Genomic DNA, 55,765 nt, shown 5'->3' with positions numbered 1-55,765 from the left:
CCTCGCCGCACCCGCCCAGGCGGCGCCCACGGCGCCGCTGTCCGGGGCCATCTTCACCACGGACGCCAGCGGGAACCCCGTGAACCTGAACATCTACGCGGCCAAGGAGGACGTCTACCTCAACGGCGGGCCGGGCGTCAACGCGCCCGACGACGCCGCCGGGCTGCCCGCGGGCACGTACAGCTTCCAGGTGACCGACCCGTCCGGGAAGACGCTGCTGTCCACCGACCCCGTCTCGTGCCGGCAGTTCACCGTGGACGAGAGCGGCGTCATCACCAGCGTGACCCCGAGCGGTGCGTGTGCCCACGTGACCGGCGCCTCGACCGAGGACGGCGGCCTCACGGTGCAGCTGTTCCCGTACCTCGACACCCCCAACAACGGCGGCGTCTACAAGGTGTGGGTCAGCCCGACCGAGCTGCTCGACTGCACGGCGCCGGGCAACAAGAACTGCTTCGTCCCGCGCTACAGCAAGACGGACAACTTCAAGGTCCGCAACGACGTGCCGATCGAGATCGACACGCGCTTCTCGCGGCACGGGCAGGCCGACTACATCGACGGTCTGGCGGTGACGTGGTTCGACACCCTCGGGGCGAGCAACGTCAAGTTCTCCGAGTACGCCCCGGCCCTCCTCGCGTTCCACGAGGCGCACGTCGAGGCCGCCGAGCCCGGCACCCACACGATCGTTGTGTCCGACCAGGCCGGCTGCACGATCGTCGACGCGCACGGCCCGGACGGGGTCACCTACACCCCGCAGAACGGCACGGTGACGGTGACGGTCAAGGTCGGCAACAACGTGCGGAAGTCGGCGACCTACTTCGTCGACGTCCACTGCGCGTGACCTGACGGCGTGACCCCGAGAGGGGGCGGGCGGTCACGCCCGCCCCCTCTCCCTGTCAGCGGGGCAGCCGGATGGTGGCCAGCCGGCCCACCGAGCGGATGCGCTCCTCGGCCAGCCGGTCGGCCGCCACGGCCGGCGAGACGCCCTCGGCGGCGGCCGCCTCGAACACCCGCAGGGCGACGTCGTAGATGCCGGCGGCCTTGGCCTCGGCACGGGCGAAGGAGAAGCCGTGCCGCTCGTCCTCGACCTGGATGACGCCGCCGGCGTTGACCAGGTAGTCGGGGGCGTAGAGGATCCCGCGCTTGGTCAGCTGCTCGGCGATGCCCTCGTGCGCCAGCTGGTTGTTGGCGCCGCCGCACACCACCTCGGCCGACAGCACGGCCACGGTCTCGTCGTCCAGGGCGCCGCCCAGCGCGCAGGGGGCGTAGACGTCGGCCGGAGTGCGCACCAGCGTCTCGGTGTCGGAGACGGCGTCGACGCCGGGGTGGCGAGCCAGCACCCGCTCGACGGCGGCGGTGTCGACGTCGGTGACCACCACGTCGGCGCCGTCGGTCACCAGCCGGTCGACCAGCCAGCTGCCCACCTTGCCGACGCCGGCGACGGCGACCGTGCGCCCGGCCAGCGACGAGGTGCCCCAGCGGTGCTGCGCGGCCGCGCGCATGCCCTGGAAGACGCCGAACGCGGTGAGCACCGAGGAGTCGCCGCAGCCGCCGTGGACCTCCGAGCGGCCGTGGGCGAAGCGCGTCTCCCGGGCCACCACGTCGAGGTCGGCGTTCGTGGTGCCGACGTCGCAGGCGGTCAGGTACCGGCCGCCCAGGGCCTCGACGAACCGGCCGTAGGCGCGCAGCAGCGGCTCGGTCTTGTCGGTGTGCGGGTCGCCGATGACGACGGCCTTGCCGCCGCCGAGGTCGAGCCCGGCCAGGCTGTTCTTGTACGACATGGCCCGGGCCAGGCGCAGCGCGTCGGCGACCGCCTCGTCCTCGGTGGCGTAGGGGTGGAAGCGGGTGCCGCCGAGGGCGGGCCCCAGGGCCGTGGAGTGGATCGCGATCACCGCCCGCAGGCCGGAGCCCGGGTCGGAGCAGAAGACCACCTGTTCGGCACCGGAAGCGAGGACGTCCACGACCGCCGAGCCTAGAACCCGGCCGCCGCCGGACGTGACGCCGGACTCAGTGCTCGGGAGACGCTCAAGGAGCCGCGCGGTCGTGTCGACAAGTGGTGTGACGGAAGGCGGTGACCCTGCGGCGGGGTCACGGTGTGACGCCAGTGCCGCGTGTTGCCCCCGTGACGCGTGGTGGCCGGTGCGACTCTGGCCCGGCCAACCGCCCCCCTCTTCCCCCAGGGAGCGCTCGATGCTGCAGAGCCGATCCGGCCGCCGACCCCCCGGTCGGGCGGCCACGGCCCGCAGGAACCGCCGGCCGGTCCGCGCCGTGCTGGCCGGTCTGCTCACCGGTGCGGTCCTCCTCGCGACCGCCGGTCCGGCGCTGGCCGTGCCGCCCCCGCCGCCGAACCCGACCGACGGGGAGATCGCCGACGCGGAGGCCACGCAGGAGGCCGCCGCGGCCGAGGTCGGCCGGCTGCAGGCGGAGGTCGCGCTCGCCCAGAGCGAGCTCGAGCGGTTGGGCGTGCAGGCCGAGGCCGCCGGCACCGCCTACCTGGCCGCCGAGGAGGCGCTGCAGCTCGCCCAGGCCGCCGCCGACCAGGCCGCCGCCGACCTCGAGGCGGCGGCCGCCGCCGTGGACGCCGCGGTCGCCCGGATCGGCGGGTTCGCCCACGACAGCTACATGAACGGGACCACGCTCACCACCGCCGCCGCGCTGCTGGACTCCGCCGGCCCCGGCGAGCTGGTGCAGCGGGCCGCGCTGCTCGACTACGTCGGCGACATCCAGGTCGACGCCCTCGAGGAGCTGGAGATCGCGCGCGTCCGGCAGGCCAACGCCGAGTCCGCGGCCCGGGACACCCGCGACCAGATGGCCGCCGCCGAGGAGCAGGCGGCCGCCGCCAAGGCGGAGGCCGACGCGCAGGTCGCCGCGCAGCAGGGCGCGGTGCAGGCCGCCGAGGCGAACAAGGCCGCCCTCGACCAGCAGCTCCAGGACGCCCAGATCCGGCTGCTGGAGCTGCAGGGCGCCCGGGACGCCTACGCCGAGTGGCAGCGCCAGAAGGACGCCGAGGAGGCCGCCGCCCGTGCCGCGGCCGCCCGCGCCGCCGAGGAGGCGGCCGCTGCCGCCGCGGCGGCCCGCGCCGCCGCGGCCGCCCCGGCCTCCTCGGGATCCGCGGCGCCCGCGTCGTCGGGCGCGGCCGCCACCGCCCCGGCCGCCAGCGGCTCGGGCTACGTCAAGCCGACCTCGGGGCGCACGTCGAGCTGCTACGGCGTGCGCTGGGGGGTGCTGCACGGCGGCGTCGACATCGCCGCCCCGATCGGGACGCCGATCTACGCCGCCGCCTCGGGCGTCGTCGCCCGCACCGGTCCGGCCACCGGCTTCGGCCTGGCCGTCTACATCCGCGGCGACGACGGCGCGGTCACCGTCTACGGCCACGTCAACACCGAGTACGTCCGCATCGGTGAGCGGGTGCGCGCGGGCGAGCTGATCGCCGAGGTCGGCAACCGCGGCCAGTCCACCGGGCCGCACCTGCACTTCGAGGTCCACCCGTCGGGAGCCATGTACGGCGGCCAGGTCGACCCCGTGCCGTGGCTGCGCGCCCGCGGGGTGAGCATCGGCGGCTGCTGACGCCCCCCGAGACGACGACGGCCCGTCCCCCGCACGTGGGGGACGGGCCGTCGTCGTGGTGGGTCAGCTGGTGGGGGCCGCGGCGGTGCAGTTGGCCTGCGTGAACTGCTGGACGGCGGTGCCGTCGGGGCCGTTGGCGACGCCGACGAACTCCTGGGCGGCGGTCTGCAGCTGGGCCTGGCCGTCGGGGGTGCTGACGTCGATGGTGCCGGCCTGGTCGGCGAAGGTCTGGACGGCGTCGCCCACGGCCTGCCAGGAGGTGGCGATCTCGGCCGGCGGCTGGACGGCGTCGAAGGCGTCGGCCGCCTGCTGCAGCAGCCCGGGCAGCTGCTCGGGGGTGGCGCTGCCGAGCTGGTTGCCGAGCTCGTTGAACGAGGCGGCCTGGCTGCAGAACTGGGCGACGGCGGGGTCGTCGCTGGTGGTCGGGGCGGGCGTGGAGCTGCTCGTCTCGCTCGACGAGGACGACGACGCGCTCGAGCTGGTGTCGGCGCTGGTGGACTCGGCGGCCTCCTCGCTCTCGGACCCACCGCCGCTGCACGAGGTGAGCAGGACGGCGGCGGCCGCGGCGACCAGCGCAGGACGGAACCGGGAGGTCAGGGAGCGCATGGGGCGAGGCTAGCCGCCGCCCGGGCGACCCGCCCCGGGACGCGGCTACCGTGCCGCACGTGCGCGCCCCGTCCGACCCCCGTGTCACGTGGGACCTCCCCGCCCCCGGCGCCCTGCCCCGGACGGCGGTGCTCGAGCCGCTCGTCACCCGGGTGCTGGCGCCCAACCCGTCGGGCATGACCCTCGACGGCACGAACACCTACCTGGTGGGGGAGCCCGGCAGCGGGCAGGCCGTCCTGGTCGACCCCGGGCCCGACGACCCCGCCCACCTGGCCGCGGTGGAGGAGGCCCTGGCGGTCCGGGACGCCCGCTGCGTCGCCGTCCTCGTCACCCACCACCACGGCGACCACGCCGAGGCCGCGCAGCCCTGGGGCGCCCGGTTCGGCGCGCAGGTGGCGGCCGCCGACGCCGCGGTGGCCGGGCCGGGTGGCCGCGTGCTCGAGCCCGGCGAGCGGCTGCGGCTGGCCGGCACGGTGCTCGGCGTCGTCCCCACGCCCGGGCACACCCCCGACCACCTGGCCTTCCGGCTGGAGTCCGGGGCGGTGCTGGTCGGTGACCACGTGCTCGGTCGCGGCACCTCGGTGGTCACCCACCCCGAGGGCGACGTCGTGGCCTACCTGGAGTCGCTGCGCCGGGTGCACGACCTCGGCCCCAGCGCGCTGTACTGCGGGCACGGGCCCGAGCTGACCGAGGACCCGGGGGCCGTCCTCGACTACTACCTGGCGCACCGCGCGTTCCGGGAGGGGCAGCTGCTGGCGGCGCTGGTCCGGGGGGCGGGCACGGTCGACGCGCTCGTGGCCGACGTCTACGCCGAGGTGCCGCAGGCGCTGTGGCCGGCGGCGGCGCAGTCCACCCGCGCGACGCTGGCCAAGCTCGCCGCCGAGGGGCACGTGGTGGTCGACGGCGACCGCGTGTCGCTGCCGTGACCGCGGTCGTCCGGGCCGCCGACAGCGAGCGCGACCAGCAGCGCGCCGCGGCGGCGCTGCGGTCGGCCGGCCTGCGGCGCGGCGACCGGCTGCTGGTGTCGGCCGCGTCGTCGCCGGCGCTGCTGGCCGTCGTCCTGGGCGCGCTGCGCACCGGGGTCGTGCCGGTGGTGCTCGACCCGGCGCTGCCGGCGGCCGAGCGGGCCGCCCTGGCCGCCGACGCCGACCCGGCCCTCGACGTCGGTGCCGAGCCGCACCGGCTGCTCACCGGCACCGACCGGGCCGCCCTGGCCGACGTGCCGCTGGCCCGGCCGGTCCACTACACCTCGGGCACCACCGGCCGGCGGAAGGGCGTCTGGTCCGGCGTCCTGGACGACGGCGACGCCCGCGCGCTGGCCGCCGAGGAGATCGACCTGTGGGGGTTCACCGCCGCCGACCGGCACCTCGTGCTCTCCCCGCTGCACCACTCCGCCCCGCTGCGCTTCGCCGTGCACACGCTCCTGGCCGGCGGCGAGGTGCTGCTGCCCGGACCGTTCGACGCCGACCGTGCCGCCGCGGCGATCTCCGGGCACGCCCCGACGACGACGTTCTGCGTCCCCACCCACCTGCGCCGGCTGGTGGCGCGCGACGACGTCGACTGGTCGTCCTTCCGCCGGCTGGTGCACGCCGGCGCGCCCTGCCCGGAGCCGCTGAAGCGGGCGGCGCTGGCCGCGGCGCCCGCGGGCAGCGTCTGGGAGTTCTACGGCTCCACGGAGGCGCAGTTCACCGTCTGCGCGCCGGAGGACTGGCTCGCCCACCCCGGCAGCGTCGGGCGGGCCCGCCCCGGCCGGCGGCTGGAGACCGACGAGCGCGGGCAGCTGTGGTGCGCCGTGCCGCGCTGGGCGCGCTTCGAGTACTGGCGGGCGCCGGAGAAGACGGCGGCGGCCTGGCGCGGCGACCGGGTGACCGTGGGTGACCTCGGCCGGGTCGACCCCGACGGCACCGTGTGGCTCGACGGCCGCCGCGAGGACCTGGTCATCTCGGGTGGGGTGAACGTGTACCCGGCCGAGGTGGAGGCCGTCCTCGACGCGCACCCCGGCGTCGTCGAGAGCGCGGTGGTCGGCGTCCCCGACGAGGAGTGGGGCCAGCGGGTGGTCGCCGCCTACGTGGGCGCCGCCGACCCGGCCGAGCTCGGCGCCTGGGCGCGGCAGCGGCTCACGCCGGCCAAGCGGCCCAAGAGCGTGCACCGGCTCGGCGAGCTGCCGCGCACCTCGACCGGCAAGGTGCGCCGGCTGGACCTGCCGGGGGTCCTGGGCCTGTGACGCCCGAGGCGGACGTCGTTGTGGTGGGGGCCGGCTCGTCAGGGTGCGCGCTGGCCGCCCGCCTCGCCGACGCCGGCCGGTCGGTGCTGCTGCTCGAGGCCGGCGCCGACCACCCCCGGCCCGCCGACTTCCCGCCCGACCTGCGCGACGCCGCCACCCTCGCCGCCGCCGTCCCCGGGCACCCGGCGAACTGGTCGTTCACCACCGAGCTCACCCCCGGCAGCCGGGCGCCGCTGCCCCGCGGGCGGGTGGTCGGCGGGTCGAGCACGGTCAACGGCGGCTACTTCGTCCGCGCCACCCCGGCCGACCACGCCGGCTGGGTCGCCGCCGGCAACGACCTGTGGAGCCTGGACGCCACGCTGCCGGCCTGGTGCCGGCTCGAGGACGACCGGCAGTACGGCGACCGGCCCGGGCACGGCTCCGGCGGCCCGCTGCCGGTCACCCGGCCGACGGCGAGCTCCCCGCTGGCCGACGCGCTCGCCGCCGCGGCCGCCGAGCTCGGCGTGCCCGCGGAGCCGGACAAGAACGCCGGCGGCCCGCCCGGCTACGGGCCGGTCCCGCTCACCGTCGACGGCGGGGTGCGGGTCAACACCGCGATGGCCTACCTCTCCCCGCGGCGCGGGTCCCCCCGGCTGACCGTGCGCGGCGGCGTCCGGGTGCGGCGGGTCCTCGTCGAGCGCGACCGGGCCGTGGGCGTCGACACCGACGCCGGGCCGGTGCGCGCCGCGGAGGTGGTGCTCGCGGCGGGCGCCGTCGGCTCCGCGCAGCTGCTGCTGCTCTCCGGCGTCGGCCCCGCCGCCGACCTGCGGGCGCACGGGATCGACGTCGTCGCCGACGTCCCCGGCGTCGGCGCCGGGCTGTCGGACCACCCGCTGGTGTACCTGCCGTGGGTGCCGGTCGACGGCCTGCCGGAGGGGGCCTGGCCGCTGCCGCTGCACGGCGTGCTCAACGCCACCTCCTCGGACTCGCCCGTGCCCGGGGACCTCGAGGTGCTCCCGTGGTTGCAGCCCTGGGGCCGGGTCGTGCCCGGCAGCGGTGGCGACTCACGCACGCTCTCGCTCGGCGTCGGGCTGTACCGGGAGGAGAGCCGCGGCCGGCTGTCGCTGACCTCCGCCGACCCGACCGCCGCGCCGCGCGTCGAGCACCGCTACCTCGCGACGGCGGCCGACCGGAGGCGGCTGCGCGAGGCGGTGCGCCTGGCCGACGCCCTGCTGCGCACTCGCGCGCTCGCGCCGCTGGTCGCCGCCCGCCCCGACCCGGGCGAGGACGTCCTCGCCGACGACCGCGCCCTCGACGGGTGGGTCGCCGCCGCCCTGACGACGGCGGTCCACCTCGCCGGCAGCGCCCGGATGGGCCCCGACGGCGACCCCGGCGCCGTCGTCGACCAGCGCCTGCGGGTGCGCGGCCTCGAGGGGCTGCGGGTGGCCGACACCTCCGTGCTGCCCGAGGTGCCCACCCGCGGCCCGGCCGCGACGGCGGTGCTGGTCGGCGAGCGCGCCGCCGAGCTGATGGCCTGAGCCTCCCGGGCACTTCCGCGGAAGTGCACGGGAGGCGTCGGTGCCCTCGTGGCGCGGGTCACAGCCCGATAACGTCCCGGTGCCCGTCCGGCACCGACGCCGGGCGGCCCGACCGCGAGGAGTGCCCGTGCCGCAGGTCCAGACCGTCCGAGGTGCCGTCGAGACCGCCGAGCTGGGTCAGACGCTCATGCACGAGCACGTCTTCGTGCTCAACGCCGACGTCCAGCAGAACTACCCCGACGAGTGGGGCAGCGAGGACGACCGCGTCGCCGACGCCGTCTCGAAGCTGACGAAGCTCGCCGCGACCGGCGTCCGGACCATCGTCGACCCCACCGTCATCGGGCTCGGCCGGTACATCCCGCGGATCCAGCGCATCGCCGAGCAGGTCGACCTCAACATCGTCGTCGCCACCGGCTGCTACACCTACGACGACGTCCCGTTCTTCTTCCACTACCGCGGCCCTGCCCTCAACCCGATGCTGGGCACCGAGGTGCCCGACCCGATGGTCGACCTGTTCGTCGGCGACATCGAGAACGGGATCGCCGGCACCGGCGTGCGAGCCGGCCTGCTGAAGTGCGCCATCGACCACCAGGGCATGACGCCCGGCGTCGAGCGGGTGATGCGCGCCGTCGCCGAGGCCCACCGCGCCACCGGCACCCCGATCACCGTGCACACCCACCCGGGCAGCCGGCAGGGGCTCGCCGCCCGGGACGTGCTCACCGACGAGGGCGTGGACCCGCAGCGGGTGGTGCTCGGCCACAGCGGCGACACCACCGACGCCGACCACCTCACCGAGCTCGCCGAGGCCGGCTTCGTCCTCGGCATGGACCGGTTCGGCATCAACCTGGACACGACGTTCGAGGCGCGCGCCGACATCGTCGTCGAGATGTGCCGCCGCGGCTTCGCCGGCCAGATGGTGCTCTCGCAGGACGCCTCCTGCTACATCGACTGGCTGGCGCCGGGCCTGATGGACCTGCTGCCCCAGTGGCACTACACGCACATCCACGAGGACGTGCTGCCCTACCTGCGCGAGCACGGGGTGACCGAGGAGCAGATCACCACGATGCTCGTCGACGTCCCGCGCCGGTACTTCGAGAACGTCGAGCCCTACTGATGCCCGCCGCGCCCTTCGACGACAGCGGCGTCGAGCGCGACGCCGCGGGTGTACGGCACTACACCGGCCTGCCCGAGTCGGTCGTGGCGATGCTGCGCGCCTCGGTCGAGCGCGACCCCGACGGCGAGGCCGTCGTCGAGCTCGACGGGCCGCGGCTGACCTTCCGGCAGCTGTGGGACGGCGCCGCGCGGGTCGCCGGCGGGCTGCGCGGGGCCGGCGTCGGCCGCGGGGACCGGGTGGCGATCCGGTTGGGCAACGGCGCGGACTGGGTGCTGGGCTTCCTCGGCACGCTGCTGGCCGGCGGCGTGGCGGTGCCGGTGAACACCCGCTTCACCGAGGAGGAGGCGCGCTACGTCGTCGAGGACAGCGGCGCCCGCGTCGTCCTGGCGCCCGGCACCCCGCTGCCCGACGGCGCGCCGCACGCCGAGGAGGGGCTGGGGCTCGCGGACCTCGCCGCGATCTTCTACACCTCGGGGACCACCGGCTTCCCCAAGGGCGCCATGACCAGCCACGAGAACTTCCTGACCAACACCGAGAACGCCCGCCGGGTGGTGGGGCTGGCCGGGCACGACCCGTCGCTGCGGAACCTGATCAGCGTGCCGCTGTTCCACGTCACCGGCTGCAACAGCCAGCTGCTGGTGGCGCTGGAGGGCGGCGCGGCGGCGGTGGTCATGCCGGCCTTCGACGTCGGGCGGTTCCTGCGGGCGGTCCCCGAGGAGCGGATCGCCGTGCTCACCTCGGTGCCGGCGGTGTACTGGCTGGCGATCAGCTCGGCCGGCTTCGCCGACGTCGACGTCAGCGGTGTCCGGTACACCACCTACGGTGGTGCGCCGATCGCCCCCGACCTGGTGCAGCGGATCCAGCGGGCGTTCCCCGCCGCGCGGGTCGGGAACGGCTTCGGCCTGACGGAGACCTCGTCGATCTCCACCTTCCTGCCGCACGAGTACGCCGACGCGCACGCCGACTCGGTCGGGTTCCCGGCCCCGGTGGTCGACCTGCGGCTGGCCCACCTCGACCCGGAGACCGGCGTCGGGGAGCTGCTCATCCGCGGCGCCAACGTCGTGCAGGGCTACTGGGGGAAGCCCGAGGCGACGGCCGAGGCGTTCGCGGACGGCTGGCTGCACTCCGGCGACCTCGCCCGCATCGACGACGAGGGCCTCACCTACGTCGTCGACCGCGCCAAGGACATGATCAACCGGGGCGGGGAGAACGTGTACTGCGTGGAGGTCGAGAACGCCCTCGCCGCCGCGCCGGGCGTGTTCGAGGTGGCGGTGGTCGGCGTCCCCGACCCGGTGATGGGGGAGAAGGTGGGCGCCGTCGTGGTGCCGCTGCCGGGCACCGAGCTCGACGTCGGTGCGGTTCTCGCGCACGCGCGGGCGCACCTGGCCGACTTCAAGGTGCCGCAGTTCGTGTCCGTCCGTGCTGCGGTGCTGCCGCGCAACCCTGGCGGCAAGGTGCTCAAGCCGGTGCTGCGCCGGGAGGCCGCGTGGGAGCCGGTGCCGCGCTGAGCGGGCGCACCGCCGCGTCCCGGCGGCGCGCTGGCCGCAGCCGCCGGGACGGCGGGTCTGGGACGGTCAGCGGACCGTGGGGATCTCCGAGGTGGTCGTGCTGGTCAGCGGGGACCACGCGTCGGGGTGGGGCCGGCCGGCGTCGGCGACCCAGCCGGCGGGCCGGCCGGTGCGGGTCGTGGGCCGGGCGCTCAGGTTCACGATCAGGGCGAGCAGCGCGAGGAGGCCGAGGAAGACCCCGCCGATGACCAGGAGCGTCGTGAGCACGCACTGACGGTAAGCAGCGGACCGGTCCGGACCACAGGGCAAGGAACGACGGACATCCCACCGGACACCGGCAGGTCCTGCCCACCGCCGGCGCGCCCGCGGGGTGTCGGGTCGTGCACGTCCGCGGAAGTGCACGAGGTCGCGCCGTGACGGGCCGGGCAGTTCCGCGGAAGTGCACGGGGGTAGGGAGGGCGCGTGGAGGACCTGGCGCGACTGGCCGGCCGGATCGCCGCGGTACCGCTGCGGACCCTGGCCCGGCGGCGCGCCGGCAAGCCGATGCACCCCCGCGGCGCCGTGCTCGACGCCGTCGTCGAGCGCACCGGCGCGGTGCCGGACTGGGGTGTGCCGTGGCTGACCGGTCCCGCTCGCGAGCCCGCCGTCGTCCGGCTCTCGCGGGGAGCGGGACTGCCGGTCCCGTGGCCGGACCTGCTGGGGCTGGCCGTCCGCCTGCCCGCCGGCGACCGGCCGGTGGACCTGCTGCTGTCCAGCGCCGGCCGGGGCCGGTGGACCCGGTACCTCCCCGTCCCGCGGCTCGACGCCGCGGCCGCCTACTCCTCGATGATGGGGTACCGGTCCGCCGCCGGGACGCTGCGCCTGGCCGCCGTCCCCGAGCGGCCGGCGCGTGTCCCCTCCGACCCCGGGCCGGTCCTCCGGCGGGCGCCCGGGACGGCGTTCCGGCTGCTCGTGGCCCGCGGATCGGGGGAGTGGGCGCCCTTCGCCCGTCTCGTGCTCGGCTCCCCGGTGGGGGAGCCGGACCCCGACCTGCGCTTCGACGCCGTCCGCAACCCGCCGCCGGGCCTGCTCGCGGACGGGCCGATGGCCCGCTTCCGGGCGCCGGCCTACGCCGCCGCCCGGGAGGGGCGGAGCGCCCACCCCGACGAGTGACGCGCACCACCGAGTGAGGTCGCACACGGTTGTGCGGCACCATCCTCGGGTATCCGGAACGCCGGAGTTCATCGAGGAGCGCCGCCCTGCTGTCGCAGTGCTCGGCCGCAGGAGGTGTGCACGTCCGCGTGGTCCACGTCCTGCCCTCGTCCGCGACCCGGGCCCGGGTGCGCCTGGCGACGGTCCCGCACGCCGACGCCTACGTCGACGCCGTGCTGCCGGACAACGCGGCGCGGGTCGGCCCCGACCACGACCCGAGCCCCTGGCTGGACCCGGCCTACCTGACCGCGTGGGCCCACCGCGTCGACGTCGTCCACGCGCACACCGGCTACGGCCACCTGCCCGAGGACGAGGTGGTGTGCTGGACCGAGGCGCTGCGCCGCACCGGCGTGCCGCTGGTCGTCACCGTGCACCAGCTGCGCGACCCGGCGCACCCCTCGCGGCACCGCCACGAGGCCCACCTGGCCGCGCTGCTGGCTACCGCCGAGGTCGTCTTCACCCTGACCCCCGGGGCCGCCGACGAGATCGCCGAGCGCTTCGGGCGGACGGCGATCGTCGTCGCGCACCCCTCGCTGGCGGCGCCCGACCCGCACACCGGCGCCGAGCGGGGCCTGGTCGGGCTCGCGCCGGCCCCCGCGGGGACGCCGGTGCCCGACGCCGCCGGGCTGGTGCGCGCGGCGCTGTCGGGCGCGGTGTCCGGCGGGGGCCGGCTGCGGGTGTTCCTCGACCCGGGGCAGGAGCTGCCCGGCGGTGCGGAGCTCGCCGGCGCCGACGGGTTGGAGGTGGTCACCCGCGACCCGGCCCGCTGGGCGCAGCAGCTGCAGGAGCTGCACGTCGCCGTCCTGCCCGAGCACTGCGGCACCCACTCGCGCGACCTGGAGGTCTGCCGCGACGTCGGCACCCGGGTGGTCGCGCCGAGCTGCGGGTGGTTCGCCGACCAGTGGTCCGACGTGGTGGTCTACGGCACCGACGAGGACGCCGGCTTCGACCCGGTGTCGCTGGGTGCCGCGGTCGGGGCGGCGCTCACCCGGCCGATGCCGCGGCCGGCCGACCGGGCCTGGCGGGCCGACCAGCTCGCCGCGGTCCGCGCGGTGCACGCGCAGGTGTACGAGCAGGTCCTGGCCGACCGGGCGGTCGGCGTCTAGGTCATCCCGGACCGTTGCGGCTGTCGTCTCCTGGTGCAGCGCACTGCTCCTGGTGCCCCTCGTACAGGGGCAGCAGCGTGTCGGCCGGATCATCCCGCCTGAGATGTCCCGGCGGGTCAGGATGCCGACCGGTCGCCGTCGGCGCCCGTGGTCGTGTGGCGATCGGAGCCGTGGCATGAGTTCTGCGAAGCCCTGGGAGCGGTCGGACGTGATCGCTGTGGCCAGTGCGGTCCTCTCGCTCCTCGCCATATGTGTCACGGTGGCACCGGTGATCTACCGGGAGGTCACCGAGCCGACCGTCGAGATCACCGCGCCCGTCGACGAGCAGAGGGTCACCGGGGAGCTCAAGGTCATCGAGGGAGATTCGGAGGACCTCGGCGACGACCGCGACGTCTGGCTCGTGGTGAGGCCCGTGGCGACGACGCGCTACTGGCCGACGCAGATCCTGACCATCCAGGACGACGGCTCGTGGTCGGCGGTGTCGGACTACGTCGACCTCGCCGAGATAGGTGAGTACAAGCTGCTCGTCTACTACGCGGACAGTGAGGCATCCGCCTTCCTCCAGGCCTACGTCGACGAGAACGTGGACGTGGCGGAACCGCCGGGGATCCCCAGCATGCCCTCTGGCGCGGAGTTGCTGCACTCCGTCACGGTGAGTCGGACGAGCTGACCCGGTCGCTCCCTCGACCTCGCCGGGCAGCATCCGGACGCGTCCGCCCCGAGGGCGTGCGTCACCCGCCGTGCACGGCGTCGACCACCCACAGGCCCGGCAGCACCTCCCGCTCGCCGGTCTCGCGGAAGCCCGCCTGCGCGTAGAGGCGGCGGGCCGGGACGTTGTCGCGGCCGGTCGAGACGGTGACCCGGCGCCCCGCCGCGTCGGCGAGGGCGGCGGCCACCAGCGCGCGGCCGGTGCCGCGCCGGGCCACGGCGGGGTCGACGACGAGCCGGTCGACGTCGACGCCGTGGTCGGTGCACCGCCGGCCCAGGGCGCCGAGGACCGTCGCGCCGTCGCGGGCGACCAGCCAGCACAGGCCGGCGGCGGTCAGGCCGGCCAGGTCCTCGTGCAGGGCGGGGATGCGGTCGTCGCCGATGAGCCGCGCCTCGACGGCGTAGGCGGCGTGCTGGACCTCGAGGAGGCGGGCGGCGAGGACCGGATCGCGGGCCGGGTCACGGGGCTCGACGACCACCGGGCACCGTCCGCGGGGAGAACGTGTGGGCAGGGGCGGGGTCGAACCGCCGACCTCTCGCTTTTCAGGCGAGCGCTCGTACCGACTGAGCTACCTGCCCCTCCCGGTGTCTCCACCGGAGAGCGACCCTGACGGGACTCGAACCCGCGACCTCCGCCGTGACAGGGCGGCGCGCTAACCAACTGCGCTACAGGGCCTTGCTGTGTGGTGCGTGCCCCCAACGGGGTTCGAACCCGTGCTACCGCCTTGAAAGGGCGGCGTCCTGGACCGCTAGACGATGGGGGCTCGTGTTCGCCGGGGGCAGGAAGAACGATACACGGCCCCCGTGGGGGGTCCGGACCCACCCCCGACGGCGGTGCGTCGGGTCCTGCGCGCCGCTCCCCGGACCGTGACCGGCCGGCTGTCACGATCCCCGCGTGACCCGCCGTGCCCCGCTGCCCCTCTGCGCCGCCCTGACCGCGTGCCTGCTCGTCACCGGGTGCGGCGGCGAGCCGGAGCCGGCGGCGGCGTCGTCCACGGCGACGTCCACGGCGACCTCCTCCGCGGCGGGGGACGGCGGCGAGGACGCTGCGGAGCCCACCGCGCCGGAGGACGGGGACGGCGGCACCGCCGTCCCCCCGTTCTCCGCCGACACCTCGCCCGACACCGCCGAGGCCTCCGCGGACGCCCGGGTGACCGTCACCGACGTCCGCACCGGCCGGCACGAGGGCTTCGACCGGGTGGTGCTCGAGGTCGGCGGCGCCGGGACGCCGGGCTGGGACGTCCGCTACGTCGACGCCGCGGCCTCGCAGGGCAGCGGCGAGCCGGTGGAGGTGGCCGGTGCGGCGGTCCTGCGGGTGACCGTCACCGGCGCCGGCTACCCGTTCGACACCGGCGTCGAGGAGTTCGCCGGCCCCGACCCGCTGCCGGGTCAGGGCACCGCCAACGTCACCGAGGTCGTCTTCGACGCCACCTTCGAGGGCACCACGGTCGCCTTCGTCGGCACCCGCGCGCAGGCGCCGTTCCGGGTGTACCTGCTGCAGGACCCGGTGCGGGTGGTGGTCGAGGTCGCCGACCCGGACTAGTTGAGGCTGGCGCGCAGCTCGACCCCGCCGTCGGTCACGCTGGTGCACTCCAGCTCCAGCGGGCCGGCGGTGACGCTCTCGCCCTCGCCGCAGGAGACGCTCGCGCCGCCCACGCTGATCGTGGCCCGGCCGTCCTGGACGCCGCCCAGCGTCACCGTCTGGCCGAGGATCTCCACCTCGCTGCCCTCACCGTCCAGCGTGACGGTGCAGGAGGAGCCGGAGCAGGAGAAGCCGTTCGAGGTGAACGAGCAGCCGGCGAGGGGGACCACCGCGAGCGCGCCGGCGAGGAGGCCGGTGGCCAGGCGGGTGCGTGAGGTGGGGGACATGGCGGCGAGCGTAGGACGGGCGGGTCAGCCGGTCGGGGAGGCCGGGGCCCCGTCGCCGGCGCCGTCGGTCGCCTCGGTCTCCGGCACGACGGTGCGCTCGATGGTCACCTCGGTCTCGCCCAGCCCGCCGAGGGTGATGTCGTCGTAGGCGACCAGCGCGCCGGTGTCGGGGTCGAGGTAGAGGACGCTGCAGGTCAGCGGCTCGGGGTACTCGCCCTGCAGCGCGCGCAGGCCGGCGCCGCCGGTCGAGCCCTGCACCATGAGCAGCGTGCCCTCGTCGAGGGTCTCGACCTCGCGCTCGTGGGTGTGCCCGGCCAGCACCAGCGGGACGACGCCGTCGAGCGGGGTGGCCTGCCCGGGGTCGTGCACCATCGCGATCGCCGGCGGGTCGGGCAGTTCCTCGGCCAGCTCCGCGAGGTCCTCCCCGGTCTGCTCCAGCGACGGGGTGTCGCCGGTGGCGGTCTGGTCCGGGGTGAAGCGCGGGTCGCGCGCCCCGACGACGGTCAGCCCGGCCACCGTCGTCGCGGAGTCGTCGAGGACGGTGGCGTTCGGCTGCCCGGCGACCAGTCCGGCGGTGAGGACCGAGTCGTGGTTGCCGCGGATGAAGACGTAGGGCACGCCGAGCTGCCCGATGGAGGAGATGAGCTGGTTCTCCGGCTCGCTGCCCCAGTCGGTGATGTCGCCGGTGTCGAGCACGCCGTCGACGTCGAACTGGTCGACGACCTGGCGCACGAGGTCGAAGCCGGCGGGGTTGAGGTGCAGGTCGGAGACGTGCAGCAGCGCGACGGTGTCGTCGTCGCGGGTGGGCGTGGGCAGGGTGGAGATCGTCGCGTACAGCGTGCTGACGTTGCTGACGAGGTCCTCGAGGGAGGCCCGGTAGGCGTCGAAGCGGGCGACGATGTCGCGAGCGTCGCCGATGAGGCTGGTCGCGTTGACCAGCAGCCCGGTGTACGTGGGGGTGGACAGCGCCTCCGGCCGCCACGTGACCGCCCCGAGCCCGGCGGTGCCGGCCAGCAGGGCCACCGACAGCCCGGCCGCCAGCAGCGGCTCCCTGCGGCGCCGCAGGACGAGCAGCGAGGTGAGCGCGGCGCCCCCGACGGCGGCGGCCGCCGAGACCCAGGCCAGCCGGACGACGGCGTCCTGGAGGTCGGCGCTGACCCGGTCGACCAGGCCGTCGAGGCGGGCGGGGTCGGCGACCAGGGCCCGCACCCGCGCCTCGTCGACCCGGGTCAGCTGGACGTCGAGACCGAAGGGCCCGTCGAAGGCGTCGACGTCGAGCGCGCCCAGCGGCGGGATCTCGACGGTGGCCCCGCCGCCGGTCGGGGTGAGCGCGAACGTGGCGTCGAACGGGCCCAGCGGCCCCTCGACCCGGCCGAGGAGCAGCACCCCGAGCAGGGCGCCGGCGAGGGCGAGCGCCAGCCGGACCCCCCAGCGGACGGCGGTCCGCCGGCGACGCGGCCAGCGCCCCGGGTCGGGCGACGTCGGCTCGGTCATCCCGCCGAGGCTAGCCACGTCGGACGCCCGTCGTGCCCACCCGGACGGGGTGCCGCCGGCGTCCTCCCGCACCGCAGCGCGTCCTCCCTCACCGCAGCGCGTCCTCCCTCGCGGTGCACGGTGAGGGAGGACGCCCCACGATCAGGTCACCTGATCCCGGCGGGACCCGCCGCTCAGGCGACGAGCTTCGCCGTCACCTCGGCCAGCCGGCGGCCCTGGTAGCGCGCCGCGGCCCGCTCGGCGTCGGTCACCGTCGCGGACTTCCCGCCGGAGGCGTTGGACACGCCGTACGGGTTGCCGCCGGCCTCGAACAGCACCGGGTCGGTGTAGCCCGGCGGGACGATGACGGCGCCGAAGTGCGAGAAGACGTTGAACAGCGTGAGGATCGTCGTCTCGTTGCCGCCGTGGACGTTCTGCGCGCTGGTGAACGCGGTCGCGCCCTTGTCGGCGAGCTTGCCGGTGAACCACAGTCCGCCGAGCGTGTCGATGAACTGCTTCATCTGGGAGGCCGGCGTCCCGAAGCGGGTGGGCGTGCCGAGGGCGTACCCGTCGGCCCACTCCAGGTCGGCGGGGGTGGCCTCCTGCACCTCGCCGGCGGTCGCGTCGACGTGCGCGCGCCACAGCGGGTTGGAGTCGATGGCCTCCTCGGGCGCCAGCTCGGGGACCCGGCGGAGCCGGACCTCCGCACCGGCCTCCCGGGCTCCGTCGGCCAGCGCGGAGGCGAGCTGGTGCACGTTGCCGGTGGAGGAGTAGTAGACGACGGCGATCCTGGCCACGGGTTTCCCCCTGTCTGCGTATCCGGACGGTCCGGTATTGATGGTTGCGTGTTCAACCATCAGGACCGAGTCTGCCCCGACCCACCCGCATGTCAAACACGCAGGCGGGGATCAGGCGGGGCGGGGGCGGAACACCCAGCGCAGGGCGATGAAGCGCAGGGTGCCGATGGTGGCCGTGACCAGGCCGATGACCAGGATCTCGGTGAGGACGGCGGGGTCGTCGACCACCGCGTTGAACCAGCTCAGCGCCAGGCTGGTGGCGACCAGGCCGAGCGCGGCCAGCGCACCGCCCTCCCACTGGGCGGTCCAGAAGCCGACGTACTGGCCGGCGTGGAAGCTGATCCGCCGGTGCATCTCGTTGGCCAGCATCGACGACAGCACCGAGCCGACGACGTTGGCGGGGACGTCGCCCAGGCCGTTGAGCAGCCAGTACACGAGCGCGTAGACGGCGCTGGAGACGCCGCCGACGAAGACGAACCGCGAGAACTGGCCGACCACCCGGTCGGAGCGCACCAGCGCGCCCAGCTCGCCGACCGCCTCCGGACGGTGCAGCGATGACGGGCAGGTCACGGGCGCTCCTCGTCCGGGCGGTGTGTGGTCTGGTGCGGTCAGGGTGAAGGGTGCCCCTGACAGTTACCTGAGGGCCAGCGGTATACGCGCCGACACTCCCCCCGAGGCGTGTCGATCACGTCACGCCGGCCGCGTCCATCCTGGTCCCGGGCGCGTCCCGCCCGGCATCACGGCGGCGCGCCGGGGGTAGGGAGCCGCGCATGAGCCTGATGGGTTTCCTCGACCGCCTCGCCGACGTGAGCACCTTCGACCGGGTCATCGAGCCGGCCCGCTCGGCCGTGCAGGCGGTGCTGAAGCCGGGAGCGCTCAAGGACGTCCTCCACGGCACCTGGCTGGGCCACCCGCTGCACCCGGTGCTCGTGCAGGTGCCGGTGGGCAGCTGGGCCTCCGCCGGGCTGCTCGACGCCATCCCGCCGCTGCGGCCGGCCGCCACGGTGCTCATCGGCACCGGCGTCGCGGTGTCGGTGCCCGCTGCGCTGTCGGGCGCGGCGGACTGGTCGGAGCAGGAGATCGGCGTCCGGCGGCTGGGCGCGGTGCACGCGGCGGCCAACACCGTCGCGCTCGGGCTCTACGTGGGCTCGCTGGTCGCCCGGGCCAGGGGCCGGGGCACGCTGGGCCGGGTGCTGTCCTACACCGGCCTCGGCGTCGCCAGCGGCTCGGCGGCCATCGGCGGGCACATGTCCTACGCGCAGTCCTCGGGCGCCTCGCACGCGGCGACCGCCGCCCGGGCGCTCACCTCCGACTGGATCGACCTCGGCCCGCTCGACGACCTGCCCGAGGGCCGGCCGGCGCTGCGCACCGGCAACGGCAGCGGCGTGTCCGTCCCGCTCGCCGCCGTCCGCCGGGGAGGGCGCGTCGACGTCTTCGTCGGGGCCTGCTCGCACCTGTCCGGGCCGCTGTACGAGGGCAGCGTCGAGGAGGTGCGCGGGCACGCCTGCCTGGTCTGCCCCTGGCACGACTCCGCCTTCGACCTGGACAACGGCGAGCCCCGCCGCGGGCCGGCGGCCAACCCGCAGGAGAAGCTCGAGGTGCGGATGGACGCCGGGCACGTGCTGGCGCGGCTGCCCTCGCGCCACCAGTGAGGCCCGTCGTCCGCCTACCCTGCGCGGCATGAGGCGGACGGCGACCGCGCTGGTCGTGCTGCTGTGTGCCGCGTGCGGCGGTGCCCCGGCGGCGTCGTCGACCGCTCCGTCGTCATCGCCGTCGTCGGCTCCGTCGTCGGCTCCGTCGTCGGCCGTGCTGTCCTCGGGTCCGGCGGTGCCGCCGGTGACCGGCATCGAGGCGGTCGCCGTACAGCTGCGCACCGACGTGGCGATCGGCGGCCAGGTGCAGGTGCGGGTGACCGACACCGGCAGCGAGCCGTTCACGGTCACCTCCGTCGCGATCGACTCGCCCGGGTTCGCGCCGCTGCCCGACCGGGCCGTGACCGCGGCGTTCACGCCCGGGCGCACCGTCGACCTGCCCGCCCCCTTCGGGGAGGCGGTGTGCGACACCGCCGCCGAGCCCGCGGCCGCCCGGTTGACCGTCGTCCGTCCCGACGGCCGCACCGAGGTGCTGCGCGTGCCGCTGGCCGCCGCGGACCTCACCCGCATCCACGCCGACGCGTGCGCCGCGCGCGCGGTGCTCGCCGTCGCCGGCGTCACCGTGACCGGCCTGACCCTCGAGGGCGACACCGTCACCGGGACGCTGGCGATGGACCGCGGGGGCGACGACGACCGCGCGGTGACCCTCACCCGCCTCGAGGGCAACGTGCTCTACGACGTCGAGGCCGACCTGCCGGTGACGCTGGGCGAGGGGGAGGCGAGCCGCGAGGTCGGGCTGACGTTCACGACGGCGCGCTGCGACCCCCACGCGCTGGCCGAGACCAAGCAGCCGTACCTGTTCGTGCTCGGCGTGCAGGTCGACGGCGAGGACGAGGTGACCGTGGACCTGCCGCTGGACCAGGCGCAGCGCGACACGCTGTTCGCGCTGACGGAGGCCGCCTGCTGACCGGCCCCCACATGGGACCGGTCCGGCCGGCCCGGGGGGAACGGGGCGGCCGGACCGGGGTCTGGCGTGCGGTCTCGCCGTCCGGCGCCGCACTGGTGGTGACCGTAGGTAGTCGGCGACGGGGGCGGCGATCCCCCGGAGGAGTGCACCTCCCCGTCCGGGTGGCGACCACGGCGACGGAGGGTTCCGATCCGGCCCGCGGGGGCACCCCGGCCGGGTGTTCTTCTTCTTCTCGAACCGGCTGGGCTGTCTCGGGTCCCTGCTCGTCTCCGCGGTGCTGACGATCGTCGTCCTGCTGGTCCTCGACGTGCTGTGACCCGTCAGTGACCGCCGCCCCGGTCTGGGAGACTTGACGGCGCCGGGCCTCTAGCTCAACTGGCAGAGCAGCGGACTTTTAATCCGCGGGTTGTGGGTTCGATCCCCACGGGGCCCACCGTGAGCGCGTGGTGCTCTGCGGCGCGGACCGAGCGGGCCGTGCCGATCCCGCTCAGCCGAGCGCCGGGACCTCGGTGGACGGGTCGCCGTCGGCGGCAGCGGCCAGGGCCGGCACGACCTCGTCGAGCAGGTAGGGCAGCGACAGCGGGCTGCCGAAGCCGAGGGCGGCGGACACGTCGCCGGAGTAGCCGCCGAGCAGCACCGTGCGGTCCTCGGTCACCACGTCGAGGGCGGACAGCAGCGTGTCGGCGTCGGCGTCGTCCCGGTCGTAGCCGTTCACCGCCAGCACGTCGGCCTCCAGCAGGTCCAGCCGCTCCTGGCTGACGTCGGTGCTGGTGTCGGGGACGGTGAAGCCCAGGTCGGTGAAGAACTGGGTGCGCAGGTCGTCCCCGCCGAGCAGGTAGTGGCCCGACCCGACGCCGGTCAGGTCCACGGCGGCCGAGCTGCCGGCGAAGTCGGGGTTGTCCTCGACCGCCTGCCGGAACCGGCCCTCGACGTCGTCGACGAGCTGCTGCGCCTCGTCCTCCCGGCCGAGCGCCCGGCCGGTGAGCAGGGTCTGCTCCTGCCACGGGGTGGCGCCGTCGGCGTACTCGTCGGTCTGCGCGAGCGTCGGCGCGATCCCGGACAGCTGCTCGTAGACCGCCTGGTCCATGAAGGAGTACACGCCCACGATCAGGTCGGGCTCCAGGGCGGCGACCGCCTCGAGGTCGATCTCGTCGCTGCCCACGGTCGGGATGTCCTCCGCCGGGAGGAGGTCCTGCGCCCAGGGGCGGGCAGTGGCGTCGTAGTCGCCGAGGAGCTCGCGCTCGCCGACCGGGGTCACGCCCAGGGCGAGCACGAAGTCCTGGTCGTTGAAGCCGACGGTGACCACGCGCTGCGGCTCCGCGGGGATCTCGGTGGTGCCGAACCGGTGCTCGATGGTCAGCGGGAAGGCGCCCGACGAGGACGACGGGCCGGCGGCGGACGCGGTGTCGTCCTCCGAACCGCCGCAGGCGGTCAGCCCCCCGGACAGGACCAGGACGGCGAGGGGGACGGCGAGGCGGGCGGGACGCGGCAGGCTCGTGAACACCCGGTGAGGTTAGCCTGCCCTAATCGCTCAGTACGCGGTGCACTCCTCGTCGGCCCTCGCCGGGTCGCCGTGGCGCACCAGACCGGTGCCGTCGGCCCCCTGCACGTCGACGTACGGGTCGGTCACGCCCTGCCCCTCGAGCCAGCCGACCGCCCCCTCGCACACGGCGATCGCCTGCTGCGCCTCCGGGCTCCCGGGGTCGGTGATGACCGTCCGGATCTCGACCCGGTCGGGCTGGGTCCGCTCGGCGGAGACGACGGCCGCACCCCACACCGCGCCCCCGGCGGCGGTCCGCAGCTCCTCGGTGACGTCGCCGACCTGCGCGCCGGGCGGGGCCTCGCCCCCGGACGGCGTCGGCGCGACGGACGGGCTGCTGTCCGCCGACGACTCCGCGGACGGGTCGGCGTCGTCCTGGTCGGTGCCGGCCGCGAGGGCCACGACGACCGCGAGGGCGGCGAGGAGAGCGGCCGCGACCAGCGCCCACCGCACCCACGGTCTGCGCACCTGCGGCGGGGTCCCGTCCACGGCGGGACCCTAGTGCGCCCTCGGTCCGCCCGGAACCGGATCGGTCGCGGGCCGCCGTCCGCTCCCGTCCAGGTCGAGCACGAGCTCGCGGAACGGGCGGTCGCCGGGGCCGGGGGAGTCGCGAACCGCGCGGAACCCGGCCGAACGGCACAGCGCGAGCGACCGCTCGTTGAAGGTCGCGACGGCGGCGCGCACCGCCGTCGTCGCCCCGAGGTCGCGGGCCAGGCGCACCACCTGCCCGACCAGGTGGGTGCCGAGCCCTCGGATCGTGACGGCCGGGTGGACGCCCATGCCGACGTCGACGGTCCCGGGCGCCGGCTCCTGGCCGCGCACCCGCGCCTCGGGCCCGACCACCGCGAAGGCGAGCACCCGGCCGTCCCCGTCGACGGCGGGGTGGTGGCCGGAGCCGTCGGCGGCCCGGGCCAGGAACAGCCCGGCGGAGCGGGGGCCGGAGTCGTAGAGGTCGAAGGGCGGCGGGTGGGCCCAGTCCGCGACCCCGGCCGCCTCGGCCTCGGTGAACGGCCGGCGCAGGAGGGTGAGCACGACGGCACGGTAGGCCGTCCGGGGACGCGACACACCCACGCGAGCTATTGACTGTCGATAGATCCTCCCCGAGAGTCGATGCATGTCGATCGTGCACCGGGTGGTGCTGCCCCTCCGGGTCCTGCTCGTGGTGGTGTTCGGAGCCCTGCTGGCCGCCCAGGTGTGGGCGGTGCCGCGGATGGTCCCGGACCTGGCCGACCCGTCGCTGGAGCAGTCGCTCGTGCAGTCGGCGATGACCGCCGCGGCGGTGCTCGCGCTGCTGTGCGTGCAGGCCGTCGTCGTGTGCACCTGGCAGCTGCTGACGCTGGTCACCCGGGACCGCATCTTCAGCGAGGCCGCCCTGCCGTGGGTCAACGGGATCGTGTGGGCGGTGGTCGCCGGCTGGGGAGGGCTCCTGGGGACCTTCGTCGGCACGTACTACTTCATCGTCGACGGGGTCAGCGACGATGCGGCGCTGTTCGCGATCCTGCTGGTGCTGCTGCTCGTGGGCGCCGTGGTGGGGCTGCTCATGGTGGTGATGCGCGCCCTGCTGCGGCAGGCGACCACGCTGCGGACCGACATGGAAGCGGTCATCTGATGCCCATCGTCGTCCGCATCGACGTCGAGCTGGCCCGCCGCAAGATGAGCGTGGGGGAGTTCGCCGAGCGCGTCGGGCTCACCCCGGCCAACGTCGCCGTGCTCAAGAACGGCCGCGCCAAGGCGGTCCGCTTCAGCACCCTCGAGGCCATGTGCCGGGTGCTCGGCTGCCAGCCCGGCGACCTGCTCGAGTGGGTCCCCGACGAGCAGGACGCCGCGCAGTCCCCGCAGGAGGCGCACCGGTGATCACCGTCCGCGGTCTCACGAAGCGCTACGGCCGGGTCCTCGCCGTCGACGACCTGAGCTTCGACGTCGAGCCGGGGAAGGTCACCGGCTTCCTCGGGCCCAATGGCGCCGGCAAGTCCACGACGATGCGGGCCGTCCTCGGGCTGGACCGGCCGACGGCGGGGACGGCGCTGGTCGGCGGGCGGCCGTACGCCACGCTCGGCGAGCCGCTGCGCGAGGTCGGCGCGCTGCTCGACCCCGGCGCGGTGCACCCCGGGCGCACCGGACGCGCCCACCTGCGCGTGGCCGCCCGGAGCAACGGCATCCCCCTGCGCCGCGTCGACGAGGTGGTCGAGCAGGCCGGGCTGGGCGCCGCGGCGCGCCGCCGGATCGGCGGCTACTCCCTCGGCATGCGCCAGCGCCTCGGCATCGCCGCCGCGCTGCTCGGCGACCCCGGCGTGCTGCTGTTCGACGAGCCGGTCAACGGCCTCGACCTCGACGGCGTCCGCTGGATCCGCGGGCTGCTGCGCCGCCTGGCCGACGAGGGCCGCACCGTGCTGGTCTCCAGCCACCTGCTCGGCGAGGTGGAGCAGACCGCCGACCGGCTGGTGGTCGTCGGCCGCGGCCGCCTCGTCGCCGACACGACGACGGCGGAGCTCCTGCGCGGGCTGGGGAGCCGCCGGGTCCGGGTGCGCTGCGCCCGGCCGGACCTCCTCCTGGCCGGGCTCGCCGCACGCGGGGCGGCCGTCGAGCGCGTCGACGCGCACGAGCTGCGGGTCGAGGGCCTCGGGGCCGAGGACGTCGGCGAGGTCGCCGCGGCCGCCGGTGCCCCGCTGCACCACCTGTCCGAGGTGCGGCAGTCGCTGGAGGAGGCCTACCTGGCGCTGACCGCCGGGAGCGTGGAGTACGCCGGGAGCGACCCGGTGCCGGCCGGAGCGGCCCGGTGACGGCGGTCCCGGCCCGGGGAGCCGGTCCCGTGTCCACCCCGCGCGTCCTGGGGCGCACCTGCGCCGCCGAGTGGACCCGCCTGTGGACGGTGCGCACGAGCTGGTGGTTCCTGCTGGCCGCCACCGTGGTCCTGCTCGGCGTCGGTGCCCTGGTCGGCACCGAGGTGGCGGGGGAGCCCGCCGGCGCCTCGCAGGAGCCCGCCTGGCGGGTGGCCTCGGCCGCGGTGGTGCCCGCGCAGTTCGCCCTGCTCGGGCTGGCCCTCACCGCCGTGACCGCCGACCACGGCACCGGCGGGATCGTGCCGACCCTGCAGTGGACGCCGCGGCGCGGCGTGCTGTCCACCGCGCGGGCGGCCGTGGCGGTGCTGTCGGCGACCGCCCTCGGCGTCGTCCTCGCCGCCGCCTCCGCGGGCACGGCCGCCCTCGCCTCCGGGGGCCGGCTCGACCTGCCCGCCGCCGACGGCGTCCGGGTGCTGGGCACCGTGGCGCTCGTCGTGGCGGCCGGGGCGGCGCTCGCGGTCGGGCTGGGCGCGCTGCTGCGCAGCACCGCCGGGGCGCTCGTCGGCGTGTTCCTCCTCGTGCTGGTGCTCCCGCTGCTGCTGGGCAACGCCGGCTGGGCCTGGGCGACGGCGGTGGCCGAGGCGCTGCCCGGCACCGGCGCCGTCTCCCTGCTGCTGGGCGAGGACGGGCAGGGGACCACCCGGCAGGCCGCGGTCACCGTGCTGCTGGCCTGGGCCGGCGGCGCGCTCCTGCTGGGCTGGCTGCGCACGGTCCGGGACGACGTCCGGTGAACGCCGACGTCCTGGTGGTCGGCGCCGGGCTGGCCGGGCTGCACACCGCCACCCGGCTCGCCCGGCGCGGGCACGACGTGCTGCTGGTCGACCGGCGGACCCGGCTGGCCGGCGCCGTCCGCACCACGGGCATCTTCGTCCGCAAGACGCTCGACGACTTCCCGCTGCCCGCCCAGCACCTCGGCCCGCCGATCCGGCGCGTGGTGCTCCACCCGCCGGGGCTCGACCGCCCGGTGGTCCTCGACAGCGACCGCGACGAGTTCCGGGTCGGCGACATGGGCGCGCTGTACGAGGCCGCCGCCCGCGACGCCGCCGACGCGGGCGTGCGCACCGCCCTCGGCACCCGGTACGCCGGCCGGCACGACGGCGCGGCCCTCCTCACCGGCCCCGGCGGCCCCGTCCGGGTGCGCGCCCGCTTCCTCGTCGGCGCCGACGGGGCCCGCTCCCGGGTGGCCGCCGACCTCGGCCTCGACCGCAACACCCACCTGCTCGTCGGCGCCGAGGAGGTCTTCCCGCTCGCCGGCGGCGGGGGCCCGCCGGCCTTCCACTGCGTCCTCGACCCGCCGCTCGCGCCCGGCTACCTGGCCTGGGTGGTCGACGACGGCCGGCACGCCCACGTGGGCGTCGCCGGGTACGCCGACCGCTTCCCCGACGGCCTGCGCCGGGCCCTCGACCGCTTCCGCGCGGTGGCGCCGCGGGTGGCGCCCGGGCTGGCCCTCGCCGACGACGTCGAGCGGCGCGGGGGCCCGATCCCCGTCGGCGGGCTGCTGCGCCGGATCTCCTGCGCCGACGGGCTGCTGGTCGGGGACGCCGCGGGCGCGGTCTCCCCCCTCACCGCCGGCGGCCTCGACCCCTGCCTGCGGCTGTCGGACCACGCCGTCGACGTCCTCGACGACGCGCTGCGCACCGGGCGGCCCGACGCGCTGGCGCACTACGACGGCGCCGCCCTGCGCGCCCGTTTCCGGGGCAGGCTCGCGCTGCGCCGCGGGCTGGCCCGGGTGCGCACGCCCGCGACGGCGACGGCGGCGTTCACCCTGCTGCGCACGCCGCCGGGGCGCGCCGCGGCCCGCCTCGTGCTCTTCGGCGACCGGTCCTTCCCGACCGTCCCCGCGCCCTCCCCGGTCGCCGTGTGAGGGTCAGAGCACCGTCGAGCCGTACATCTCGCCGAGCGGGTCGGAGATGAGCTCGATGCGGGCGCCGTCGGGGTCGCGGAAGTAGACCGAGACGCCGCTGTGCACCTCGTGCGGCACGCCGGCGTCGGTGAGCCGCTGAACCAGCTCCTGCCAGCGCTCGGGTTCGACGCTGATCGCCATGTGGTGCAGCCCGCCGAGCACCTCGGCGTAGGGGCCCACGTCCAGGCCGGGGAAGTCGAAGAACGCGACGAGGTTGCCGTTGCCGATGTCGAAGAAGAAGTGCGAGGAGCCGGGGTAGTCGCGGTTCTCGATCAGCTCGGTGAGGGGGAAGCCGAGGACGTCCTGGTAGAAGCGGATCGTCCGCTCCACGTCGCTGCTGATCAGCGCCGTGTGGTGCAGGCCGCGCGCGGTGGAGGCCGGGCGCTGCCCGGCGGGCCGCAGGTGCGCGTCGCGGATGCGGGCGCGCTCGGCCTCCAGCGCCGTCAGGTCGCGGGTCTGGGTCATCGGGGCGTCCCCTCGGGGTCGGCGGTCGGCTGGTCGGCGGGCAGCCCGAACTGCGCCCGGCGGCGGGCCGGGACCAGGTCGAGGTAGTCGGGGTGGCGCCTGACGTAGGCGCGGATGAACGGGCAGAACGGGAGCACCTGCGCTCCCGAGGCGCGGACGGCGTCGAGGGCACCCCGGGCCAGCACCGACCCGAGCCCCCGTCCCTCGAACGCCGGCTCGACCACGGTGTGGGTGAACGACACCGCCGACGGCGTCCGCCGGTACTCGGCGTACCCGGCGACCTCGCCGTCCACGAGCACCTCGAAGCGGGAGGCCTCGGGGTGGTCGACGACCCGCGGTTGGCTGTCGGTCACGGCGGTCCTCCGATCGGGCGTCGTCGGCCCGCATCCTCGCGCAGATCGGCCGGGGACGGGGAGGGTCGGGCCCGCGGTGTCAGGCGGGGACGTGCGGGCGGCCGCGGGCCGGCGCCGGGGCGGCCGGGCCCAGGACCACCGGCAGCGTGGCGTGGCCGCGCAGGATGACGGTGCCTCGGCGGGTCGACGGGCCGGCGGGGGCGAGGTCGGGGAACCGCTCGAACAGCGCCCGCAGCGCCACCTCGCCCTCCATCCGTGCCAGCGCCGCGCCCAGGCAGAAGTGGATGCCGCTGGAGAACGCCACGTGGTCACGGGCGTTGGGGCGGGTGACGTCGAAGGTGTGCGGGTCGGGGAAGACCAGCGGGTCGCGGTTGGCCGCGGCCAGCACCAGGATCACCAGGTCGCCCTCGCGGACCGGGACACCGGCGACCGTGGTGTCGCGCAGCGCCCGCCGCCCGGTCCGCTGCACCGGCGACTCCACCCGCAGCACCTCGTCGACGGCGTTGGGCCACAGCGACGGGTCCGCGGCCAGCAGGCGGCGCTGGTCGGGGGAGGCGAACAGCAGCGCCGCGCCGTTGCTCACCAGGTTGACCGTGGTCTCGAAGCCGGCGCCGAAGACCAGCGCCGCGGTGGCCAGGAGCTCCTGCTCGGTGAGCGCGCCGCCGTCGTCGTCGGCCGCCGTGACCAGCGCGGACAGCAGGTCGTCCCCGGGATCGCGGCGCAGCCGCCGCAGGTGTCCGCGGAACCAGGTGTCGAGCTCGGCGAGGTTGCGCTCGACCTCGCGGAAGGTGCGCCAGCCCAGGCCCATGTCCAGGCTCGGGGTGGCGCCGTCGGCCCAGGTGAGGAACTGCTCGCGCATCGACACCGGCACGCCGAGCACCTCGGAGATGACGGTGACCGGCAGCAGGCTCGCGTAGCGGGCGACGAGGTCGACCTGCCCGCCGGCCGCGGCCTCGCTCTCGAGGTCGTCGAGCAGCTCCTCGGCAATGGCGCGGGTGCGCTCCCGCAGCCGGGCGACGGCGCGGGCGCTGAAGGCGCGGCTGACCAGCCGGCGGTAGCGGGTGTGCTCGGGCGGGTCGACGGCGAGCATCGACGGCGGGTCGATCGGCCCGACGCTGGGCCGCGGGCCGGCCAGCCGGAGCGCCGTCCGCAGCACCGGCGGCAGGCCCTCGGTGCGCGACCCGCCGATCTGCCCGAAGTCGCCGCTGCGCAGCACCTCGGTGCAGACGGCGTGGTGGACGCTGACCTTGGAGAACGCGCCGCCGACCAGGGGGGCGGGGGTGCGCAGCCGCTCGTAGTGCGCGAACGGGTCCTCCCGGACGGCGGGGTCGCGCAGCACCTCGGCGTCGGCGTTGCCGGCGCGGGCCCGGGCCCGGATCGCCAGCCGCATCACCCCGTGCGTCGCCGCCCAGCGGACCCCGCTGCGCGCCGTCGACACCACTGCCATCCCCGCCGCCTCCCGTGTGCCCCCGGGCCGGTACCGCTCGGTACGGCCGCGCAGCGCCATCCTGCGCAGCGGCCCGCCTGCCGTCCACCCGGCCCCGCCGGGTCGCGGTCGCCGGGACGCGCCGGGGGTTGAGCCGAACCGGGGTCGTCGTGCGGTTTCGGCACATCCCCACGCTCCGCCCGGCGCGGAACGGTCGACTTGTGGGCGGTTGGAAAGGCAGGTCAGCGGCCCGGGCCGGCGCCTTCGCAACGATCCGGGAACGCCGTGTCCCGCGGGTCGTCCGCGGCGGTGGGACACCGGTCCCGCGCCCCTACCGTCCTGTCATCCGCACCGCCTCCCCCCGGTGGTCGCGGTCGCCGTCGCACTTCCCCTCGACGGCCCCATGGACGGGACGAACGGTGGACACGGTGGTTCTGCGCAGCAGTGAGGTCCGGCTCGACGGCGAGGCACGCCTGGGCTGGTGGTTGGTGAGCGAGGACGGGTTCGGGCCCGGCCGGCTGGTCGACGGTCCCTTCCCCGACCGCGCCGGCGCGGCGTGGGCCGCGGCCGGGCACGCGGTCGACGAGGGCGCCAGCCTGCGCCCGGTGTACGGGCTGCGCCGGCCCGACGGCGGGCTGCACCGCCGGCCCTCCCCGCAGGAGATGGCGTGGCTGGCCCACCTCGGCGACCAGCTCGACCGGCTGCCCGAGGACTGGGACGCCGCCCTCGCCGACGACGACCCGCTGGCCACCCTCGTCGTCGAGGTCGCCGCGGCGCTCACCGAGGCCGGCCTGCCGCTGTGGGACGCCACCGGCTCCGGCACCGCGCTCGGCGGCGCGTGCGTGAGCGCCGAGCCCGGTCTCGACGGTGTCGTCGTCGGCTGGCGGCAGCACGACCGGATGAGCGTCGAGCAGGTCCACGGCCTGGTCGCCGACATCTCCATCCAGGCGGTCATGAACCGCGCGCTGGCCGACGTCCTCTGGCTGCGCGGCCTCGAGGTCACCCCGCTCGGCGGGGACGCCGGCGGCTCCATCGTCCGCTACGCCGACTGAGCGGCCGGCGCACCCACAGACCACACCGCACGTCCACAGGGACGCCGTCGACACCGACGGCGTCCCTGTGGCGTTCCCGGGGCCGGTGCGCCCGCGTCCGCCGGCCGTGGGAGGCTCGGCCGGGCCGGCACGACGCGCGACACGCCGCCCCTCCCGTGGCCGCTCCGGAACGACCGCACGGCTCGCGGACCGCGCCACGCGGGGGAGCCGACGGCGAGTCGACAAGACGGTGCCCGCAACGGCGGGTGACCGGCCCCTGAGCAGGGCGGACACAACGATCACGTGACGCCGCCGCCGCAGGTGCCGCCGGCGGGCCGTGTCGGGGGCCCGCGGGCCCGATGCTCGTCCCGTCACCGGCACTTCCCCGGCCGGGACGTCCGCACGGGAGGAACCCATCGTGAGCGCGCCCGCACCACCGGCACCGTCCCCGCTCGCCCCGGCCGCACGCGGCGAGGACGGGCTGGGCATCGCCGACCTCGTCACCCTGCTGGGCCTCGAGGCCGCCGACGACCCGGCCGACGACGCCCCCGACAGCTCACCCCTCGGCGCACCCGACACCGCGCGCAGCCCGCGCGAGGCCGTCGCCGTCGTCCGGGCCTGGGTCCGCCGGGCCGCCGACTGGGGCTCCGGCCCGCAGCGCTCCTGGTGCGCCTGGTGAACGAGCCGGTCCTCCTCTGGCCCCTGGTCGCGGTCCTGGGGTTCGTCGCGATGGCCGGCGTGGTCGTCGCGCTCGGCCGCGCCTCCACCGCGCGCTACGAGTTCGAGCGCAACCGCGTGCGTCCCCAGCAGCCGGCGCCCGCGCCGCTGCCCGCCGACGCCGGCGCTGAGGTCGCCGCCGTCCTCGCCGACGTCCCGGTGCCGGTCCCCGGCGGCCCGGCCGGGGACGGCGCGGAGGTGGCGCTGCAGGCCCGCACCGCCGTGGGTCTCGCGCCGCACCCGGCACCGTCCGCCCACCCCGCGGGCCGGCGGCTCGCCGACGCGGGTACGCCGGCGGCGTGGTGGCTCGTCGACACCGAGAGCGACCCGGCGGCCCCCGCGGCGCTGGCCGGCCCGTTCGACGACCGGGTCGAGGCCGAGTGGACGGCGCTGTCCTGCGGGCTCGAGGGCGACGCCCGCGCCGTCCACGGCACCCTGCGCACGGACGGCACGGTCGCCCGGCGCCCGTCGGTGCAGGACCGGGCGTGGCTCACCGAGCTCGGGGAGCAGCTCGACCGACTCGCCGACGACTGGGACGAGCTGCTCACCGACGAGGACGCGCTGACCACGCTGGTCGTCGAGGTGACCGCGGCGCTGGTCGAGGCGGGGCTGCCGCTGCACGACTGCTCGGGCGCCGACCGCGGCGAGGTGCCGGCGGGCGGGGTGTGCCTGACCCCGGAGCCGCTGTACGGCGGGATCCTGGTCAGCTGGCGCCAGCACGACCGGATGGCCGTGCAGCAGGTACGCGGCGCCGCGCTGGACACCGCCGTGCAGCGCACGATGAACCAGACGCTGACCGCGCTGCTGGTGCAGTTCGGGTTCGTCGTCGAGGAGTTCGGGGAGGCCGGCTGCCCGCTGGTCACCGCGATCCGGTCTCACCCGTCGGCGGTGTAGCGGGGGCCCCGTCCGAGGCACGGGGAGCTTCCTGCACGTCCTGGCGGCGCAGACGTGCGGAAGGCTCCCTCTGCCTCGCCCGTGCGGACGCCGTCCGCGCCGTCCGCCCACCGCCCGGAGGGAGCCCGCCGTGCGCGTCCCGCACTCCGCCGCCGGGCTGGTGCTCGCCGCGGGCGTGGGACTGACCGGCTGCACCACCGTCGTCGCCGGCGTCGCCTCCCCGCCCGGCGGCGGGCCGCGCACCGACGCCGACCTGCCGGTGCACCTGGCCGAGGCCGGGGACGAGGCCGACCGGGTCGCCCGCAACGCGGCCGCCGACGTGCTCACCTGGTGGGAGGAGGTGGCCCCCCAGCTCTCCGGGGACGACTTCGACGGGCTCGACGGCGGCGTCTGGTCGATCGACCCGGCCGAGACCGACCCCGCCGACCTGCCCCGCGGTGACTGCTTCTCGGACGACGTCGCCGACCTGGCCGAGAACGCCTACTACTGCGGTGACGACGACGCCGTCGTCTACGACCGGGCGTGGCTGGCCGACCTGGCCGACGAGTACGGCCCGTTCATGGTCGCCGAGATCATGGCGCACGAGATCGCCCACGCCGTCCAGTCCGACGCCGGGCTCGACGCCCCCTCGATCGTCGCCGAGACCCAGGCGGAGTGCTTCGCCGGCGCGTGGACGCGGTGGGTGGTCGACGGCAACGGCGCGCACGTCGCCGTCCGGCCCGCGGAACTCGACCCCTACCTGCTCGGCTACCTGTACTTCGGCGACGCCCCCGGCACCTCACCGGACGCCGAGGACGCGCACGGGTCGCTGTTCGACCAGCTGTCGGCGTTCCAGGAGGGCTACGCCGACGGGGCGCGCGTCTGTGCCGCCTTCGACGAGTCGCGGCTGTTCACCCAGCAGGAGTCCGACCCGACGCGCGTCAAGGACGACCGGCCCGCCGCCGAGGTGGTGGCCGGCGCCGACGAGGTGCTCGACGCGTTCTGGCGGCAGGCGCTGGGCGCCGGCTTCCCCGGTACCGACGCCCTCGGCGGCCGGCTGACCGAGCCCGACGTGCGGGCCGCCGACGGCGCCGCCTGCGGGGGTGCGGACCTCGACCTGCAGTACTGCCCCGCCGACGGGTCGGTGCGCTACGACGCAGCGGGCCTGCTCGAGCCCGCCGCCGTCGACGTCGGTGACTTCGCGGTGCCGGCGCTGCTCGGTCTGCCCTACGGGCTGGCGGTGCGCGACCAGCGCGGGCTGACGGTGGACGGCCCGGCCGCGGTCGCGGGCGCCGCGTGCGCCACCGGCTGGCTGACCCGCGAGGCGTTCGACGGCGAGATCGAGGACGTGCGGCTCGCGCCGGGCGACGTCGACGAGGCCGTGACGGCGCTGCTGCAGTACGGCACCGACCCCGCCGTGCTGGCGCCCTCGGGGCTGTCGGGCTTCGAGCTGGTCGACGCCTTCCGGCGGGGCTTCGTCGACGGCGGCGACCGCTGCGGGTTCTGACGGCGTCGGTCGTCGTCGCCGCCCGCCCGGCCGGCTCCTCCCGTGGTGACGCGCAGGTGACGCCCGGCCCCTAGGTTCCGGGCTCAGCCGTCCCCGCCCGCGTGGCGGGTGATCAGGGAGCGGAGGGACCGCGCATGCCTGCCCCAGAACTGGTGTCGGCCTCGTCGACGCCGTACCGAGCGCTCCTGTGGGAGCTGGACGTCGCGGGGAGGCTGATCAGGTCCAAGCAGCTGGACTTCACGATGCAGGCGCAGACCGAGTCCAACTGGTGCTGGGCGGCCACGTCGAGGAGTGTGTCGCACTTCTACTGGTTCCTGAGTCCGTGGACGCAGTGCCGGGTGGCCAACGCGGAACTGGCGCGCACCGACTGCTGCGGATCACCGGCACCCACGCCGTGCAACGTGCCGTGGTACCTCGACCGGGCGCTCACCCGGACCCGCAACTTCGTCAGGATCACCGGACCGGTCGCCTTCTCGGTGGTCCGCGCGGAGATCGACGCGGGCCGCCCCGTGGGAGCGCGGATCGGCTGGTCCGGCGGTGGCGGGCACTTCATGTGCATCTACGGGTACAGCACGGTCCTGGGGCAGGAGTACGTCGACATCGACGACCCGATCTACGGAAAGTCGCACCTCACGGTCGCGGACTTCTCCACGAACTACCAGGGCAGCGGAACCTGGACACACACCTACTTCACGAAGAGGTACTCCACGGTGCCGATCAGGCGAATCCCGGTGCAGGACTCCGTCATGCGGCGCATCTGGGAGGCCCGTTCCCTGCTCAGGCTCAAGACGGACGTGACCCCGGACCAGGCCCGGCAGTCGGCCACCGACACGTCCCCGTCCCTGGGCCTGGCGCAGCCCGTCTTCGTCGTGGGGCTCGACGCTCTCGCGGGCGAGCAGGACGCGACCGGGACGGCGGTCGGGCTCCGGGTCTACGAGACGGCCGCCGGTCTTCTCCAGGCGTTCTACGACGTGGACGAGGGAGAGGACGGCCGGATCCGTCAGATGTCGGCCTCCGCCCAGCACCTGGAGCCCTTCGCCCGGGCGCTCGACGCGGCGGTGCAGGTCTCCGAGCAGCAGGAAGGGGAGGCCGAGCTCCGGCTCTACCGGGTCCCCGCGCTCAACTTCGAGGCCCTCTGGCTGCACTACGAGGAACCCGGTCACGACCAGTTGGTCCCCATCACCGGCCTGGGACCGATCCCGGCAGGGGTGGCCGCGCCCTTCGGTGAGGCGGTCGGTGCACTCCGGGAGGCGGCCCGCCCGCTGATCCAGATGGACGACACGATGGGGGCCTGACCTCCAATGGTCCGGGAGGTCGCACCGGACCACCGGACGTGACCTGCTGGAGACCGCAGCGAGCCGCACGGGTGGTCCCGCCGTGCACGTCAGAAGGGCGGCGGGTCGTCGTCCGGGTCGGCCGGCTCGTCGGCTCCAGGCGGTTCGGGTTCCGGCGGTGGTGGTCGCAGGCCCGGTGGACGGGTGGTGCGGGTGATGCCGGAGGGGGTGGTGACGGTGAGTGTCCCGTCTGCGGCCATGTGGAAGCGCCAGCCGCGGGCGAAGGTCTTCACCCGGTGATGCGAGCGGCACAGGCAGCACAGGTTGGCGCAGTCGGTGGCCCCGCCTTCGGCGTGGGGGAGGACGTGGTCGGCGTCGGCCCAGCCGACCCGCTGCCCGCAGGTGGGCATCCGGCAGGTGCGGTCGCGGGTGCGCACGAACGCCTGCTGCGCCGCCGAGGGCGTGTAGCCGTCCCGGCCCGCCGGCCGGTCGAGCACCGCGCACCCGCACTTGGCGTCCCCGCCATCGCAGGGGTGGTCGGGGCAGCCGCGGGCGGCCAGCCGTCGCAGCCGGTCCAGCGTCGCGGTCGCCCGCAGCGTCCCGTCGCCCTCGGTCAGCGCCACCGTCACCGACCCACCCTCGGGGGCCTGCACGCCGAGGGCGTCGAGCTGGGCGAGGAGTGCCCGTAGGTGGGCGGCGGTGATCGGCAGCCCGTTCACCTCCCCGGCCTGGTCCGAGCGGCCGGCCAGCGACGCCAGCGACGCGATGATCTGCAGGTGCGCGGTCACCGGCGGGCGGCTGTCGTCCCACGGGCGCTGCAGCAGGTCGGCGAACACGAGTGTGCGCAGCTGCCCGATCGGGCGCGGATCGCCGTCGGCCTTCAGCATCCGCGCCAGTGCATCGACGGTCGCGTGGCAGGCGGCGGCCACGTCGGTGGGCAGGTCGGCGGCGAGGGTGCTCATCCCGTCGGACGCCGAGGGGTAGACGCGCACGTCGGACCGGCGTTCGGCGGTCTTCCGCCGCTGGTCGACCGCGTCGGCGTCCGCTTCGAGCAGCAGTTCGAGTGCCCGCTTCTTGACCTTGCCGACGGTCAGGCCGGCGGCCTCGGGCAGCACGGCGGCCTCGATGCGCCGGGCCAGGGCCGGGGCGGTGTGCTGCAGCACGTCGACCAGCGCCCGCGCACGGGCCTCGTCCAGCTCCCCGGCGGCGAGTGCGGCCCAGGTGGCGGGCAGGCGTTCGCGGTAGGTCCAGGCGCGGGTGGCCAGGTGGTTGGCGGTACCCCGGCCGCAGTTGAGCACCACCGCCAGCTCGGCGGTGAAGAACTCCGACACACCGGGCAGCTCGCCATCGGGCTTCCAGGAGCCACGGCGGGCACCGGGCGTGCCGGGTGGCGGGTCGTCGTCATCGGGGCTGTCGTCGGCCAGGCCGAGGACCAGCTCGGCCTCGTAGGCGGCGGTCTGCGCCTTGAGCGCGGCGATCTGCTGCAGCTCGGTGGCCTTCTGCTCGCGTGAGAGCAGGCCGACCGGCAGCCGACGGAACTCCGGCGGGCGGGAAGCGAGCAGGTCGAGGAGGTCACCCGCCACCGGCGACTCGACGTCCTCGATCTCCTGCACGACCCCGAACCTACGCACGGGGTACGACAGTTCCCGCAGGTCAACGGCGCGATGCGCTGGACCGGGGAGGGCGACGAGCAACCGACAGGGTGGCTCGACCCCCGCGGGTGCCCCTCGGAGTGGCAGCCGTCCCGAACCCCGCGGTCCGCGTCACCCGGAGCGTGACCCGAGGCGGTCAGTCGCCCTCGTCGAGGAACGCGTCGACCACCGGCGCCAGCTCGTCGGCCTCGGTGACCAGCGCCAGGTGTCCGCCGTCGTAGAGGTGCAGCCGCGCGCGCGGGATGCCGCGGGCCAGGATGCGGGCGTTGACCAGCGGGATGATCGGGTCGTCGTCGCCGGCGAGCACGAGGGTCGGCTGCCGGATGAGGGAGAGGAACGGCAGGCTGCTCCAGCCCGCGCTCGCGGCCAGCTGGTAGTAGTAGCCGCGCCGCGGACCCACCCGGGTGTGCGCGTGCAGGGCCCGCGCGGCCCGTGCCGGGTCGTCCCGCACCGTGCCGCCGTAGAGCTCCCCGGCCACGCGGGTGGCGTAGCCGGGGTCGCGGTGCCGCCGCGGCGTGAGCATGTGCGAGAGCACCCGCGGGTGCGCCGGCACCATGAGCGACCCGGTGCCGGTGGCGGCCAGCACCAGCCGGCGGCAGCGGCGGCGGTGCTGGACGGCGAAGTGCTGCGCCAGCCCCCCGCCCCACGACAGCCCCAGCACGTCGACGGCGCCGCGGTGCCCGAGCCGGTGCAGGACGCCGGAGACCACCGGCGTCAGCGTGGCCAGCACGTAGGGGACGACCGGCTTGGGCGAGCCGCCCACCCCGGGCACGTCGAAGCGGACGACGGTGCGGCGCGGGTCGAGCGCGTCGACGAAGGGCTGCAGCACCTCGAGGCTGGCGCCGATGCCGTTCATCAGCACCAGCGGGGGACGGGAGCCGTCGCCGGCGCGCTCGGACACGCGCAGGGTGCGGCCCCCCACGGTCAGCGCCCAGACGGTCTCCCGGCCCGGCCGCCGCCGCGGCTCACTTGTCGAAGACATACGTCCCCGGCGCGTCACCCAGCACCGGCAGGTCGGCGCTCCCGAGCGCCTCGGGCGCCGGCACCTCCTCGCCGGCGCGCTCGGCCAGCCACGCGGTGAAGTCCGGCCACCACGAGCCCTTCTCCTTGTGCGCCGAGGCCAGCCACTCCTCCGGGTCGGCCGGGGTCTTGTCGGCCACCTGGAAGGACGCCTTCGGGTTGGTCGGCGGGTTGACCAGCGAGGCGATGTGGCCGGCGGTGGACAGCACGAACCGGCTGTCGCCGCCGAGCAGCTGGGTGGTGCGGTAGCAGGACTGCCAGGGGCACAGGTGGTCGGCGATGCCGGCGGTGACGTAGGTGTCGACGTCGACCGTGCCGAGGTCGACCGGCGTGCCGAGCATGCTCGCCCGGCCCGGCTCGGTGAGCTGGTTGCCGATGGCGACCTCGATGAAGTCGCGGTGCAGCGCGGCGGTCATCCGGGTGGTGTCGGCGTTCCAGTAGAGGATGTCGAAGGCCGGTGGGGGCTGGCCCTGCAGGTAGTTGTTGACCCAGTAGTTCCACACCAGGTCGTTGGGCCGCAGCCAGGCGAACACCTCGGCCAGCATCGCGCCGTCGAGGTAGCCCTTCTTCCGCGACCGCTCGGTGGCCTCCTTCACCGCCTGCTCGTCCATGAGCGCCCCGATCGTCCCGGCGCGGCCCCAGTCGAGGACGGTGACGGCGAAGCTGGCGGCGGCCACCCGGTCGAGCCGGCCGGTGGCGGCCAGGTGCGACAGCACCATCGCCAGGATGATCCCGCCGGAGCAGAAGCCCTGGAACGCGGTGCGGTCGCTGCCGGTGATCCGCTCGGCGGCGTCGGCGGCGTCGAGGACCGCCTGGCCATAGGTGTCCAGGCCCCACTCGGCGTGCCGGGCGTCGGGGTTGCGCCAGCTCATCATGAAGACCTGGTGACCGGCGGAGACGTAGTGCTCGACGATGCTGCGGCCGGGCGCGAGGTCGGTGACGTAGTACTTGTTGATCGTCGGGGGCACGATCACCAGCGGCACGGCGCGGACGGTCTCCGTCGTCGGCCGGTACTGGATCAGCTCGAACACGTCGGTCCGCAGGACGACGGCGCCCGGGGTGACGGCGAGGTCCTCACCGACGGTGAACGCGTCGGGCTCGACCATCGAGGGCACCCGCGGCGCGGTGGCGACGTCGGAGACCAGTCGGCGCAGACCCGACACGGCGTTGCGGCCGCCGGTGTCGATGACCGCCTTGAGGGCCAGCGGGTTGAGGAACGGGACGTTGCTGGGCGCGAGCGCGTCGACGACGTTGGTCAGCGCGAAGCGGATCCGCTCGTCGTCGCGCCAGTCGAGGTCGACGTCGTCGACGAGGCCCGCCGCGGCGCGGGCCGCGGCGATGTGCGCCTGCATCGTCCGCTTGAACAGGGGGTTGCCGGTCCAGGCCGGGTCGGCGAAGCGGCGGTCCTTCGGGTTGGGGGCGATCTCCGAGCGGCCGACCGCGATCCGCCCGACCTCGCGCGCCAGCTCCCCGCCGCGCCGGGCCACCGCGTCGGGGTGGCGGGCCAGCGCAGAGCCGAGCGCGGCGAGCGTGCGGACCGGCGGGACCATGCGCCGCAGCGGGCCGCGGGCGGCGTCGACGAGCACCATGTCCAGGCCCATGACGGCGTCGCCGGCCTGCTCCTCGGCGCTGCCGTCGGCGGCCGCGGCCGGGCGCGGGCGGGCGGTGTCGCGGTCGGGGCGCTGCGCGGTGCTCGTCATCGGGACTCCTCGGGGTCGTCGGATCCTGTGACCCGACTCACTCAAGCACAGCCGCCCGGCTCCGGCAGGAGGACGGCCGGCCGACGAGGAGCAGCACCAGCCCGCCGACGAGCAGGCCCAGTCCCGCGCCGCCCACGACGTCCAGCGGCAGGTGCGCCCCGGTCCACACCCGCGCCAGGCACACCCCGGTCGCCAGGACCACCCCGGCGATCCGCGCGCGGGGGCCCAGCCACGGCCAGGCCACCGTCAGCACGGCGGCGACGACGGCGGCGTGCCCGGAGACGAACCCGCGCCCCTGGGCGGCGGCCCCGCGCAGGACGGTGTCCTCCAGCAGCCCGGCCGGCCGCCCCCGCACGACGACGTCCTTGACGCCCTTGGCGGCCAGGTAGGTGCCGGCGCCGGCGAGCAGCAGCCCCGCGGCGAGCCGCCACCTGCGCAGCAGGGCCGCCACCAGCGCGCTCGCCGGCACGACCAGGAAGTTGCCCAGCTGCATGAACGGCCAGACCAGCAGGAACGGCACCGCGTCCACCCCGTTGACCGCCCGGAACACCGCCGCCTCGGCCGCGCCCACGTGCGTGCGCTCGATCGGCAGTGCCGCCAGCACCAGCACCAGCGCGCCCGAGACGCCCAGGACGGCGTCGCCGCCCCGCCGCAGGGGCGCCCGGCGGGGAGCCGCCGGCCCGGTCACACCGTCTCCGGGACCAGCTCCGTGCGCGGCGCGGAGTTGGGCTCCCGGCGCCAGGAGTGGTTGGTCCGCCAGAAGATGTAGGTGCCCAGGCCCAGCGGGATGGGCAGCACGTAGGTGAGCCCGCGGAACACCAGGACCCCGGCGGCCACCAGCGCCCGGTCGCCGCCGGCCGCCGACAGGCCCGTGATCAGCGCGAGCTCGACGACGCCCAGCCCGCCCGGGGTGAACGGGATGGCGGTGAGCAGCCGGGCGAAGGCGAAGACGGCGAGGATCTCGACGACGCCCACCTGCTCGGCGGTCACGCCCACCGCGCGCAGGGAGAGCACCAGCACCAGGAACAGCGACAGGTGGCTGACCACCGTGGTCAGCGTCAGCCAGTGCCAGCGGGCGTGCAGCAGCAGCGCCGTCCGGTCGCGGAACTTCGTCGTCGCCAGGTCCCAGCCGTGCACCGGTGGCCGGCCGAAGGGCCTGATGACGGCGGACGCCACGCGGCCCATGCCCCGGCCGATGCGGGCCGCGCTCTCCCGGCTGTGCAGGAGCAGGCCGAGCACGACCACGGCCGCCACCAGCCCGGCGACCCCGGCCAGCCCGGCCAGCAGCCGTCCGGTGGTCGGGGAAGAGGTGAAGGCCAGCAGCGCGAGGGCGAGCACCGGCAGGCCGAGCTTGGCGAAGTTGTTCCACAGACCCGACAGCAGCAGCATCACCGACGTCCGGGAGCGCGAGAAGCCCCACGAGGAGTTCATCCCGTAGGTCAGCCCCAGCGACAGCGCCGCGCCGGCGACGACGGTGTTGGACACCGCGGTGGTGGTCAGCGTCGACACCGTCGCCTCGCGCAGCCGCAGGCCCGGCATGGTCGTGACCATCACGAACTGGTAGGTGGCGAGGTTCCACGCCGCGGCCAGCGCCAGCAGGGCCACCTCGGCCCAGGTCATGCTCCGCACCGCCGCCCAGACGTCGGACAGGCTGGTGAACTGCGGCAGGAACCAGACGAAGACGGCGACGGCCAGCGCCACCGACAGCAGCGGGGTCAGCACCCGGCGCCACAGCGGCTTGCGCTGCGGTGGCCGGGCGGGCGGGGCCTGGGGGGCGACGGCGGTCACGGCGGGTCCCTCCCGTCGTCGGTGGCGGAGCGGCCGGCCTCGGGCGGGTCGGCGTCGGGCGGGTCGAGGTGCAGGCGTTCCCTGCTGGCCTCGTGCACCTGGGTGGCCACCTGCTCGCGGCTGACGACGCCCAGGCTCTGGGTGGCGAGGGCCAGCGGCTCGCCGCGGTTGTCGCCGGAGAGGGTGAAGACGATGGTCAGGCAGCCGCCCGGGAAGAGGTAGAGCCGCCGGCCGAGGTACTGCGGGGTCACCTGGGTCACCCGCTCGAAGCGGCGCAGGCCGTCGCGCTCGCTGGGGATCTCGGTGGCGCCGCGGGTGTCGCAGTCGGCGGTCAGCCGCACCTCGATGGCGCGTGCGCCGTCCCGGTCGGAGTCCAGCCAGAACCGGGCCGAGCCCCGGCGGGCGTCGAGCCCGGCGAACGTCCAGCCCACCGGCACGCTCTCGACGCACGGCACCCAGGTCGCCGTCGGCACCGACTGCGCCATGAGGACGACGCCGTTGGCGGCGTGGTCCTCGTCGCCGGTGCTGCAGGCGGGCACCTCGTGGCTGACGCTCGTCGACCCGTTGCCGCAGCCGGCGGTGGCCAGCGCGGCCGCGAGCAGGACGGCGGCGGCGGGGCGCCGGGGCGCGCTCACAGCGGGGACCCGAGCAGGTCCAGGCCCACGGCGAGCGCCAGCACGACCGCCAGGACGCTGACCAGCGTGAGCCCGACGCGGCGGAAGGACCACCGCTGGATGCGCACCGGCGGCAGCCGGTACGGCAGCAGCCGCACGAAGTCCGCGTGCAGGTCGCGGCCCTGCGAGCGCAGCATCCGGCGCAGCTGGGAGGGCATGGTCAGGCCGCGGGTGGCGGCGAAGGCCTCGGCGATCTCCTCGTCGGAGAACTGCAGCCGCGCCCGGGCCAGGACCCGCGCGGCGTCGGTGCGCAGCGCGAGGACCAGCAGCATGTTCGCCAGGTCCACCGCCTGCCGCCACGGGCTGGGGCGCACCTCGGCGAACGCCGAGTCGATGAGGAACACCGTGCCGTCGCGGACCATCAGGTTGGCCGGCTTGATGTCGCGGTGGGCGAGGCCGGTCTCCCACAGCCGGCGGACGATGGCCAGTCCCTGGTCGATGACGTCGTCGTCGACGGGGACGTCGGGGTCGCCGATCTCGCGCGCGCCCTGGAGGAACTCGGCGACGAGCAGGTACTCCCGCTCCGGGGTGATCTCGACGATGCCCAGCGGGTGCGGCACCGGCAGCCCGGCGTCGGAGAGCAGGTGCAGCACGTAGTCCTCGTACTGCACCAGCCGGCGCACGCTGTGGTACGGCTTCTCGTCCTCGAGCCGGCCGTAGAGCAGCGTGCGGCCGAGCTTGAACCAGCGGTCGGACCGCAGGTGCGTGACGGCGTAGAGCTTGCCGAAGACGCAGCTCTCGTCCTCCTCCGCGGCGTCGTCGGCCTTGACGGTGATCTTCAGCGGGGTGGAGCCGCCCGAGCCGGCCAGCCCGAAGGGCTTCACCGACGTGGCCAGCAGGCCCAGCTGGTCCTGCAGCGCCCGCACGATCGCCTCACCGCGCGCGCCGGTGACGTCGAGGTGGGCCGGGCTGCCCCGCCGGTAGACGACCGGGTAGACCTCGTTGGGCGTCAGCAGGCGGAAGGCGGCCACCGGGGCGGCGACGCCGAGGACGACGCCGGCGAGGACGTCGGTGGGGTGGTCCTGGGCCAGGTAGAGCCGCGAGGCGGCCGTGACCAGCAGCAGGCCCCACACCACCCACTTGCCGACGTCGCGGGGCCGGCCCGCGGGGACCAGCGAGTACAGGCTGCTGACCAGGAAGGTCGCCAGGACCGTCATCGGCACCGAGGGCATCGAGAAGCCCGACCAGTAGCCGAGCACCTCCACCTCGTAGGGCCGGGGCCGCTGCAGCGTGGCGGCCACCGTGGCCGCCGTGTTGACGACCAGCAGCCCGACGCCGAGCCAGACGAACAGGTGCCGCCACCGGCGGAAGACGAGCAGGACGAGCAGGTTGGCCAGCCACAGAAGGTGGATGGCCCGGCCGGTGGCGAGGACCCCGGCCACCTCGGCCACCCGGGTCAGCCCGGGGGAGCGGATGGTGGCGATCGCCTGCAGGATGCGCGTGTCGACCAGGTCGAAGGCGGCCACGCTGCCGGTGACGAACACGACGACCCAGGTCGCCAGCACCAGGCCGCTGAGCGCCAGCCACCACTTTCCGGACGCGTTGAGGTGCCGCGGCAGCGGGGGCGCCTCGCCGGAGGGGCGGCGGCGCCGGTGCACGCGCTGCACCTGCGGCGGCTCGGGACGCCGCAGCTGCCCGCCCGCCGGTGGCTGTGCGGCGGGCCCGGGCGCCGTCGCCGCCGGTGCCTGCGTCGCAGGGACCCGTGCCGTCGCCGCCATGCCGCACGATGCTGCACCTCATGCGTGTCCGGGACCATCGACCTTGGTCCCGTCCGCGACTAGCGTGGCCGTCCCCGCGTCGGTCCGCCGCGGGGCGCCGCCTCCTGCCCGGAGGGCCCGCGATGCGCCGTCGCCCGTTCCCGCCGTCCACCGTCGCCGCGGTGGTGGCCGTCGTCGTCGCGGTGCTGTGCGGCTGCGGCGGCACCCCCGCCGATGCCGGCCCGACCGGGGACCCGGGGGTGCGGATCGCCTCCTACGACTTCCCCGAGAACCAGACGCTCGCCGAGGTGTACGCCGAGGCGCTGCGCCGGGCGGGCGTGGAGGTGACCGTGCAGCACGGGATCGGCCCGCGCGAGGTCGTCTTCCCGGCGCTGGAGCAGGGGGTGGTCGACCTCGTCGTCGACTACCTCGGCACCGCCTCGGACTTCGCCGAGTCCGGCTCCGGCTCGGTGCACGACGACCCGGCGCCGCTGCGCGAGGGCCTCGCACAGGAGCTCGCCCCGCGCGGGCTGACCGTGCTCGCCGCCGCGCGGGCCGAGGACCAGAACGGGTTCGTCGTCCTCACCCGCCTGGCCGAGCAGCACGGGACGACCACGCTGTCCCAGCTGGCCCCGCTGACCCGCGAGCTGGTCTTCGGCGGGCCGCCGGAGTGCACCGAGCGGCGGTTCTGCCTGCCGGGGCTGCGGGAGGTCTACGGCATCGAGTTCGCCGAGGTCCGCAGCATGCCGTCGCGCTCGGCCACGGTGGAGGCCCTGCTCAGCGGGCAGATCGACGTCGGCATGCTCGAGACCACCGACGCGCGGCTGACCGACGCCTCGCTGCTGCTGCTCCGTGACGACCGGTCGCTGCAGCCGCGGGAGAACGTGGTGCCGATCGTGCGCACCGCGGTGGTCGACGGGCGGCTGCGCGCGGCGCTCGACGCGGTGAGCGCGCAGCTGACCACGCTGGACCTGGTCGGGCTCAACCGCGCCGTCGCCGTCGACGGCGTCTCGCCGCGGGAGGCCGCGCAGCGCTGGTGGGTCGGCCGATGAGGGACCTCCCTGCCCCCACCTGGAAGGACCCCGTCCCCCTCTCCCCTCGCACGCTCGGGGCGAGCCTCCGGACGGGGCCACCAGCAGCTAGGCGATGGCGCTGGTGCCGGTGATGGCGCGGCCGACGATGAGGCTGTTGACCTCGCGGGTGCCCTCGTAGGAGTAGATCGCCTCGGCGTCGGCGACGAACCGGCCGACGTGGTTCTCCAGCAGGATCCCGTTGCCGCCCATGAGCTCCCGGGCCCAGCCGACGGTCTCGCGCATCCGCATCGTCGAGTAGCCCTTGGCCATCGAGGCGTGCTCGTCCCTCAGCATGCCGCAGTCCTGCAGCTGCGAGGCCCGGGCGCACAGCGCCGCCGAGGCGGTGATGTTGCCGAGCATCCGGAACAGCAGGTCCTGCACCAGCTGGAAGGAGGTGATCGACCGGCCGAACTGGTCGCGCTCCATCGCGTAGCGCAGCGCGTGCTCGTAGGCGCCGCGCGAGCAGCCCACCGCCGACCACGCCACGCTCACCCGGGTGGCCCGCAGCACGTTGGCGGTGTCGCGGAAGCTGTTGGCGTTCTGCAGCCGGTTCTCCTCCGGCACCCGCACGCCGTCGAGGGTGATCAGTGCGTTCTGCACCGCGCGCAGCGCGATCTTGTCCTCGAGGTCGACGGCGCTGAACCCCGGCGTCGGCGTCTCGACGACGAAGCCGAGCACCCGGTCGGTCTCGACGTCGCGCGCCCAGATGACCACCAGGTCGGCGAAGCTGCCGTTGCCGATCCACTTCTTCTGCCCGTCGAGCACCCACTCGTCGCCGTCGCGCCGGGCCGTCGTCTGGATGCCGCGGGCCACGTCGGACCCGTGGTCGGGCTCGGTGAGGCCGAAGGCGCCGATCAGCTCCATCCGGGCCATCGCCGGCAGCCAGCGCTCCTTCTGCTCGTCGGAGGCGCACAGGTGCAGCGTGCCCATGGCCAGGCCGCCGTGGACGCCCATGAAGGTGGCCACCGACGGGTCACCGCGCCCCAGCTCCATCGACACCATGCCGTCGAAGAGCGAGGAGCGGCCGGGGCAGCCGTAGCCGGAGTACTGCGCGCCGGCGATGCCCAGCTCGGCGATCGCGGGGATCAGCTGCCGGGGGAACTGGGCGCGGGTCCAGTACTCGTTGATGATCGGCTCGACCTGCTCGTCCATGAACGCCCGGACGCGGTGCAGCGTCGCGCGGTCCTGCTCGTCGAGCAGGGCCTCGAGGTCGTAGAAGTCCGACGTGACGGTGGGCCGGTCGGCCATGGCACTGCCCTCCTCGCAGCGGGGACCGCGGTGTCCCGCGCGCTCGCCCTACCCCTCGCCGGGCCGGGCAACCGGTGTGCGCGGCGCCGCGTGGGGGCAGGTCCGGACGGCTCCGTCCGCACGACGCCCCGAGGAGGGTCCCCGTGCCCCGATCCATCGCCGACCAGACCGACGAGGAGCTGGGCGGCCCCGGCAGCGTGCTGGTGCGCCAGCGTGCCGACCACGTCGAGCTCGACCGGCTGCTGCACGACCTGCCGGGCACCGCCGGCCCGGCGCAGGAGGAGGTGCTCACCCGGATCGACCGGCTGGTGTTCAGCCACGCCTTCGCCGAGGAGACCGTCCTCTGGCCGGTGGTGCGCCGGGTGCTGCCCGACGGTGAGCAGCTCACCCGGCGCATCGAGGAGGAGCACCAGGAGGTCAACGAGCTCGTCGCCGCGCTGGAGGCCGGCGGGCCCGACGACCCGGCGCGCCCGGCCCGCCTCACCCGGCTGGTAGAGGTGCTGCGCGAGGACGTCCGCGACGAGGAGGACGTGCTCCTCCCGCACCTGCAGGAGCGCCTGGACGCCGCCGAGCTGCGCCGTCTCGGGCGGCGGTGGGCGCTGGTCCGGCGCATGTCGCCGACCCGGCCGCACCCGACGGTGTCCCGCCGTCCGCCGGGCAACGCGCTGTCGGGCCTGCCGCTGTCGCTGCTCGACCGCGGTCGCGACGTCGTCGACGCCGTCGTCCGGCGGGTGCCGGTGGTGGCCCCGGCCGGCCGGGTGGTCAGCCGGGGGCTGGCCGTGGCCGCCGGCCTGGTCGAGCGCACCCCGCCGGCCCGCAGCGGCGACCGGCCGCCCACCTCCCGCTGACCACACGACGGAGGCCCCCTCCCCGGCCGGGGAGGGGGCCTCCGTCAGGTGCGGGGCCGCCCGCTAGTTGGTGTTGCGGGGCTTGGGCTCGGCGCGGGCGTCGAGCTGGATCTCCTTCTCCGCGCCCGGCACGCCCTCCTTGAGCTCCTTGGTCCGCTCCATCTCGGCGTCGAACTCGATGCCGAACAGCAGGGCCAGGTTGATCAGCCAGAACCAGATCAGGAAGACGACGACGCCGGCCAGCGCGCCGTAGGTCTTGTTGTAGCTGCCGAAGTTGGCCGCGTAGAAGGCGAAGGCGGCGGAGGCGAGGACCGCGACGAGGATCGCGACGCCGGCACCCGGGCTCACCCACTTGAAGCCGCGCAGCTTGACGTTCGGCGTCGAGTAGTACAGGACGGCGATCATCAGCGCCAGGATCACCAGGATCACCGGCCACTTGGCGACGTTCCACACGGTGAGGGCCGTGTCACCGATCCCGACGGCCGAGGCGATGGCCTCCACGACCCCGCCGCTGAGCACCAGCATCGCCACGATCACGGCGGCGAACAGGATGCCGATCAGGGTGACCAGCAGCTGCAGCGGCTTGAGCTTCCAGAACTTGCGGCCCTCGGGCGTCTCGTAGACGACGTTGGACGCGCGGGTGAAGGCGCCGACGTAGCCCGATGCCGACCAGACGGCGCCGGCGAGGCCGAGGACCAGGCCGAACCCGGCGGCGCTCTGGCTGCCCGCGACCTGCTCGATGACCGGGCCCAGCTGATCCGCGGCGCTGGCGGGGACGACGGTGGTCAGCGCGTCGGTGAGCTGCTGCGGGGTGGTGAGCAGCCCGACGATCGAGGTCAGCGCGATCAGCGCCGGGAACAGCGCGAGGACGCCGTAGTAGGTCAGCGACGCCGCCCAGTCGGTGAGGTTGTCCTCGCTGAACTCCTTCGCCGTGCGCTTGACCGTGCCGAAGAAGCTGGCCTTCCGGTCGGTCCCGCGCGGGGCGTTGTCGAAGCGCGTCGAGTTGATCTTGTCGTCGTGCGGCGCGGGGTCACCGGCGGAGTTGCCCGAGAAGCGCGTCGGCTTCGACGCCTCGGTGTTCGCGGCGCGGGAGCCGTGGGGGCGGGCCATCGTGGTCCTCCGGGGCAGGGAGCGGGTGGTTCGGGGTGATCGATTCCCCGGACGGTGCCGTTCCATGCACCGCGTGATCACGCCCGGCGCGTCGCGTGACCGCTCAGCGCAGCCCGGACACCGGCGACCACTCACCGGCGCAGGCCGTGGCCCGGCCGACGTCGGCGGTCCCGTCGGCGTCGTCCCGGTCCTCGCGCCGGGTGCGGGCCATCCCGGCCAGGCTGACCAGCGCCACCAGCAGGGCGGCTCCCGCGCCCAGGAGGGACACCACGGTGAACGACGACGCCCGCGGGAAGCCGGTGGCCGGGTCGACCGCGGCGCCGAGCAGCGCGACGGTGACCGTGCTGCCGATCGCCTGGCCCACCGAGCGGGCGATGGAGTTCACCGCGTTGGCCACCCCGGTCTCACTCGGCCGCACCGCCGAGACCACCAGTGTCGGCAGCGCGGCGTAGGCCACCGTCACCCACGCCTGCGTGAGCAGGCCCGCGACGACGACCGCGGCCGGCTCGTCCCGCGCGACGGCGAGCACGAGGAAGCCGGCGACGCCGGCGAGGGACCCGCTGAGCAGGGTGAGCAGCGGCCCGACCCGGTCGACGACCCGGCCGGCGACCGGGGCGAGCGCGATGCCCAGCACACCGCCGGGCAGCAGGAAGACGACGGCCGCCTCGAGCACCGGCGCGCCGAACCCGTACCCGGCGGCCTCGGGCGGCGTCTGCACGTACTGCATGACGACGAGGAAGGAGACGAACAGGCCCACGCCCGTCGCCAGCCCGGCGAGGTTGGGCACCAGCATCCGCGGGTCGGCCAGCAGGGCCGGGCGCACCAGCGGGGCGGCGCGGTGGCGCTGGAACAGCACCCACCCGGTGAGGACGACCACGGCGCCGGCCGCGCACCCGAGCGTGGCCGGCGAGGTCCAGCCCCAGGCGTTGCCCTGCGAGACCGGGAGCAGCAGGAGCACCAGCCCGATCCCGAGCAGTCCGGCGCCGGCCCAGTCCACGCCGCCGGTCGCCGTCGCCGGGCGGCGGGGCAGCAGGACGGCGGCGAGGGCGAGGGAGACGAGGGTGACGCCGAGGCCGACCCAGAACGGGCGGTGGTAGTCCCCGCCGTCACCGGTCAGCAGCCCGGCGGCCACCAGGCCGACGACCCCGCCGACGCCGAGGGTGCTGCTGACGATCGACATCGCCACGCTCAGCCGCTCGGGCGGGAGCTCACGGCGCAGCAGGCTGATCGACAGCGGGAACAGGCCGTAGGAGGAGCCCTGCAGCACCCGGGCGACCAGCAGCAGCGGCAGCGAGCGGGTGACGATCGCCAGCAGGGTGCCGACGGCGACGGCGGTGAGGATGCCCAGGACGACCGGGCGCTCGCCGTGCACGTCGCCGAGCCGGCCGAGGACCGGGGTGAGCACGGCGGCGGCCAGCAGGTTCGCGGTGAGCACCCAGCCCGCCGCGGCGGGGGAGACGCCGAGCTGCTCGCCGATCGGGCCGAGGACGGGGACGACCAGGCTCTGCAGCAGCGACAGCGTCGTCACCCCGAGTGACAGAGTGAGGACCAGGAGCGCCGGACGCGTCGGGCGGGGAGGCGAGGCGGTGCCGGGGGGCGCGGCCTCGGCTCCGGCGGACACCCCCCGATGACACCATGCGGTCACCGCCCGCACCGTGCCGGGCCGTCGGGCTGCCCGGACGTGCAGTCGGTCACCGACGGTCAGGTGAACAGTGCGTGCCGACGATTGAGACGGCGATCGGCTGGGGACACAGTCCTCGACGAACGAGTCGCGGGAGTCCGCTCCCGGTGGCACGAGACGAGACGAGCAAGGGGACGTTCGAGATGGTTCTGTGGCCGGCAGTCGCCGTCGTCGGGTTCCTGGTCCTGACCGGACTGGTGATCGCGATGGGCGCCTCGACGACGGCACGCTACGAGCGCGAGCAGCGGGCCGCGGCCTCGGCCGGCGCCCGCCGGGAGAGCGCCGCGACCGGCGCCTCTGTCGAGCCGGTGGGGGTGGCCCAGGCGGCCTGACGCCCGCGAGACGCGACCGCGCCCCGCCGCTCCTGCCGAGGAGCAGCGGGGCGCGGTCGCGTCCGGGTGGTCAGAGGTGGGCGTCGGGGGTGTCGAGCACCGTGCGGTCCAGCGACTCCAGCAGGTCCAGCCAGGTGTGCACCTTCGGCAGCTCCCAGCGCTGGAAGTACCGGGCCGCGGCGCGCTTGCCCTCGTGGAAGTCGCTGGTCTCCTCCCGGGTGGCCAGCGCCTGCTCCAGCCACAGCCAGCCGACGACGGTGTGGCCGGCCGCGTCGAGGTAGGCGCTGGCGTTGGCCAGGGCCAGCGCCGCGTCGCCGGTGCCCCACAGGGTGCCGGTGACCGAGACCAGCCGGGTGAGCGCGGTGTCGACGTCGGCGGCGAGGTCGGCGAACGGCGTCCCGGCCGCCCGCGCCGTCGTCGCCCGGATCGTCTCGGCCAGCAGCGCGAGCCCGGCCCCGCCCTGCACGGTCACCTTGCGGCCGAGCAGGTCGAGGGCCTGGATGCCGTTGGTGCCCTCGTGGATCGGGTTGAGCCGGTTGTCCCGGTAGAACTGCTCGACCGGGTAGTCGCGGGTGTAGCCGTAGCCGCCGTGCACCTGGATGGCCAGGTCGTCGGCGACCGGGCCCCACTGCGAGGGCCACGCCTTGGCGATCGGGGTCAGCGTGTCCAGCAGCAGGTGGGCGCGGTCGCGCTCCTCCTGGCTCTCGGCGGTCCGCTCCTCGTCGACCAGCCGCGCGCAGTACAGGCCCAGCGCCAGCCCGCCCTGCGCGTAGCTCTTGGCGGCCAGCAGCATGCGGCGCACGTCGGGGTGGTCGACCAGCCGCACCATCGGCGACGACGGGTCGCGGCCGGTGGCGGGGCGGCCCTGGGTGCGGGTGCGGGCGTAGTCCAGCGCGTGCAGGTAGCCGGTGTAGCCGAGGACGGTCGCGCCCATCCCGACGCCGATCCGGGCCTCGTTCATCATGTGGAACATGTAGGACAGGCCCTTGTGGGGCTCCCCCACGAGGTACCCGACGGCGCCGGCCCGGCCGCCCGGGGTGTGCACGCCCTCGCCGAAGTTGAGCAGCGTGTTCGTCGTCCCGCGGTAGCCCATCTTGTGGTTGAGCCCGGCCAGGACGACGTCGTTGCGCTCGCCGATCGACCCGTCGTCGGCGACCAGGAACTTCGGGACCACGAACAGCGAGATGCCCTTCACCCCGGGCGGGCCGCCGGGGATCTTGGCCAGCACCAGGTGGACGATGTTCTCGGTCAGCTCGTGGTCGCCGGCCGAGATCCACATCTTGTTGCCGACGAGCCGGTACGTGCCGTCGTCCTGCGGCTCGGCGCGGGTGGTGATGTCGGCGAGCGAGGACCCGGCCTGCGGCTCCGACAGCGCCATCGTGCCGAACCAGCGGCCCTCGAGCATCGGCCGGACCCAGGTGTCCTTCTGCTCCTGCGAGCCGTGCGCGAGCAGCAGGCGGGCGTTGCCCATGGTCAGGAACGGGTAGCTCGACGTGCCGACGTTGGCCGCCTTGAACCAGGCGAAGGCCGCCTGCCCGACGGTCTGCGGCAGCTGCATGCCGCCGTACTCCTCGTCGAAGGTGCCGGCCATGATCCCCGACTCGACGAACACCGCCAGCGCCCGCGCGACCTCGGGGATCATCTCGACCCGCCCGTCGACGAACCGCGGCTCGTTCTCGTCGGCCGTCCGGTTGTGCGGCGCGAAGTGCTCGGTGGCGATCTGCTCGGCGAGCTCCATGACCGCGTCGAAGGTCTCGCGCGAGTGCTCGGCGAACCGCGGCCGCTTGGTCAGCGTCTCGACCTCCAGCCACTCGTGCAGGAGGAACTCCAGGTCGCGGCGGGACAGGATCAGCGAGGACACGGGAGCCTCCACGGGCGAGGACGGCGAGAGCCGGGCGCGCTGCCCGGCCGGCCCACGATAGGCCGGGTCCCGCCCCGGGTAGCAGCACGCCACGGACCTCGGGACGGCGGGCGGCGGCCCGGTCGATCACCGGCTCGCCGGCGCCAGCGTGTCGGTGATCACCGTCCGACGGCGTGCACTTCCCCGGACGTGCACGATCCCGGGCACCGGACGTGCGAGCCGACGCCCGACGCCCGGAACGACGACGAGGCCCCTCCCGGTGCGGGGAGGGGCCTCGTCGTCGTGCGGGGTGTCAGCCGCGGTGCCGGCCGGCCGGCTCCGCGTCGCCGGGTCGCCCGGCCGGGGGAGCCGTCGACGTCGGCGCGGCCTCGCCCGCGGCCTGCACGGCCTGCGCGCCGGGGCCGGCGTCCGGGCCGGTGGCCTGCTGCGCGGCCTGCTGCGCGGCCTGCTGCGCCTGGATTCCCGACTGGGTGCGCAGCTCGAGCTGCGGGAGGAACCACAGGACGACGAAGCCGACCGCCACGACCGCGGCGGCGACCATGAACACCAGGTCGAGGGTGTTGGAGAAGCCGACGCGGAACGGCGTGATCAGCGCCGGGAAGGCGTCGATCGCGCTCGTGTCGGACAGCACCTGGTCGGCGCCGGCCTGCTGCAGCGCGGCCGCCTGCTGCGCCGCCTCGGGGCTGGTCTGGGCCGCCTGCCGGATCTGGTCGGGGATCTCCGTCCCGAGCCGGGTGAACAGGATCGACAGGAACGCCGCCGTCCCGATCGTGCCGCCCATCTGCCGGAAGAACGTCACCGACGAGGTGGCGACGCCGATCTCCCGCGGCGACACCGCGTTCTGTACCGCGAGGATGACCGGCTGCATGTTGAAGCCGAGGCCCACGCCGAGCAGCAGCATGAAGGGCGCCAGCGTCCAGATCGAGGTGTCGGCCCCGACCACGAGGGACAGCGCGACGAGCGCGACGACCATGAGGACGACGCCGACGAGCGGGAAGACCTTGTACCTGCCGGTCCGCGCGATCGTCTGACCGGAGGTCATGGCGCCGGTCATGATGCCCAGCACGAGCGGCAGCATCTGCAGGCCCGCGACCGTCGGGCTCGAGCCGTGGACGACCTGCAGGTACTGCGGGAGCAGCAGGATGCCGCCGAACATGCCGGCACCGAGCACGATGCTCGACGCGCTGCTCACCGAGAACGTGCGGTTGGCGAACATCCGCAGCGGCAGGATCGCGTCGTCGCGGTAGGCCCGCTCGGCCAGGACGAACGCGGCCAGGCCGACCGCGCCGATGGCGTAGCAGCTCAGCGCCCGGCCCGAGGTCCACCCCCACAGGCGGCCCTGCTCGGCCACGATGAGCAGCGGCACGAGGAACGTGACCAGCGCCAGCGCGCCCGGCCAGTCGATGCGGTGGTCGCGCCGCTGGTGCGGCAGGTGCAGGACCCGCATGACCACGGCGAAGGCCGCGACGGCGAGCGGCACGTTGACCCAGAAGATCCACCGCCACCCGGTGAGGCCGAGGATCGACCCCTGCCCGGCGAGGAACCCGCCGATGACCGGGCCGAGCACGCTCGAGGTGCCCCACACCGCCATGAAGTAGCCCTGGTACTTCGAGCGCTCCCGGGGCGGGACGACGTCGGCGATGATGGCCAGCGCCAGCGACATCAGGCCGCCGGCGCCGATGCCCTGGACGGCGCGGTAGGCGGCCAGCTGGTACATCGAGTCGGCGATGCCGCAGAGGGCCGAGCCGATCGCGAACACGGCGATGGCGAACAGGTAGAAGGGCCGCCGGCCGTAGATGTCGGAGAGCTTGCCGTAGAGCGGCGTGGCGATCGTCGAGGTGATGAGGAACGCCGTCGTCGCCCAGGCCTGCAGGTCGTAGCCCTGCAGGTCGTCGGCGATGGTGCGGATGGCCGTCGAGACCACGGTCTGGTCGAGCGCGGCCAGGAACATGCCGAGCATGAGGCCGGACAGGATCGTGAGGATCTGCCGGTGGGTGAAGGCGCCGGAGGCGTCCGGTGCGGCCGCGGCGCGGGCGCCGCCGGGCCCGCCGGCCCGGCGGGCGGTGGTCTGGCTCATGACTGCTCTCTCGGGACGGGAGGTGCGGAGGGGGAGCGGGGATCGGACGGCAACGCCGCCGTGAGGTCGTCGAGCAGGCGCCCGAACAGCCCGGTGAGGGTGGCGAGGTCGGTGTCGGACCAGTCGGCGAGCATCGTGCCGAGCTGGGCGGCGCGCTCCTCGGCCAGCCGCTCCACGGCCGCGTGCCCGGCGTCGGTGACGACCAGCAGGGAGGCGCGGCCGTCGTTCTCGTCGGCCACCCGCTGCACCAGCCCCTGCTCGACGAGCGAGGCGACGTGCCGGCTGACCGTGGAGGGGTCGGCGTGCACGACCTCGGCCAGGGCGCTCTGGCGCAGCGGCCCGAGGCGGGTGAGCGGGAAGAGCAGCACCAGCGCCGCGCGCTCGCGCCCGTCGATCGCGGACGGGAGCGACTTGAAGGCGTGGACCAGCCGGATGAGGCGGGGGAACTGCTCGGCGAGCCGGCGGACCTCGGCCGCCCGACGAGGGGCGGTGGTCCCGACGGCGGCCGGCGGGGAAGCGGGCACGGGGAGCTCCGGGCAGGAGGAGGGCTGTACGTGCACCGTACAAGACGTTGTGCCGTGCATGCAACCAGTTGCACGGTGCACGCGGTCAGGTCGGACGACGGCGTGGGGAGCCGGGCACCCGGTGGCGCGGACGGCGGAACAGGGACGCGCCCGCCGCCGTTGTCCTCCCTGGCCCCGGACGCCGCACGGCGCGGGCCTCCCCGATGCGATCCTGGCGGCGGAGCGGTCCCGCTCCCCGCCCCCTGGAAGGAAGCCGAGCACCGCCGTGACCGCGACCCTCCCGGACCTCCGGTCCCGGCTGGCCGCGCTGACCCTCGAGGACGAGCACCGGCTGGGCCGCCGTCTCGAGGGGCTGCGCCGCACCCGCGACGAGGCCGCGCGCGCCCGGGCGCTGGAGCGGATCGCCGCCGACGTCGCGGCCGCCGAGGGTCGCGTCGCCCGCAGGCGGGCCGCAGTCCCCGCGGTCACCTACCCCGAGGCGCTGCCGGTCAGCGCGCGCCGCGACGACATCGCCGCCGCGCTGCGCGAGCACCAGGTGGTCGTCGTCGCCGGGGAGACCGGCTCGGGCAAGACCACCCAGCTGCCCAAGATCGCCCTGGAGCTCGGCCGCGGCGTCCGCGGCCGGATCGGGCACACCCAGCCCCGGCGGATCGCCGCCCGCACGGTGGCCGAGCGCATCGCGGAGGAGCTCGACACCCCGCTGGGCGGGGCGGTGGGCTGGAAGGTCCGCTTCACCGACCAGGTCGGCGACGGCACGCTGGTCAAGCTCATGACCGACGGCGTGCTGCTGGCCGAGATCGCGCACGACCGGCTGCTGCGCCAGTACGACACGATCATCGTCGACGAGGCGCACGAGCGGAGCCTCACCATCGACTTCCTGCTGGGCTACCTCGCCCAGCTGCTGCCGCAGCGGCCCGACCTCAAGGTCGTCATCACCTCGGCCACGATCGACGTCGACCGGATCGCCAAGCACTTCGGTGTCGACGGCGCCGAGGTCCCCGTCGTCGAGGTCAGCGGCCGCACCTACCCGGTCGAGATCCGCTACCGGCCGGTGGTCGACCCCGACGACCCGGACGCCGACCCCGACCGCGACCAGGTCACCGCGATCGGGGACGCGGTCGAGGAGCTGGCGGCGGAGGGCCCCGGCGACGTGCTGGTCTTCCTGGCCGGCGAGCGGGAGATCCGCGACGCCGCGGACGGCCTCACCGAGCGCTTCCCCGGCGTCGAGGTGCTGCCGCTCTACTCCCGGCTGTCGACCGCCGACCAGCACCGCGTCTTCCAGCCGCACACCGGGCGGCGCATCGTGCTGGCCACCAACGTCGCCGAGACGTCGCTGACCGTGCCGGGCATCCGCTACGTCGTCGACCCCGGCACCGCCCGCATCTCCCGCTACAGCGCGCGGACCAAGGTGCAGCGGCTGCCGATCGAGCCGATCAGCCAGGCCTCGGCGCGGCAGCGCTCGGGCCGCTGCGGCCGCGTGGCCGAGGGCGTCGCGATCCGGCTCTACACCGAGGACGACTTCGACGCCCGCCCGGAGTACACCGACCCGGAGATCCTGCGCACCAGCCTGGCCGCGGTGCTGCTGCAGATGGCGGCGCTCGACCTCGGCGCGGTCGAGGACTTCCCGTTCGTCGACCCGCCCGACCGCCGCGCCGTCGCCGACGGCCGCGCCCTGCTCGAGGAGCTCGGGGCGCTGCAGGACGGGCGGCTCACCGACACCGGACGGGCGCTCGCGCAGCTCCCGCTCGACCCGCGGCTGGGCCGCATGGTGGTCGAGGCCGACCGCCGCGGCGTGCTGGAGGAGGTGCTGGTCATCGCCGCGGGCCTGACCATCCAGGACCCGCGCGAGCGCCCCGCCGAGCACCAGCAGGCCGCCGACCAGGCGCACGCCCGGTTCGCCGACGAGCACTCCGACTTCCTCACGCTGCTCAACCTCTGGCGGTACCTGACCGAGCAGCAGGACGCGCTCTCGGGCAGTGCCTTCCGCCGCACCGTCAAGCGCGAGTTCCTCCACTACCTGCGCATCCGCGAGTGGCAGGACCTGCACGGCCAGCTGCGCGGCACCGCCCGGCGGCTGGGCATGACCGTCGGCGACCTCGCCGCCGAGCCCGACGAGCGCGGCATCTCCGTCTCGCTGCTCGCCGGCCTGCTGTCCCAGGTCGGCCTGCAGCTCGAGGGACCGTCGGGGCGGCGGGGTGGGCAGGAAGCACAGCGACGGGACGGCGACCGGCGCCGCGGCGGTCGGGAGTACCTCGGCGCCCGCGGGGCCCGCTTCGTCATCGCGCCCGGCACCCCCCTGGCGAAGAAGCCGCCGC

The 55,765-nt window shown here is 75.5% G+C and carries 54 protein-coding genes and 4 tRNA genes (1 of these 58 only partly in view); 28 read left to right on the top strand and 30 right to left on the bottom strand.

Going from position 1 to position 55,765, the window contains the following annotated elements; all coding sequences use genetic code 11:
• Positions 1-79: 79 nt before the first annotated feature.
• A complete protein-coding gene (locus ACI8AD_RS04975; protein WP_456869420.1) occupies positions 80-838 on the top strand; it encodes a hypothetical protein in 759 nt (252 codons plus the stop codon).
• A 55-nt stretch (positions 839-893) separates the two neighbouring features.
• Here ACI8AD_RS04975 and ACI8AD_RS04970 read toward each other — a convergent pair whose 3' ends face one another.
• Positions 894-1,958, bottom strand: coding sequence for a Glu/Leu/Phe/Val family dehydrogenase (locus ACI8AD_RS04970; protein ID WP_456869419.1), 1,065 nt, complete (start codon positions 1,956-1,958; stop codon positions 894-896).
• Between the two features lie 229 nt (positions 1,959-2,187).
• Here ACI8AD_RS04970 and ACI8AD_RS04965 point away from each other — a divergent pair, with 229 nt between their 5' ends.
• Entirely contained in the window at positions 2,188-3,564 is a 1,377-nt protein-coding gene (locus tag ACI8AD_RS04965) for a M23 family metallopeptidase (protein WP_456869418.1), read from the top strand.
• A 63-nt stretch (positions 3,565-3,627) separates the two neighbouring features.
• On the opposite strand, the gene ACI8AD_RS04960 is transcribed toward ACI8AD_RS04965, so the two are convergent.
• Complete coding sequence (locus ACI8AD_RS04960; protein WP_456869417.1) at positions 3,628-4,170, bottom strand: hypothetical protein; 543 nt, start codon at positions 4,168-4,170, stop codon at positions 3,628-3,630.
• 59 nt (positions 4,171-4,229) lie between these two features.
• Between ACI8AD_RS04960 and ACI8AD_RS04955 the strand changes: the two genes are divergently transcribed.
• The 5 genes from ACI8AD_RS04955 to ACI8AD_RS04935 all read left to right on the top strand — a co-directional run bounded on the left by ACI8AD_RS04955 (position 4,230) and on the right by ACI8AD_RS04935 (position 10,533).
• The gene (locus tag ACI8AD_RS04955; protein ID WP_456869416.1) at positions 4,230-5,096 is read left to right on the top strand and encodes an MBL fold metallo-hydrolase; all 867 of its coding nucleotides are present in this window, start codon (positions 4,230-4,232) and stop codon (positions 5,094-5,096) included.
• Positions 5,093-6,394: a class I adenylate-forming enzyme family protein gene (locus tag ACI8AD_RS04950; protein WP_456869415.1), complete on the top strand. Its 1,302-nt coding sequence runs from the start codon at positions 5,093-5,095 to the stop codon at positions 6,392-6,394. Before ACI8AD_RS04955 ends, ACI8AD_RS04950 begins: the two co-directional genes overlap by 4 nt.
• The gene (gene mftG / locus ACI8AD_RS04945) at positions 6,391-7,911 is read left to right on the top strand and encodes a mycofactocin dehydrogenase MftG (protein WP_456869414.1); all 1,521 of its coding nucleotides are present in this window, start codon (positions 6,391-6,393) and stop codon (positions 7,909-7,911) included. The genes ACI8AD_RS04950 and mftG overlap by 4 nt, the downstream gene beginning before the upstream one ends.
• A gap of 127 nt (positions 7,912-8,038) precedes the next feature.
• Complete coding sequence (locus ACI8AD_RS04940) at positions 8,039-9,025, top strand: phosphotriesterase family protein (RefSeq protein ID WP_456869413.1); 987 nt, start codon at positions 8,039-8,041, stop codon at positions 9,023-9,025.
• Positions 9,025-10,533, top strand: a complete 1,509-nt coding sequence (locus ACI8AD_RS04935) for a class I adenylate-forming enzyme family protein (RefSeq protein ID WP_456869412.1) — start codon at positions 9,025-9,027, stop codon at positions 10,531-10,533. The genes ACI8AD_RS04940 and ACI8AD_RS04935 overlap by 1 nt, the downstream gene beginning before the upstream one ends.
• Positions 10,534-10,599: 66 nt before the next feature.
• Here the strand turns inward: ACI8AD_RS04935 and ACI8AD_RS04930 are convergent, their stop codons facing one another.
• Positions 10,600-10,800, bottom strand: coding sequence for a hypothetical protein (locus tag ACI8AD_RS04930; protein ID WP_456869411.1), 201 nt, complete (start codon positions 10,798-10,800; stop codon positions 10,600-10,602).
• 195 nt (positions 10,801-10,995) lie between these two features.
• Between ACI8AD_RS04930 and ACI8AD_RS04925 the strand changes: the two genes are divergently transcribed.
• The 3 genes from ACI8AD_RS04925 to ACI8AD_RS04915 all read left to right on the top strand — a co-directional run bounded on the left by ACI8AD_RS04925 (position 10,996) and on the right by ACI8AD_RS04915 (position 13,500).
• Complete coding sequence (locus ACI8AD_RS04925; protein ID WP_456869410.1) at positions 10,996-11,685, top strand: phosphodiesterase; 690 nt, start codon at positions 10,996-10,998, stop codon at positions 11,683-11,685.
• Positions 11,686-11,714: 29 nt separating this feature from the next.
• Positions 11,715-12,830 (top strand): glycosyltransferase, encoded by a 1,116-nt coding sequence (locus ACI8AD_RS04920; RefSeq protein WP_456869409.1) that lies wholly within the window; start codon positions 11,715-11,717, stop codon positions 12,828-12,830.
• Positions 12,831-13,005: 175 nt separating this feature from the next.
• Positions 13,006-13,500 carry a hypothetical protein gene (locus ACI8AD_RS04915; protein ID WP_456869408.1) on the top strand — a complete coding sequence of 165 codons (495 nt, stop codon included), beginning with the start codon at positions 13,006-13,008 and terminating at the stop codon, positions 13,498-13,500.
• 61 nt (positions 13,501-13,561) lie between these two features.
• Here ACI8AD_RS04915 and ACI8AD_RS04910 read toward each other — a convergent pair whose 3' ends face one another.
• The 4 genes from ACI8AD_RS04910 to ACI8AD_RS04895 form a co-directional block, all read right to left on the bottom strand.
• Complete coding sequence (locus tag ACI8AD_RS04910; protein ID WP_456869407.1) at positions 13,562-14,017, bottom strand: GNAT family N-acetyltransferase; 456 nt, start codon at positions 14,015-14,017, stop codon at positions 13,562-13,564.
• A gap of 26 nt (positions 14,018-14,043) precedes the next feature.
• Positions 14,044-14,117, bottom strand: a tRNA-Phe gene (locus ACI8AD_RS04905).
• A 23-nt stretch (positions 14,118-14,140) separates the two neighbouring features.
• A tRNA-Asp gene (locus ACI8AD_RS04900) sits at positions 14,141-14,214 on the bottom strand.
• 15 nt (positions 14,215-14,229) lie between these two features.
• Positions 14,230-14,302, bottom strand: a tRNA-Glu gene (locus ACI8AD_RS04895).
• 131 nt (positions 14,303-14,433) lie between these two features.
• Here ACI8AD_RS04895 and ACI8AD_RS04890 point away from each other — a divergent pair.
• On the top strand, positions 14,434-15,081 hold the full coding sequence (locus ACI8AD_RS04890; RefSeq protein WP_456869406.1) for an AMIN-like domain-containing (lipo)protein: 648 nt from the start codon (positions 14,434-14,436) through the stop codon (positions 15,079-15,081).
• Here ACI8AD_RS04890 and ACI8AD_RS04885 read toward each other — a convergent pair.
• The 4 genes from ACI8AD_RS04885 to ACI8AD_RS04870 form a co-directional block, all read right to left on the bottom strand.
• Positions 15,078-15,407, bottom strand: a complete 330-nt coding sequence (locus ACI8AD_RS04885; RefSeq protein ID WP_456869405.1) for a hypothetical protein — start codon at positions 15,405-15,407, stop codon at positions 15,078-15,080. The two genes, ACI8AD_RS04890 and ACI8AD_RS04885, sit on opposite strands and share 4 nt — an antisense overlap.
• A 24-nt stretch (positions 15,408-15,431) precedes the next feature.
• Positions 15,432-16,901 carry a metallophosphoesterase family protein gene (locus ACI8AD_RS04880; RefSeq protein WP_456869404.1) on the bottom strand — a complete coding sequence of 490 codons (1,470 nt, stop codon included), beginning with the start codon at positions 16,899-16,901 and terminating at the stop codon, positions 15,432-15,434.
• Between the two features lie 173 nt (positions 16,902-17,074).
• Positions 17,075-17,677, bottom strand: coding sequence for an NAD(P)H:quinone oxidoreductase (wrbA, locus tag ACI8AD_RS04875; RefSeq protein ID WP_456869403.1), 603 nt, complete (start codon positions 17,675-17,677; stop codon positions 17,075-17,077).
• Positions 17,678-17,788: 111 nt separating this feature from the next.
• Positions 17,789-18,247, bottom strand: a complete 459-nt coding sequence (locus ACI8AD_RS04870) for a GtrA family protein (protein ID WP_456869402.1) — start codon at positions 18,245-18,247, stop codon at positions 17,789-17,791.
• A 200-nt stretch (positions 18,248-18,447) separates the two neighbouring features.
• On the opposite strand from ACI8AD_RS04870, the gene ACI8AD_RS04865 reads away from it, so the two are divergent.
• From ACI8AD_RS04865 to ACI8AD_RS04855, 3 genes are all read left to right on the top strand, one after another.
• Positions 18,448-19,329, top strand: coding sequence for a Rieske 2Fe-2S domain-containing protein (locus ACI8AD_RS04865; RefSeq protein ID WP_456869401.1), 882 nt, complete (start codon positions 18,448-18,450; stop codon positions 19,327-19,329).
• Between the two features lie 28 nt (positions 19,330-19,357).
• Entirely contained in the window at positions 19,358-20,236 is an 879-nt protein-coding gene (locus tag ACI8AD_RS04860) for a hypothetical protein (protein WP_456869400.1), read from the top strand.
• Between the two features lie 360 nt (positions 20,237-20,596).
• A tRNA-Lys gene (locus ACI8AD_RS04855) sits at positions 20,597-20,669 on the top strand.
• A gap of 54 nt (positions 20,670-20,723) precedes the next feature.
• Here ACI8AD_RS04855 and ACI8AD_RS04850 read toward each other — a convergent pair.
• Genes ACI8AD_RS04850 through ACI8AD_RS04840 form a run of 3 tightly spaced genes read right to left on the bottom strand, consistent with a single transcriptional unit; the run spans position 20,724 to position 22,808 of the window.
• The gene (locus tag ACI8AD_RS04850) at positions 20,724-21,740 is read right to left on the bottom strand and encodes an ABC transporter substrate-binding protein (RefSeq protein ID WP_456869399.1); all 1,017 of its coding nucleotides are present in this window, start codon (positions 21,738-21,740) and stop codon (positions 20,724-20,726) included.
• Between the two features lie 27 nt (positions 21,741-21,767).
• Entirely contained in the window at positions 21,768-22,265 is a 498-nt protein-coding gene (locus ACI8AD_RS04845) for a hypothetical protein (protein WP_456869398.1), read from the bottom strand.
• Between the two features lie 9 nt (positions 22,266-22,274).
• Positions 22,275-22,808, bottom strand: coding sequence for an N-acetyltransferase family protein (locus ACI8AD_RS04840; protein WP_456869397.1), 534 nt, complete (start codon positions 22,806-22,808; stop codon positions 22,275-22,277).
• Positions 22,809-22,890: 82 nt separating this feature from the next.
• Between ACI8AD_RS04840 and ACI8AD_RS04835 the strand changes: the two genes are divergently transcribed.
• The 5 genes from ACI8AD_RS04835 to ACI8AD_RS04815 are packed head-to-tail and all read left to right on the top strand — an operon-like array spanning position 22,891 to position 26,480.
• Positions 22,891-23,385 carry a DUF2975 domain-containing protein gene (locus ACI8AD_RS04835; RefSeq protein WP_456869396.1) on the top strand — a complete coding sequence of 165 codons (495 nt, stop codon included), beginning with the start codon at positions 22,891-22,893 and terminating at the stop codon, positions 23,383-23,385.
• Positions 23,385-23,630 (top strand): helix-turn-helix domain-containing protein, encoded by a 246-nt coding sequence (locus ACI8AD_RS04830; protein WP_456869395.1) that lies wholly within the window; start codon positions 23,385-23,387, stop codon positions 23,628-23,630. Before ACI8AD_RS04835 ends, ACI8AD_RS04830 begins: the two co-directional genes overlap by 1 nt.
• Positions 23,627-24,556, top strand: a complete 930-nt coding sequence (locus tag ACI8AD_RS04825; protein ID WP_456869394.1) for an ABC transporter ATP-binding protein — start codon at positions 23,627-23,629, stop codon at positions 24,554-24,556. The genes ACI8AD_RS04830 and ACI8AD_RS04825 overlap by 4 nt, the downstream gene beginning before the upstream one ends.
• Before the next feature lie 29 nt (positions 24,557-24,585).
• The gene (locus ACI8AD_RS04820; protein WP_456869393.1) at positions 24,586-25,347 is read left to right on the top strand and encodes a hypothetical protein; all 762 of its coding nucleotides are present in this window, start codon (positions 24,586-24,588) and stop codon (positions 25,345-25,347) included.
• On the top strand, positions 25,344-26,480 hold the full coding sequence (locus tag ACI8AD_RS04815) for an FAD-dependent oxidoreductase (protein WP_456869392.1): 1,137 nt from the start codon (positions 25,344-25,346) through the stop codon (positions 26,478-26,480). The genes ACI8AD_RS04820 and ACI8AD_RS04815 overlap by 4 nt, the downstream gene beginning before the upstream one ends.
• Before the next feature lie 3 nt (positions 26,481-26,483).
• On the opposite strand, the gene ACI8AD_RS04810 is transcribed toward ACI8AD_RS04815, so the two are convergent.
• The 3 genes from ACI8AD_RS04810 to ACI8AD_RS04800 all read right to left on the bottom strand — a co-directional run bounded on the left by ACI8AD_RS04810 (position 26,484) and on the right by ACI8AD_RS04800 (position 28,784).
• Complete coding sequence (locus ACI8AD_RS04810) at positions 26,484-26,984, bottom strand: VOC family protein (RefSeq protein ID WP_456869391.1); 501 nt, start codon at positions 26,982-26,984, stop codon at positions 26,484-26,486.
• Positions 26,981-27,337, bottom strand: a complete 357-nt coding sequence (locus ACI8AD_RS04805; protein WP_456869390.1) for a GNAT family N-acetyltransferase — start codon at positions 27,335-27,337, stop codon at positions 26,981-26,983. The genes ACI8AD_RS04810 and ACI8AD_RS04805 overlap by 4 nt, the downstream gene beginning before the upstream one ends.
• 79 nt (positions 27,338-27,416) lie before the next feature.
• On the bottom strand, positions 27,417-28,784 hold the full coding sequence (locus tag ACI8AD_RS04800) for a cytochrome P450 (RefSeq protein WP_456869389.1): 1,368 nt from the start codon (positions 28,782-28,784) through the stop codon (positions 27,417-27,419).
• 398 nt (positions 28,785-29,182) lie between these two features.
• Between ACI8AD_RS04800 and ACI8AD_RS04795 the strand changes: the two genes are divergently transcribed.
• From ACI8AD_RS04795 to ACI8AD_RS04775, 5 genes are all read left to right on the top strand, one after another.
• Entirely contained in the window at positions 29,183-29,815 is a 633-nt protein-coding gene (locus ACI8AD_RS04795) for a hypothetical protein (RefSeq protein WP_456869388.1), read from the top strand.
• A 397-nt stretch (positions 29,816-30,212) separates the two neighbouring features.
• Positions 30,213-30,473: a hypothetical protein gene (locus ACI8AD_RS04790; protein WP_456869387.1), complete on the top strand. Its 261-nt coding sequence runs from the start codon at positions 30,213-30,215 to the stop codon at positions 30,471-30,473.
• The gene (locus ACI8AD_RS04785; RefSeq protein WP_456869386.1) at positions 30,470-31,405 is read left to right on the top strand and encodes a hypothetical protein; all 936 of its coding nucleotides are present in this window, start codon (positions 30,470-30,472) and stop codon (positions 31,403-31,405) included. The genes ACI8AD_RS04790 and ACI8AD_RS04785 overlap by 4 nt, the downstream gene beginning before the upstream one ends.
• A 130-nt stretch (positions 31,406-31,535) precedes the next feature.
• Positions 31,536-32,891, top strand: a complete 1,356-nt coding sequence (locus tag ACI8AD_RS04780; RefSeq protein WP_456869385.1) for a neutral zinc metallopeptidase — start codon at positions 31,536-31,538, stop codon at positions 32,889-32,891.
• Between the two features lie 134 nt (positions 32,892-33,025).
• A complete protein-coding gene (locus tag ACI8AD_RS04775) occupies positions 33,026-34,186 on the top strand; it encodes a papain-like cysteine protease family protein (RefSeq protein WP_456869384.1) in 1,161 nt (386 codons plus the stop codon).
• 89 nt (positions 34,187-34,275) lie between these two features.
• Here ACI8AD_RS04775 and ACI8AD_RS04770 read toward each other — a convergent pair whose 3' ends face one another.
• The 7 genes from ACI8AD_RS04770 to ACI8AD_RS04740 all read right to left on the bottom strand — a co-directional run bounded on the left by ACI8AD_RS04770 (position 34,276) and on the right by ACI8AD_RS04740 (position 42,717).
• Complete coding sequence (locus ACI8AD_RS04770) at positions 34,276-35,778, bottom strand: DUF222 domain-containing protein (protein ID WP_456869383.1); 1,503 nt, start codon at positions 35,776-35,778, stop codon at positions 34,276-34,278.
• 175 nt (positions 35,779-35,953) lie between these two features.
• Positions 35,954-36,799 (bottom strand): poly(3-hydroxyalkanoate) depolymerase, encoded by an 846-nt coding sequence (phaZ, locus tag ACI8AD_RS04765; protein ID WP_456869382.1) that lies wholly within the window; start codon positions 36,797-36,799, stop codon positions 35,954-35,956.
• Complete coding sequence (locus ACI8AD_RS04760) at positions 36,783-38,537, bottom strand: PHA/PHB synthase family protein (RefSeq protein ID WP_456869381.1); 1,755 nt, start codon at positions 38,535-38,537, stop codon at positions 36,783-36,785. Before ACI8AD_RS04760 ends, phaZ begins: the two co-directional genes overlap by 17 nt.
• Before the next feature lie 37 nt (positions 38,538-38,574).
• The gene (locus ACI8AD_RS04755) at positions 38,575-39,225 is read right to left on the bottom strand and encodes a phosphatase PAP2 family protein (protein ID WP_456869380.1); all 651 of its coding nucleotides are present in this window, start codon (positions 39,223-39,225) and stop codon (positions 38,575-38,577) included.
• Positions 39,222-40,325: a lysylphosphatidylglycerol synthase transmembrane domain-containing protein gene (locus ACI8AD_RS04750; RefSeq protein ID WP_456869379.1), complete on the bottom strand. Its 1,104-nt coding sequence runs from the start codon at positions 40,323-40,325 to the stop codon at positions 39,222-39,224. The genes ACI8AD_RS04755 and ACI8AD_RS04750 overlap by 4 nt, the downstream gene beginning before the upstream one ends.
• Positions 40,322-40,960, bottom strand: a complete 639-nt coding sequence (locus tag ACI8AD_RS04745) for a hypothetical protein (RefSeq protein ID WP_456869378.1) — start codon at positions 40,958-40,960, stop codon at positions 40,322-40,324. The genes ACI8AD_RS04750 and ACI8AD_RS04745 overlap by 4 nt, the downstream gene beginning before the upstream one ends.
• Positions 40,957-42,717: a phosphatase PAP2 family protein gene (locus ACI8AD_RS04740; RefSeq protein WP_456869377.1), complete on the bottom strand. Its 1,761-nt coding sequence runs from the start codon at positions 42,715-42,717 to the stop codon at positions 40,957-40,959. Before ACI8AD_RS04740 ends, ACI8AD_RS04745 begins: the two co-directional genes overlap by 4 nt.
• Positions 42,718-42,839: 122 nt before the next feature.
• Here ACI8AD_RS04740 and ACI8AD_RS04735 point away from each other — a divergent pair, with 122 nt between their 5' ends.
• Positions 42,840-43,748 carry an ABC transporter substrate-binding protein gene (locus tag ACI8AD_RS04735; RefSeq protein ID WP_456869376.1) on the top strand — a complete coding sequence of 303 codons (909 nt, stop codon included), beginning with the start codon at positions 42,840-42,842 and terminating at the stop codon, positions 43,746-43,748.
• 87 nt (positions 43,749-43,835) lie between these two features.
• On the opposite strand, the gene ACI8AD_RS04730 is transcribed toward ACI8AD_RS04735, so the two are convergent.
• The gene (locus ACI8AD_RS04730; RefSeq protein WP_456869375.1) at positions 43,836-45,017 is read right to left on the bottom strand and encodes an acyl-CoA dehydrogenase family protein; all 1,182 of its coding nucleotides are present in this window, start codon (positions 45,015-45,017) and stop codon (positions 43,836-43,838) included.
• 143 nt (positions 45,018-45,160) lie between these two features.
• Here ACI8AD_RS04730 and ACI8AD_RS04725 point away from each other — a divergent pair, with 143 nt between their 5' ends.
• Positions 45,161-45,865 carry a hemerythrin domain-containing protein gene (locus ACI8AD_RS04725; protein WP_456869374.1) on the top strand — a complete coding sequence of 235 codons (705 nt, stop codon included), beginning with the start codon at positions 45,161-45,163 and terminating at the stop codon, positions 45,863-45,865.
• 63 nt (positions 45,866-45,928) lie between these two features.
• Here ACI8AD_RS04725 and ACI8AD_RS04720 read toward each other — a convergent pair whose 3' ends face one another.
• Together ACI8AD_RS04720 and ACI8AD_RS04715 are read right to left on the bottom strand one after the other, a co-directional pair.
• The gene (locus ACI8AD_RS04720; RefSeq protein ID WP_456869373.1) at positions 45,929-46,975 is read right to left on the bottom strand and encodes a YihY/virulence factor BrkB family protein; all 1,047 of its coding nucleotides are present in this window, start codon (positions 46,973-46,975) and stop codon (positions 45,929-45,931) included.
• A gap of 103 nt (positions 46,976-47,078) precedes the next feature.
• Positions 47,079-48,503, bottom strand: coding sequence for an MFS transporter (locus tag ACI8AD_RS04715; RefSeq protein ID WP_456869372.1), 1,425 nt, complete (start codon positions 48,501-48,503; stop codon positions 47,079-47,081).
• Between the two features lie 260 nt (positions 48,504-48,763).
• Here ACI8AD_RS04715 and ACI8AD_RS04710 point away from each other — a divergent pair, with 260 nt between their 5' ends.
• Positions 48,764-48,988 (top strand): hypothetical protein, encoded by a 225-nt coding sequence (locus ACI8AD_RS04710; protein WP_456869371.1) that lies wholly within the window; start codon positions 48,764-48,766, stop codon positions 48,986-48,988.
• Positions 48,989-49,058: 70 nt separating this feature from the next.
• Here the strand turns inward: ACI8AD_RS04710 and ACI8AD_RS04705 are convergent, their stop codons facing one another.
• From ACI8AD_RS04705 to ACI8AD_RS04695, 3 genes are all read right to left on the bottom strand, one after another.
• Entirely contained in the window at positions 49,059-50,849 is a 1,791-nt protein-coding gene (locus ACI8AD_RS04705; RefSeq protein WP_456869370.1) for an acyl-CoA dehydrogenase, read from the bottom strand.
• A 292-nt stretch (positions 50,850-51,141) separates the two neighbouring features.
• Positions 51,142-52,926 (bottom strand): MDR family MFS transporter, encoded by a 1,785-nt coding sequence (locus ACI8AD_RS04700; protein WP_456869369.1) that lies wholly within the window; start codon positions 52,924-52,926, stop codon positions 51,142-51,144.
• Entirely contained in the window at positions 52,923-53,450 is a 528-nt protein-coding gene (locus ACI8AD_RS04695) for a MarR family winged helix-turn-helix transcriptional regulator (protein ID WP_456869368.1), read from the bottom strand. The genes ACI8AD_RS04700 and ACI8AD_RS04695 overlap by 4 nt, the downstream gene beginning before the upstream one ends.
• Positions 53,451-53,715: 265 nt before the next feature.
• On the opposite strand from ACI8AD_RS04695, the gene hrpA reads away from it, so the two are divergent.
• A protein-coding gene (gene hrpA / locus ACI8AD_RS04690; RefSeq protein WP_456869367.1) for an ATP-dependent RNA helicase HrpA crosses the window boundary here: on the top strand, positions 53,716-55,765 show its 5' portion. It continues 1,922 nt past the right edge of the window; only the first 2,050 of its 3,972 coding nucleotides appear in the window; it begins with the start codon at positions 53,716-53,718; its stop codon lies beyond the right edge, outside the window.

It is taken from the genome of Geodermatophilus sp. SYSU D00766 (assembly GCF_054049915.1).
This window is presented reverse-complemented; position numbering and strand designations above follow the sequence as displayed.

Bases quoted from the DNA above. Each gene is read 5' to 3' on its own strand.
- ACI8AD_RS04965 (WP_456869418.1), top strand. From the start codon at position 2,188: ATGCTGCAGAGCCGATCCGGCCGCCGACCCCCCGGTCGGGCGGCCACG.
- ACI8AD_RS04960 (WP_456869417.1), bottom strand. From the start codon at position 4,170: ATGCGCTCCCTGACCTCCCGGTTCCGTCCTGCGCTGGTCGCCGCGGCC.
- ACI8AD_RS04935 (WP_456869412.1), top strand. From the start codon at position 9,025: ATGCCCGCCGCGCCCTTCGACGACAGCGGCGTCGAGCGCGACGCCGCG.
- ACI8AD_RS04915 (WP_456869408.1), top strand. From the start codon at position 13,006: ATGAGTTCTGCGAAGCCCTGGGAGCGGTCGGACGTGATCGCTGTGGCC.
- ACI8AD_RS04885 (WP_456869405.1), bottom strand. From the start codon at position 15,407: ATGTCCCCCACCTCACGCACCCGCCTGGCCACCGGCCTCCTCGCCGGC.
- ACI8AD_RS04880 (WP_456869404.1), bottom strand. From the start codon at position 16,901: ATGACCGAGCCGACGTCGCCCGACCCGGGGCGCTGGCCGCGTCGCCGG.
- ACI8AD_RS04865 (WP_456869401.1), top strand. From the start codon at position 18,448: ATGAGCCTGATGGGTTTCCTCGACCGCCTCGCCGACGTGAGCACCTTC.
- ACI8AD_RS04860 (WP_456869400.1), top strand. From the start codon at position 19,358: ATGAGGCGGACGGCGACCGCGCTGGTCGTGCTGCTGTGTGCCGCGTGC.
- ACI8AD_RS04835 (WP_456869396.1), top strand. From the start codon at position 22,891: ATGTCGATCGTGCACCGGGTGGTGCTGCCCCTCCGGGTCCTGCTCGTG.
- ACI8AD_RS04830 (WP_456869395.1), top strand. From the start codon at position 23,385: ATGCCCATCGTCGTCCGCATCGACGTCGAGCTGGCCCGCCGCAAGATG.
- ACI8AD_RS04810 (WP_456869391.1), bottom strand. From the start codon at position 26,984: ATGACCCAGACCCGCGACCTGACGGCGCTGGAGGCCGAGCGCGCCCGC.
- ACI8AD_RS04800 (WP_456869389.1), bottom strand. From the start codon at position 28,784: ATGGCAGTGGTGTCGACGGCGCGCAGCGGGGTCCGCTGGGCGGCGACG.
- ACI8AD_RS04775 (WP_456869384.1), top strand. From the start codon at position 33,026: ATGCCTGCCCCAGAACTGGTGTCGGCCTCGTCGACGCCGTACCGAGCG.
- phaZ (WP_456869382.1), bottom strand. From the start codon at position 36,799: ATGTCTTCGACAAGTGAGCCGCGGCGGCGGCCGGGCCGGGAGACCGTC.
- ACI8AD_RS04760 (WP_456869381.1), bottom strand. From the start codon at position 38,537: ATGACGAGCACCGCGCAGCGCCCCGACCGCGACACCGCCCGCCCGCGC.
- ACI8AD_RS04740 (WP_456869377.1), bottom strand. From the start codon at position 42,717: ATGGCGGCGACGGCACGGGTCCCTGCGACGCAGGCACCGGCGGCGACG.
- ACI8AD_RS04735 (WP_456869376.1), top strand. From the start codon at position 42,840: ATGCGCCGTCGCCCGTTCCCGCCGTCCACCGTCGCCGCGGTGGTGGCC.
- ACI8AD_RS04730 (WP_456869375.1), bottom strand. From the start codon at position 45,017: ATGGCCGACCGGCCCACCGTCACGTCGGACTTCTACGACCTCGAGGCC.
- ACI8AD_RS04720 (WP_456869373.1), bottom strand. From the start codon at position 46,975: ATGGCCCGCCCCCACGGCTCCCGCGCCGCGAACACCGAGGCGTCGAAG.
- ACI8AD_RS04700 (WP_456869369.1), bottom strand. From the start codon at position 52,926: ATGAGCCAGACCACCGCCCGCCGGGCCGGCGGGCCCGGCGGCGCCCGC.